Source organism: Streptomyces sp. NPDC001796, assembly GCF_042892355.1.
Classification (GTDB): domain Bacteria; phylum Actinomycetota; class Actinomycetes; order Streptomycetales; family Streptomycetaceae; genus Streptomyces.
The window spans coordinates 113,839-169,596 of the sequence record NZ_JBIAUC010000008.1; the positions used below are offsets into that span (position 1 = coordinate 113,839).

At 71.4% G+C, this 55,758-nt stretch carries 51 protein-coding genes and 2 pseudogenes (2 of these 53 cut by a window edge); 21 read left to right on the plus strand and 32 right to left on the minus strand.

From position 1 onward, the window contains the following. From ACFYZE_RS18510 to ACFYZE_RS18520, 3 genes are all read left to right on the plus strand, one after another. A protein-coding gene (locus tag ACFYZE_RS18510) for an ROK family protein (protein WP_388994691.1) crosses the window boundary here: on the plus strand, positions 1 to 550 show its end. 629 nt of this gene lie to the left of the window's left edge; the window shows 550 of its 1,179 coding nt (coding positions 630-1,179); the start codon falls outside the window, past its left edge; it ends in the stop codon at positions 548 to 550. A gap of 102 nt (positions 551 to 652) precedes the next feature. Then, positions 653 to 1,762, plus strand: coding sequence for a Gfo/Idh/MocA family protein (locus ACFYZE_RS18515; RefSeq protein ID WP_388994694.1), 1,110 nt, complete (start codon positions 653 to 655; stop codon positions 1,760 to 1,762). A 196-nt stretch (positions 1,763 to 1,958) separates the two neighbouring features. Beyond that, on the plus strand, positions 1,959 to 3,881 hold the full coding sequence (locus tag ACFYZE_RS18520) for a phosphatase PAP2 family protein (RefSeq protein WP_388994697.1): 1,923 nt from the start codon (positions 1,959 to 1,961) through the stop codon (positions 3,879 to 3,881). A gap of 145 nt (positions 3,882 to 4,026) precedes the next feature. Here the strand turns inward: ACFYZE_RS18520 and ACFYZE_RS18525 are convergent, their stop codons facing one another. Further along, positions 4,027 to 4,692: a peptidoglycan-binding protein gene (locus ACFYZE_RS18525; RefSeq protein WP_388994700.1), complete on the minus strand. Its 666-nt coding sequence runs from the start codon at positions 4,690 to 4,692 to the stop codon at positions 4,027 to 4,029. Between the two features lie 196 nt (positions 4,693 to 4,888). Here ACFYZE_RS18525 and ACFYZE_RS18530 point away from each other — a divergent pair, with 196 nt between their 5' ends. Both ACFYZE_RS18530 and ACFYZE_RS18535 read left to right on the plus strand, forming a co-directional pair. Next, a complete protein-coding gene (locus ACFYZE_RS18530; protein WP_388994702.1) occupies positions 4,889 to 6,067 on the plus strand; it encodes a permease in 1,179 nt (392 codons plus the stop codon). Positions 6,068 to 6,368: 301 nt separating this feature from the next. Beyond that, positions 6,369 to 6,516 (plus strand): annotated as a pseudogene (locus tag ACFYZE_RS18535) (AbfB domain-containing protein); the annotation flags it as partial. 9 nt (positions 6,517 to 6,525) lie between these two features. Here ACFYZE_RS18535 and ACFYZE_RS18540 read toward each other — a convergent pair. The 7 genes from ACFYZE_RS18540 to ACFYZE_RS18570 all read right to left on the minus strand — a co-directional run bounded on the left by ACFYZE_RS18540 (position 6,526) and on the right by ACFYZE_RS18570 (position 13,442). Then, positions 6,526 to 7,698: a GDSL-type esterase/lipase family protein gene (locus tag ACFYZE_RS18540; RefSeq protein ID WP_388994705.1), complete on the minus strand. Its 1,173-nt coding sequence runs from the start codon at positions 7,696 to 7,698 to the stop codon at positions 6,526 to 6,528. A 15-nt stretch (positions 7,699 to 7,713) separates the two neighbouring features. Beyond that, the gene (locus tag ACFYZE_RS18545) at positions 7,714 to 8,301 is read right to left on the minus strand and encodes a TetR/AcrR family transcriptional regulator (protein WP_388995282.1); all 588 of its coding nucleotides are present in this window, start codon (positions 8,299 to 8,301) and stop codon (positions 7,714 to 7,716) included. Positions 8,302 to 8,402: 101 nt separating this feature from the next. Beyond that, the gene (locus ACFYZE_RS18550) at positions 8,403 to 9,734 is read right to left on the minus strand and encodes an enolase C-terminal domain-like protein (RefSeq protein WP_388994708.1); all 1,332 of its coding nucleotides are present in this window, start codon (positions 9,732 to 9,734) and stop codon (positions 8,403 to 8,405) included. Between the two features lie 53 nt (positions 9,735 to 9,787). After that, positions 9,788 to 11,125 carry a gluconate:H+ symporter gene (locus tag ACFYZE_RS18555; protein WP_388994711.1) on the minus strand — a complete coding sequence of 446 codons (1,338 nt, stop codon included), beginning with the start codon at positions 11,123 to 11,125 and terminating at the stop codon, positions 9,788 to 9,790. A 154-nt stretch (positions 11,126 to 11,279) separates the two neighbouring features. Then, positions 11,280 to 12,050 (minus strand): sulfite exporter TauE/SafE family protein, encoded by a 771-nt coding sequence (locus tag ACFYZE_RS18560; protein WP_388994713.1) that lies wholly within the window; start codon positions 12,048 to 12,050, stop codon positions 11,280 to 11,282. Positions 12,051 to 12,339: 289 nt separating this feature from the next. Beyond that, a complete protein-coding gene (locus tag ACFYZE_RS18565) occupies positions 12,340 to 12,726 on the minus strand; it encodes a PPOX class F420-dependent oxidoreductase (RefSeq protein ID WP_388994716.1) in 387 nt (128 codons plus the stop codon). A gap of 74 nt (positions 12,727 to 12,800) precedes the next feature. Beyond that, positions 12,801 to 13,442: an HAD family acid phosphatase gene (locus ACFYZE_RS18570; RefSeq protein ID WP_388994719.1), complete on the minus strand. Its 642-nt coding sequence runs from the start codon at positions 13,440 to 13,442 to the stop codon at positions 12,801 to 12,803. A 238-nt stretch (positions 13,443 to 13,680) separates the two neighbouring features. Between ACFYZE_RS18570 and ACFYZE_RS18575 the strand changes: the two genes are divergently transcribed. Beyond that, complete coding sequence (locus ACFYZE_RS18575; RefSeq protein WP_388994722.1) at positions 13,681 to 14,748, plus strand: DUF3800 domain-containing protein; 1,068 nt, start codon at positions 13,681 to 13,683, stop codon at positions 14,746 to 14,748. Between the two features lie 65 nt (positions 14,749 to 14,813). Next, complete coding sequence (locus ACFYZE_RS18580) at positions 14,814 to 16,211, plus strand: S1 family peptidase (RefSeq protein ID WP_388994725.1); 1,398 nt, start codon at positions 14,814 to 14,816, stop codon at positions 16,209 to 16,211. A 104-nt stretch (positions 16,212 to 16,315) separates the two neighbouring features. On the opposite strand, the gene ACFYZE_RS18585 is transcribed toward ACFYZE_RS18580, so the two are convergent. Beyond that, on the minus strand, positions 16,316 to 16,504 hold the full coding sequence (locus tag ACFYZE_RS18585) for a hypothetical protein (RefSeq protein ID WP_200419677.1): 189 nt from the start codon (positions 16,502 to 16,504) through the stop codon (positions 16,316 to 16,318). 90 nt (positions 16,505 to 16,594) lie between these two features. After that, complete coding sequence (locus ACFYZE_RS18590) at positions 16,595 to 17,755, minus strand: ROK family protein (protein ID WP_388994728.1); 1,161 nt, start codon at positions 17,753 to 17,755, stop codon at positions 16,595 to 16,597. 165 nt (positions 17,756 to 17,920) lie between these two features. On the opposite strand from ACFYZE_RS18590, the gene ACFYZE_RS18595 reads away from it, so the two are divergent. Genes ACFYZE_RS18595 through ACFYZE_RS18610 form a run of 4 tightly spaced genes read left to right on the plus strand, consistent with a single transcriptional unit; the run spans position 17,921 to position 22,391 of the window. Next, complete coding sequence (locus ACFYZE_RS18595) at positions 17,921 to 18,886, plus strand: carbohydrate ABC transporter permease (protein ID WP_388994731.1); 966 nt, start codon at positions 17,921 to 17,923, stop codon at positions 18,884 to 18,886. A gap of 19 nt (positions 18,887 to 18,905) precedes the next feature. Beyond that, on the plus strand, positions 18,906 to 19,823 hold the full coding sequence (locus tag ACFYZE_RS18600) for a carbohydrate ABC transporter permease (RefSeq protein ID WP_388994734.1): 918 nt from the start codon (positions 18,906 to 18,908) through the stop codon (positions 19,821 to 19,823). A gap of 10 nt (positions 19,824 to 19,833) precedes the next feature. Further along, positions 19,834 to 21,174: an ABC transporter substrate-binding protein gene (locus ACFYZE_RS18605; protein ID WP_388994736.1), complete on the plus strand. Its 1,341-nt coding sequence runs from the start codon at positions 19,834 to 19,836 to the stop codon at positions 21,172 to 21,174. Positions 21,175 to 21,188: 14 nt separating this feature from the next. Further along, complete coding sequence (locus tag ACFYZE_RS18610; RefSeq protein WP_388995285.1) at positions 21,189 to 22,391, plus strand: Gfo/Idh/MocA family protein; 1,203 nt, start codon at positions 21,189 to 21,191, stop codon at positions 22,389 to 22,391. 31 nt (positions 22,392 to 22,422) lie between these two features. On the opposite strand, the gene ACFYZE_RS18615 is transcribed toward ACFYZE_RS18610, so the two are convergent. The 3 genes from ACFYZE_RS18615 to ACFYZE_RS18625 all read right to left on the minus strand — a co-directional run bounded on the left by ACFYZE_RS18615 (position 22,423) and on the right by ACFYZE_RS18625 (position 25,390). Further along, positions 22,423 to 23,118: a L,D-transpeptidase family protein gene (locus ACFYZE_RS18615; protein WP_388994739.1), complete on the minus strand. Its 696-nt coding sequence runs from the start codon at positions 23,116 to 23,118 to the stop codon at positions 22,423 to 22,425. A 224-nt stretch (positions 23,119 to 23,342) separates the two neighbouring features. Next, positions 23,343 to 24,710, minus strand: a complete 1,368-nt coding sequence (locus ACFYZE_RS18620) for an ATP-binding protein (protein ID WP_388994742.1) — start codon at positions 24,708 to 24,710, stop codon at positions 23,343 to 23,345. A 2-nt stretch (positions 24,711 to 24,712) separates the two neighbouring features. Then, positions 24,713 to 25,390, minus strand: a complete 678-nt coding sequence (locus ACFYZE_RS18625) for a response regulator transcription factor (RefSeq protein WP_388994745.1) — start codon at positions 25,388 to 25,390, stop codon at positions 24,713 to 24,715. A gap of 143 nt (positions 25,391 to 25,533) precedes the next feature. Here ACFYZE_RS18625 and ACFYZE_RS18630 point away from each other — a divergent pair, with 143 nt between their 5' ends. Next, the gene (locus tag ACFYZE_RS18630; RefSeq protein ID WP_388994748.1) at positions 25,534 to 25,881 is read left to right on the plus strand and encodes a hypothetical protein; all 348 of its coding nucleotides are present in this window, start codon (positions 25,534 to 25,536) and stop codon (positions 25,879 to 25,881) included. Between the two features lie 74 nt (positions 25,882 to 25,955). On the opposite strand, the gene ACFYZE_RS18635 is transcribed toward ACFYZE_RS18630, so the two are convergent. The 3 genes from ACFYZE_RS18635 to ACFYZE_RS18645 form a co-directional block, all read right to left on the minus strand. Then, positions 25,956 to 26,333 carry a hypothetical protein gene (locus ACFYZE_RS18635; RefSeq protein WP_388994751.1) on the minus strand — a complete coding sequence of 126 codons (378 nt, stop codon included), beginning with the start codon at positions 26,331 to 26,333 and terminating at the stop codon, positions 25,956 to 25,958. 49 nt (positions 26,334 to 26,382) lie between these two features. Continuing rightward, entirely contained in the window at positions 26,383 to 29,271 is a 2,889-nt protein-coding gene (locus ACFYZE_RS18640; protein WP_388994754.1) for a CDP-glycerol glycerophosphotransferase family protein, read from the minus strand. A gap of 223 nt (positions 29,272 to 29,494) precedes the next feature. Continuing rightward, the gene (locus ACFYZE_RS18645) at positions 29,495 to 31,162 is read right to left on the minus strand and encodes an NAD-dependent malic enzyme (protein ID WP_388995288.1); all 1,668 of its coding nucleotides are present in this window, start codon (positions 31,160 to 31,162) and stop codon (positions 29,495 to 29,497) included. A gap of 135 nt (positions 31,163 to 31,297) precedes the next feature. On the opposite strand from ACFYZE_RS18645, the gene ACFYZE_RS18650 reads away from it, so the two are divergent. Both ACFYZE_RS18650 and ACFYZE_RS18655 read left to right on the plus strand, forming a co-directional pair. Then, complete coding sequence (locus ACFYZE_RS18650; RefSeq protein WP_388994757.1) at positions 31,298 to 31,969, plus strand: 1,4-alpha-glucan branching protein; 672 nt, start codon at positions 31,298 to 31,300, stop codon at positions 31,967 to 31,969. A 430-nt stretch (positions 31,970 to 32,399) separates the two neighbouring features. Further along, positions 32,400 to 34,379, plus strand: coding sequence for a glycosyltransferase family 39 protein (locus tag ACFYZE_RS18655; protein WP_388994760.1), 1,980 nt, complete (start codon positions 32,400 to 32,402; stop codon positions 34,377 to 34,379). 7 nt (positions 34,380 to 34,386) lie between these two features. Here ACFYZE_RS18655 and ACFYZE_RS18660 read toward each other — a convergent pair whose 3' ends face one another. From ACFYZE_RS18660 to ACFYZE_RS18670, 3 genes are all read right to left on the minus strand, one after another. Continuing rightward, on the minus strand, positions 34,387 to 35,634 hold the full coding sequence (locus ACFYZE_RS18660; protein WP_388994763.1) for a hypothetical protein: 1,248 nt from the start codon (positions 35,632 to 35,634) through the stop codon (positions 34,387 to 34,389). A gap of 191 nt (positions 35,635 to 35,825) precedes the next feature. Next, positions 35,826 to 36,554, minus strand: coding sequence for a DUF4232 domain-containing protein (locus ACFYZE_RS18665; protein WP_388995291.1), 729 nt, complete (start codon positions 36,552 to 36,554; stop codon positions 35,826 to 35,828). Positions 36,555 to 36,800: 246 nt separating this feature from the next. Further along, positions 36,801 to 38,180: a serine/threonine-protein kinase gene (locus ACFYZE_RS18670; RefSeq protein ID WP_388994766.1), complete on the minus strand. Its 1,380-nt coding sequence runs from the start codon at positions 38,178 to 38,180 to the stop codon at positions 36,801 to 36,803. A 45-nt stretch (positions 38,181 to 38,225) separates the two neighbouring features. On the opposite strand from ACFYZE_RS18670, the gene ACFYZE_RS18675 reads away from it, so the two are divergent. After that, the gene (locus ACFYZE_RS18675) at positions 38,226 to 38,777 is read left to right on the plus strand and encodes an RNA polymerase sigma factor (protein WP_388994769.1); all 552 of its coding nucleotides are present in this window, start codon (positions 38,226 to 38,228) and stop codon (positions 38,775 to 38,777) included. A gap of 58 nt (positions 38,778 to 38,835) precedes the next feature. On the opposite strand, the gene ACFYZE_RS18680 is transcribed toward ACFYZE_RS18675, so the two are convergent. The 4 genes from ACFYZE_RS18680 to ACFYZE_RS18695 form a co-directional block, all read right to left on the minus strand. Continuing rightward, positions 38,836 to 39,804 carry an aldo/keto reductase gene (locus ACFYZE_RS18680; protein ID WP_388994771.1) on the minus strand — a complete coding sequence of 323 codons (969 nt, stop codon included), beginning with the start codon at positions 39,802 to 39,804 and terminating at the stop codon, positions 38,836 to 38,838. A gap of 154 nt (positions 39,805 to 39,958) precedes the next feature. Next, a complete protein-coding gene (locus tag ACFYZE_RS18685; RefSeq protein WP_388994774.1) occupies positions 39,959 to 40,873 on the minus strand; it encodes an SDR family oxidoreductase in 915 nt (304 codons plus the stop codon). A gap of 105 nt (positions 40,874 to 40,978) precedes the next feature. Further along, on the minus strand, positions 40,979 to 41,608 hold the full coding sequence (locus tag ACFYZE_RS18690) for an MBL fold metallo-hydrolase (protein WP_388994777.1): 630 nt from the start codon (positions 41,606 to 41,608) through the stop codon (positions 40,979 to 40,981). Beyond that, entirely contained in the window at positions 41,608 to 42,696 is a 1,089-nt protein-coding gene (locus ACFYZE_RS18695; protein ID WP_388994780.1) for an S-(hydroxymethyl)mycothiol dehydrogenase, read from the minus strand. Before ACFYZE_RS18695 ends, ACFYZE_RS18690 begins: the two co-directional genes overlap by 1 nt. 211 nt (positions 42,697 to 42,907) lie before the next feature. Here ACFYZE_RS18695 and ACFYZE_RS18700 point away from each other — a divergent pair, with 211 nt between their 5' ends. Together ACFYZE_RS18700 and ACFYZE_RS18705 are read left to right on the plus strand one after the other, a co-directional pair. Further along, on the plus strand, positions 42,908 to 43,246 hold the full coding sequence (locus ACFYZE_RS18700; RefSeq protein WP_388994783.1) for a hypothetical protein: 339 nt from the start codon (positions 42,908 to 42,910) through the stop codon (positions 43,244 to 43,246). After that, a pseudogene (locus ACFYZE_RS18705) lies at positions 43,144 to 43,641 on the plus strand (ATP-binding cassette domain-containing protein); the annotation flags it as partial. The gene ACFYZE_RS18700 and the pseudogene ACFYZE_RS18705, both read left to right, overlap by 103 nt. A 9-nt stretch (positions 43,642 to 43,650) precedes the next feature. Here the strand turns inward: ACFYZE_RS18705 and ACFYZE_RS18710 are convergent. From ACFYZE_RS18710 to ACFYZE_RS18720, 3 genes are all read right to left on the minus strand, one after another. Beyond that, positions 43,651 to 44,130, minus strand: a complete 480-nt coding sequence (locus tag ACFYZE_RS18710; protein WP_388994786.1) for a MarR family winged helix-turn-helix transcriptional regulator — start codon at positions 44,128 to 44,130, stop codon at positions 43,651 to 43,653. Between the two features lie 66 nt (positions 44,131 to 44,196). Then, positions 44,197 to 44,946, minus strand: coding sequence for a polysaccharide deacetylase family protein (locus ACFYZE_RS18715; protein WP_388994789.1), 750 nt, complete (start codon positions 44,944 to 44,946; stop codon positions 44,197 to 44,199). Continuing rightward, on the minus strand, positions 44,943 to 46,322 hold the full coding sequence (locus tag ACFYZE_RS18720) for a glycosyltransferase (RefSeq protein WP_388994792.1): 1,380 nt from the start codon (positions 46,320 to 46,322) through the stop codon (positions 44,943 to 44,945). The genes ACFYZE_RS18715 and ACFYZE_RS18720 overlap by 4 nt, the downstream gene beginning before the upstream one ends. Before the next feature lie 144 nt (positions 46,323 to 46,466). On the opposite strand from ACFYZE_RS18720, the gene ACFYZE_RS18725 reads away from it, so the two are divergent. Both ACFYZE_RS18725 and ACFYZE_RS18730 read left to right on the plus strand, forming a co-directional pair. Continuing rightward, positions 46,467 to 46,877, plus strand: coding sequence for a BlaI/MecI/CopY family transcriptional regulator (locus ACFYZE_RS18725; protein WP_388994795.1), 411 nt, complete (start codon positions 46,467 to 46,469; stop codon positions 46,875 to 46,877). 4 nt (positions 46,878 to 46,881) lie between these two features. Beyond that, positions 46,882 to 47,895 carry a M56 family metallopeptidase gene (locus ACFYZE_RS18730; protein WP_388994798.1) on the plus strand — a complete coding sequence of 338 codons (1,014 nt, stop codon included), beginning with the start codon at positions 46,882 to 46,884 and terminating at the stop codon, positions 47,893 to 47,895. Between the two features lie 125 nt (positions 47,896 to 48,020). Here the strand turns inward: ACFYZE_RS18730 and ACFYZE_RS18735 are convergent, their stop codons facing one another. The 4 genes from ACFYZE_RS18735 to ACFYZE_RS18750 all read right to left on the minus strand — a co-directional run bounded on the left by ACFYZE_RS18735 (position 48,021) and on the right by ACFYZE_RS18750 (position 51,945). Next, the gene (locus ACFYZE_RS18735; RefSeq protein WP_388994801.1) at positions 48,021 to 48,671 is read right to left on the minus strand and encodes a TetR family transcriptional regulator; all 651 of its coding nucleotides are present in this window, start codon (positions 48,669 to 48,671) and stop codon (positions 48,021 to 48,023) included. Between the two features lie 2 nt (positions 48,672 to 48,673). Continuing rightward, positions 48,674 to 49,888, minus strand: coding sequence for a cytochrome P450 (locus ACFYZE_RS18740; RefSeq protein ID WP_388994804.1), 1,215 nt, complete (start codon positions 49,886 to 49,888; stop codon positions 48,674 to 48,676). 183 nt (positions 49,889 to 50,071) lie between these two features. Continuing rightward, complete coding sequence (locus tag ACFYZE_RS18745; protein WP_388994807.1) at positions 50,072 to 51,529, minus strand: aldehyde dehydrogenase family protein; 1,458 nt, start codon at positions 51,527 to 51,529, stop codon at positions 50,072 to 50,074. 122 nt (positions 51,530 to 51,651) lie between these two features. Next, positions 51,652 to 51,945, minus strand: coding sequence for a hypothetical protein (locus ACFYZE_RS18750; protein WP_388994810.1), 294 nt, complete (start codon positions 51,943 to 51,945; stop codon positions 51,652 to 51,654). A gap of 183 nt (positions 51,946 to 52,128) precedes the next feature. Between ACFYZE_RS18750 and ACFYZE_RS18755 the strand changes: the two genes are divergently transcribed. Next, positions 52,129 to 52,494 carry a nuclear transport factor 2 family protein gene (locus ACFYZE_RS18755; protein WP_388994812.1) on the plus strand — a complete coding sequence of 122 codons (366 nt, stop codon included), beginning with the start codon at positions 52,129 to 52,131 and terminating at the stop codon, positions 52,492 to 52,494. Positions 52,495 to 52,542: 48 nt separating this feature from the next. Here ACFYZE_RS18755 and ACFYZE_RS18760 read toward each other — a convergent pair whose 3' ends face one another. Further along, complete coding sequence (locus ACFYZE_RS18760; RefSeq protein WP_388994815.1) at positions 52,543 to 53,202, minus strand: TetR/AcrR family transcriptional regulator; 660 nt, start codon at positions 53,200 to 53,202, stop codon at positions 52,543 to 52,545. 154 nt (positions 53,203 to 53,356) lie between these two features. Between ACFYZE_RS18760 and ACFYZE_RS18765 the strand changes: the two genes are divergently transcribed. Continuing rightward, on the plus strand, positions 53,357 to 54,610 hold the full coding sequence (locus ACFYZE_RS18765) for a YncE family protein (protein WP_388994818.1): 1,254 nt from the start codon (positions 53,357 to 53,359) through the stop codon (positions 54,608 to 54,610). Here ACFYZE_RS18765 and ACFYZE_RS18770 read toward each other — a convergent pair. Next, on the minus strand, positions 54,603 to 55,758 hold the 3' portion of the coding sequence (locus tag ACFYZE_RS18770; protein ID WP_388994821.1) for a cellulase family glycosylhydrolase. The gene runs 713 nt beyond the window's last position; only the last 1,156 of its 1,869 coding nucleotides appear in the window; its start codon lies beyond the right edge, outside the window; its stop codon occupies positions 54,603 to 54,605. The two genes, ACFYZE_RS18765 and ACFYZE_RS18770, sit on opposite strands and share 8 nt — an antisense overlap.

A 55,758-nucleotide genomic window follows, 5' to 3' on the forward strand; every position in this document is an offset into this window, starting at 1 on the left:
GGGCGCACACAGTGCCGTCGCCCTCGTGCTCGGCGCCAGACTCAGCGCGGGGATCATCAACGAGGGACATCTCTACCGGGGGCACCGGTCGGCCGCGGGGGAGATCGGCTTCCTGCTGAACTCCACCGCGTCGTTCGCCCGTTATTTCCCGGAACAGGGAGATGTCGAGTCGAGTCTGGCGGCACAGGTGCTTCCCTTCGCCGCGCGGGAGGGCCTGCACGGCAGGCGCATCGGTCCCGCGTTCCGCGCGATGATGGCCTGCTGCCGGGCGGGCGACAGCGAGGCCGCGCGGGCCCGCGACGAGTTCTTCGACTCGATCGCCCTCGCCCTCGTCGCTCTCTCGGTCGTGCTCTCGCCCCAGGTCATCGTTCTGGCCGGCGCGTTCGCACAGTACAGCGAGGAGTCCGCCGAGCAACTGACCAGGCGCCTCGTCGGCCGGATCCCCTGGGTACCGCGGATCGCGGTGAGCGAGCTCGGCTTCGACGCGGCGATCACAGGCGTGAGCGCACTGACGATCGAACACGCCCGTTCCGCGACCTACCTCGCATGATGCGCCGGCGTGAAGCGCCCGGACGCCACCGGGCAGGGGCGCCGCCGGCAGCGCGCCATGCCTGCCTTCCCCCACAAGCCGAACCAGGATGGAGCGTGAGCCATGGACGAAGTGATACGAATAGCGGTCGTCGGCACCGGTGACGTCGCCATGGACCACGCGGCCACGCTCACGGCCCCGAGCCCCGTCGCCGCGGAGATCGTTGCTGCGGCCGACACCGACCGGACACGGCTGGACGCCTTCCTGACCGAGCACCGGACATCGGCCGGCTACGACGACCTCGACGAGTTGCTGGTCCGGTCCCGGCCCGACCTGGTGTACCTGTGCACTCCACCCGGCCTCCACCGCGACCAGGCCCTGGCCTGCCTGCGTTCCGGGGCCAGCGTGCTGGTGGAGAAGCCACCCGCGCTGTCGTTGCGGGAGTTCGACGAGATCGCCACCGCCGTGAGCGGCCCGCCGTGGTTCGCGACGGTGTTCCAGCACCGGTTCGGTCAGGGCCAGGCGAACCTCAAGGCCCTGGCCGGCTCGGAACTGCTGGGCCGCCCGCTGCTGGCGGTCTGTCACACCACCTGGTTCCGCGACCAGGCGTACTTCGACGTGCCCTGGCGCGGTCGGTGGGAAACCGAGGGCGGCGGACCGACGATGGGGCTCGGCATCCACCAGATGGACATGATGCTGGATCTGCTCGGCGACTGGACGGAGGTGCGGGCCGTCACCAGGACGCAGGCGCGCCGTACGGAAACCGAGGACGTCTCGCTGGCACATGTGACGTTCGCCGGCGGCGCCGTGGCCTCCGTGGTGAACAGCGCCCTCTCCCCGCGGCAGGAGTCGTACCTGCGTTACGACTTCGAGTACGCCACCGTCGAGGTGTCGCACCTGTACGGATACCGGGACGAGGACTGGCGTGTGACACCGGTGCCCGGGCACGACGACGTACTCGCGGCATGGAAGGCCGGCATGACCGGCGCCGGGCAGGACCCGGCCGCGCAGAACTCCCGTAGCGGGCACTGGGCACAGTTCGCGCGGGTGCTGTCCAGCCTGCGCGACGGCGCTCCGCCGCCTGTGCCGCTCGCCGAGTCCCGGAGAACTCTCTCACTGGTGGCCGCCATCTACGCATCCGCCGCGACCGACCGCCCGGTGAGACCTTCGGACCTCTCTCCCGGTACGCCCTTCTACGACAGCATGGCCGGTCACCGTGGCCGCTCAGCCTGACCGACCGGCCCCCTTCAAGTACAGGACACGTCCCGGTCGCCGAACTCCCACCGACGGGACACCACCCGGCCGTAGATCTTCGCTCGTACGCATCAGCTGACCTGGATGCCTTCACGAGTCGTCCACGAGTCGCGGGCGACGCACGCCACCTCCCACCACGGCCGCACGGCCGGAGAACTGAAGAGAGGCTCAACGCATGCCGTCACTCCCCGGGCACCACAGCACCTCGTCCGTCAACCGCCGAGGCTTCCTCAAGACCTCGCTGGGTGCCTCGGCGGGGCTGCTGGCCGCGCCCACCTTCGCCACGTGGCTCGCCGCCGCGGACGCGAAGGCCGCGACCGGCCCCGTCGCGTTCGTCGACGACTACAGGACGAACGTCCTGACGAACCGCACCCCCGAGACCAACGCGGTCGTCCGGATCCTGAGCGGCATGGCCGAGACGTGGAAGACGGGCGGAGCCTGGAACACCGGCACGCCGCTGATGCCCGCGGTGCTGCGGGCCAACATGCGCTACTGCGCCCGGATCACCTCCACCCGCACCGACGCGCAGGCGAAGGAGGCGTTCCTCTACGACCGGCAGCACCAGAGCTACGCGATGATCGCCGGCCTGGGCCCGCTGGCCGACCTCTACAAGGCGGGCGCCAAGGCGGTCACGTCGATCACGAGCGCGCCGGACGGCACGCCGCCGGCCAAGATCGACGACGCTGTGCCCGCCGACGCCCCCGCGGGCTCGGCGCTCGGCGCCGGCTCCCACGACTCCGCGCTCGGCAAGGTGGCCCAACTGGTGGACACGCTGCGCGGCCCCTACGCGTCCGGCAACCCGGCCAAGTACGCCTACCAGTACCCGCGTCCGTGGCGCATGAACGAGGACAGCGAGGTCGTCGACACCGGCAGGACCGACGCGTTCGGCTACCCGGTCTACGAGTCCGACGTCGTCGTCGCCCCTCAGCTGCTGCGCCAGCGCAGCACCTCCCCCACCGACGACGGCGGGTTCCCCAGCGGCCACACCAACGCCTTCCACCTGGCGGGACTTGCCTACGCGTACGCGGTCCCGGAGCGCTTCCAGGAGCTGGTGACCCGGGCCCTGGAGCTGAGCCACACCCGGATCGTGGCCGGTATGCACTCCACCGTCGACGTGATCGGCGGGCGCATCATGGCCACCGCCCTGGCCGCCGCCACGCTCGCCGACCCCGCCAACGCCGGCCTCAAGGCGGCGGCACGCGCACAGGCTCTCGCCTACTTCCAGGAGAAGACCGGTGCGACGGCCGACACTCTCTACGCCTACGCGCACTCGGCGGGCACGGACACCGACCCGTACGCCGACCGGGACGCCAACTCCCGTACGGTCGGGCCCCGGTTGACCTATGTACTGACGCGCCACGGGCGCCACACCCACCTGACCGTGCCCAAGGGCGCCGAGGTGCTGCTGGAGACACGGCTGCCGTACCTGGACGCGGCACAGCGGCGCGAGGTGCTGCGCACGACCGCGCTGCCCTCAGGCTATGTGCTGCTGGACGGCTTCGAGCAGTGGGGGCGGCTCAACCTGTTCGCGGCGGCGGACGGTTACGGCTCCTTCGACACGGACGTGCGCGTGACGATGAACGCGGCCGACGGCGGGTTCGCCGCGCACGACAGCTGGCGCAACGACATCGACGGCTGCGGCGGCCTGACCAAGCGCGGCACCGGGACTCTGACCCTGGCCGGGAACAATCGGTACACGGGCGCGACGGTGGTCGAGGACGGCACCCTGGTCGCCGCCTCGCGGAGCGCGCTGGGTCACGGTGATGTGCGGGTGACGGGCGGAACGCTTGAGGTGGCCGGCGCCGTACGGGTGCGCGGCTCCTACACGCAGGCGGCCGGTGCGGCCCTGGACGTCACGCTCCGGGCGGGGCACAAGGCGGCGCTGACGGTCGAGCGGCGCGCGGTGCTCGACCGCGACAGCGTGCTGACGCTGCACCTGGACGAGGACCGGCCGCCGGCGGCGGGCACCGTCGTGCCGGTGCTCGAAACGGACGCGCTGCGCGGGCAGTTCGGGCGCGTCACCGTGGCGTCGGACGCCTACCGGGCGGTGCCGGTGTACACGGCGGACGGGTTGGCGGTACGGCTGCTGAAGCGGTAGCCGGTGGCCGGTGGCCGAACGGTGACGGGCGTGTCGCGCCAGGGGAATGCGTGACACGCCCGTACCGCCCGGGGCGGGCACGGGTGCGTACGGATCGAGGGTGAGCGGCCGCCGTACGCGGACCCGTGCCCGCTGCCGCACCTCGCTAGAGCGTGGTGCGGGACTCGAGGTCGCGGCGGGTGTCGTTGCCGTAGACGCCGGTCTCGTCGCCGCGGATGCCGTACCAGAGCTGGAAGCGGGCCACGGCGGCCGCGAGCGTGGCGTCGTAGCGGCCGTCGGTGGAGCCGTGGTCGTAGACGTCGGGGATGCGCAACAGACGTTCTTGCAGTTCGGTCACCTGCGGGCCGCTGTCGCCCTCGCGCAGGGTCCCGGGGCCGTCGGGATCGGTGTCCGTCCGCTGGGCGGGGGCGCTGGTGACGGGTGGCCGGTGCGGCGGGGGCGCGGCGTGCCGCTCGGTGCCGTCGCCCTGCGGGCCCGGCAGGAGGAGGGCGGCGCCGAAGCCGATGAGGGCGGCCGCGGTCACCCCGACCGTGATCGCCGCACGGCGCAGGGTGAGTCCGTCGTCGACGGGTCGCTCGCGCCGGCCCCGGGCGGACGGTACGGGAGGCAGTTCCTCCGTCGCGTCCTCGGCGGTCGCCGGCGCCACGTGGACGACGATCGGCTCGTAGCCGGGTCGGGGCGGGCGCCCCTCCCCTTCTTGCAGCTCTCTGACGAGTTCGGCCAGGGCCTCGGTGCGGCGGCGGCGCACGACGTAGGTGGGTTCCAGCACCCGGCGCCGCAGCGGCTGACCCTGCCCGGTCGGTGTCGACACACTGCTCTCCTTCCGTGCCCGCGGTCTCCCGCCGTCCCCGGGAAACATACGTGCGGGCATCCCGACCGGTTCACCGGAACCCAGGGTCACCGCGGCGACGGTGCGCCCGTCCGGCGCCCGGTGACGAGTACAGCTCTCGCCGCCATACCCCCAGGGGGTACAGTCCCTGTCGGACCATCAGGGAGGAGGGCACCTCATGTGGGACGCGATCGTCCACGCGCTGACCATCACCGGGTCGATGACCTGGGAGATCACCTGGGCGTTGATGCTCGGCTTCACCCTGTCCGCCGTGGTGCAGGCGGTGGTGCGCCGGTCGACCGTCGTGCGGCTGCTGGGTGACGACCGGCCGCGCACGCTGGCCCTGGCGGCCGGGCTCGGCGCGGCCTCCTCCTCGTGCTCGTACGCCGCCGTCGCGCTCGCCCGCTCGCTGTTCCGCAAGGGCGCGAACTTCACGGCGGCCATGGCGTTCGAGATCGCCTCGACCAACCTCGTCATCGAACTCGGTGTGATCCTGGCCCTGTTGATGGGATGGCAGTTCACCGTCGCGGAGTTCGTGGGCGGGCCGGTGATGATCGTGGTGCTCGCCGTGCTGTTCCGCGTCCTGCTGCGCGAGCGGCTGCTGCGCTCGGCCCGCGCACAGGCCGAGCGGGGACTGGCCGGGTCGATGGAGGGGCACGCGGCGATGGACATGTCGGTGGCCGGCCAGGGTGGCTTCCTGCGCCGGCTGCTGTCGCAGGCGGGTTTCACATCCGTGTCGCACATCTTCGTCATGGAGTGGGCGGCGATCCTGCGCGACCTGGTGGCCGGTCTGCTGATCGCGGGCGCGATCGCCGCATGGGTTCCGGAGGAGTTCTGGCGCACGTTCTTCCTGGCCGGCCATCCGGAGGCGGCCAAGGTGATCGGGCCGCTGGTCGGGCCACTGGTGGCCATCGCGACGTTCGTGTGCTCGATCGGGAACGTGCCGCTGGCGGTGGTGCTGTGGAAGGGCGGCATCAGCTTCGGCGGCGTGATCGCCTTCATTTACGCCGACCTGCTGATCCTGCCCATCCTGAACATCTACCGGAAGTACTACGGCGCACGCACCGCCGCGTTCCTGCTCGTCACCTTCTACGCGGCGATGGTGGTGGCCGGATACGTCGTCGAGTTCCTCTTCGGCGGCCTCGGCCTGGTCCCCGACCAGGCCCGCGCACGGATCCCCGGGGAGGCCATCAGCTGGAACTACACGACCTGGCTCAACATCGCCTTCCTGCTGCTGGCCGCGATCCTGCTCGTACGTTTCCTGCGCACCGGCGGCCCGGCCATGCTGCGGATGATGGGCGGGGCGCCCGGGCACGAGCAGCACGCCGCGACAGACGAGGGTCACCACTCCCACTGAGTGCCACAGTTCACCGAGTGGCCCCGTTCGGGCGTGAGGCCGCGGACGGCTGCCGGCCACGGCACGCGGGGACGCCGTCCTGAGGAGCCATTGCCCCACAGGAATCGGCAAGCATCGCCTCCACGATTGACGCTCGCTCAGCTCGCCTCTACCGTCTGACCGATCCACCGAACCGCGTTCGAAATCCCGGCCTTCGCACGCCCTTTGGAACCCATGAGCGTCCACCCCCGCCCCCGTTCACGGCCGTCACGCCGGTTCTTCCTCGGTATGGCCGCGTCGGTGCCGCCGGCCCTGTCCGACCACCGCGGGGCTCGCCGACTCCTCGTGGACGTCCTTCCGCTCGTACAACTACCCGACCCGATACGTCAGGCACTTCGACTACGTGCTGCGCATCGACCCGATCTCGACGGCCACCGACCGGGCCCGACGCCACGTTCCCCGTCGGCTACCAGGCCCGGCTACCAGGACCGGAAAGGGCCGTCGGCCGTGAAGGCCAGCTTGGCGAAGCGTTCGCCGATGCGGCGGTGCGTGGCGGCGTCCGGGTGGAGTTCGTCGGGCAGCGGCAGCTCGGCGGCGTCGGCCTCACCGTAGAGGTCGCGGCCGTCGAGATGGTGCAGGTTCGGGTCGTCGGCCGCCCGTTGCCGTACGGTCCGGGCCAGCTCGTCACGGATGACGGCGAGGGTCAGCTTGCCCTGCGCCACTTCCGCCGGATCCCCGGCAGCCCGGAAGCGGAGTCGCCCTGTGGCGAGGGCGGGGAAGTCCGGGGCGCTGGGCCCGGGGGTGTCCTCGTGGATGGGGCACAGCAGGGGCGAGACGACCAGCAGCGGTGCGGTGGGGTGGCCTTCGCGGATGGTGTCGAGGAAGCCGTGCACGGCGGGGGTGAAGGCGCGCAGACGCATCAGATCGGTGTTGACCAGATTGATGCCGATCTTGATGCTGATCAGGTCGGCGGGGGTGTCGCGCAGGGCGCGGGCGGTGAACGGGTCGAGCAGGGCGCTGCCGCCCAGACCCAGGTTGATCAGTTCGACGCCGGCGGAGGCGGCGGCGAGTGCGGGCCAGGTCGTGGTGGGACTCGCGGCGTCGGAACCGTGGCTGATCGAACTGCCGTGGTGCAGCCACACCCTGCGGCCCCGATCCGGTACGGGCTCCACGGGCGCGTCGGTGCGCAGGGCGACGAGTTCGGTCGTCTCGTTGTGCGGAAGCCAGATCTCCACGTCCTTGAGCCGCTCGGGCAGGTCGGTGAAGCGGAGGGTGCCGGCCTGTCCGGGCCGGTGTTCGGCAGCTCCGGTGGCCATGTCGATGGTGAGGGTATGACCGTCCGGCACACTGGCCCGGCCCGCCAGGTGACCGTCGACGAGCAGGTCGTAGACGCCGTCCGGGCGGGGTGGGGCGCCCACGTAGACCCGCTTGGTCGGCAGCGCGTCCAGTTCGACGGCGGTGGCCCGGGTGCGGAAGGCCAGCCGGACGCCGGAGGGCTGGGACTCGGCCAGGGCGAGTTGGGCGTCGGCGCACTGGGCGCGGGCCCGGGCGGGCAGCCGGTGCGGCAGGACGCCGTGCGCGGTGCACTCCAGGTCGAGGGCGCCGCGCAGGAGCTCCGCGGTGACGGGCGTGGTGATCCAGTGGGTGTTCATCGCTTCAACCCGTCATCAAGACGTCTGGGTGTCCGCGTTCGCGGGCCAGTTGCTCAGCAGGGCGTCGAGGCGATCCAGGATCCATGTCCAGGACTCCTGTGAGTCGGGAGCGCTGTGACTGAAGCCGCCGGCCGCCTCCAGGCTGACGTAGCCGTGGAAGACACTGCCCAGCAGCCGGACCGCGTGCGTCTGGTCCGGTTCCGTCAGGTCGTAGCCGCGCAGGATCGCGCGCGTCATCTGTGCGTGCCTGCCCCCGGCGCTGACGGCCGCCGTCTCCGGGTCGAGGCGGAACCGCGCCGCCGCGTAGCGGCCGGGGTGCTCGCGGGCGTAGTCGCGGTAGACGTTCGCGAAGGCCGTCAGGGCGTCCCTCCCGGCCCGTCCGGCCAGCGCCTCGGCGGCCCGGTCGGCGAGTTCCTCCAGGGCCAGCAGGGCGATCCGGGTCTTGAGGTCGTGGGAACTCTTCAGGTGCGAGTACAGGCTCGCGACCTTGACATCGAACCGCCTGGCGAGCGCGGAAACGGTGACCTGGTCGAAGCCGACCTCGTCGGCCAGTTCCGCCCCTGCCCGGACCAGGCGTTCGGTGGTCAGCCCTGCGCGCGCCATCGCCTGTCCCTTCATGAACCTCAACCTGAACCTGAAGGGATTATGCGCTTTCCTAAACTCATTAGGCAAATGCCATACGCGCGTCCGCGCCGCTCGGCGCGTCAGTCGCGCACGGTGCAGGGCCGCTTGGCGTCGAACGTCCAGTCCTCGATGAGGCAGCGCATGCCGGCGCTGTCGTCGCGGTCCGACAGGGCCTTGCTCAGGTACAGCTCGTGAGCGGCGAGGAGCCGGTCCGGGTCGAGCCGGACGCCGAGGCCGGGGGTGTCCGGTACGGCGATCTCCCCGCCGTTGATCCGCGGCGGTTCGGCGGTCAATCGCTCCAGTCCCTCCTGCCAGATCCAGTGGGTGTCGAGCGCGTTGTACTGGCCGGGAGCGGCGGCTCCGCAGTGGGCCATCATGGCCAGGGAGATGTCGAAGTGGTTGTTGGAGTGGCAGCCCCAGGTCAGCCCCATGGAGTGGCACAACTGGGCGACACGGACCGACCCCTGCATGGTCCAGAAGTGCGGGTCGGCGAGCGGGATGGAGACGGACTGCAGCGCCAGCGCATGGGTGAGCTGGCGCCAGTCGGTGGCGATCATGTTGGTGGCGGTGGGCAGCCCGGTGACCCGGCGGAACTCGGCGAGGATCTCCCGCCCGGAGTAGCCGCCCTCGGCTCCGCAAGGGTCCTCGGCGTAGGCGAGGATGCCGACGAGGGGCCGGCACAGGTCGACGGCTTCGCGCAGCGACCAGCAGCCGTTCGGGTCGAGCGTGATACGGGCGTCCGGGAAGCGCTCCTTCAGGGCGCGCACCGCCGCGACCTCCTGGGGGCCCGGCAGCACACCGCCCTTGAGCTTGAAGTCGCGGAAGCCGTAGAGCTCGTGCGTGGCCTCGGCCTGCCGGACGATCGCCTCGGGGGTGAGGGCCTCCTCGTGGCGGATGCAATACCAGTCGGACCTCGCGGCGGGTTCGCGGACGTAGTCCAGCTCCGTCCTGTCGGGGTCACCGACGTAGAAGAGGTAGCCGAGGAAGCGGACGGAGTCGCGCTGTTTGCCGTCGCCCAGCAGGGCGGCGACGGGCACGTCGAGATGCTGCCCGAGCAGGTCGAGCAGCGCGGATTCGACGGCGGTGACCGCGTGCACGGTGGTGCGCAGGTCGAAGGTCTGCTCGCCGCGTCCGCCCGCGTCCCGGTCCGCGAACCGGTCGCCCATGGCGCGCAGGACGTGCTTGTAGTCGCCGACGCGAGCGCCGACCACGAGCGGTTCGGCCTCGCGCAGCGTCCGTGTGATCCGCTCCCCGCCGGGCACCTCACCGAGCCCGGTGCGCCCCTCGGAGTCCTCGATGACGACCACGTTGCGGGTGAAGAAGGGGCCGTGTGCGCCGGAGAGGTTGAGCGCCATGGAGTCCCGGCCGGCGACCGGGTACACGGAATAGGAGGTGACGGTGGGCTGGCCCATGACAGGACTCCTCGGAGAGGTGCGAAGGTGGTGGGGTGGGAGGGGGACGCCGGTCACACGCCGATGGCGTCCAGGATCGACTCCATGGCCAGGACGCCGCCGAGGCCGAGGATCGCGAGGACGGTCGTGTAGGTGGTGCGCGCCTTGATCGCGTCGAGGACGGAGAGGTTGAAGTACTCCTTGAACATCCAGAAGCCCGGGTCGTTCACATGGGAGAACGCGATCGAACCGCAGGAGACGGCGAGGACCATGATCTCCGGGTGCACGCCGCTGCCCGCCAGCAGCGGGAGGGCCACGCCCGACGCGGTGACGACGGCGACGGTCGCCGAGCCGAGGGCCACGCGGAGGATGGCCGCGATGAGCCAGGCGAGGATGATCGGCGACAGGGACCAGCCCTCGGTGGCGTTCTTGATGTAGTCGGAGATCCCGCCGTCGACCAGGACCTGCTTGAACGCCCCGCCCGCGCCGATCACCAGCAGGATCATCGCCATCGCCTGGGCCGCCGACCGGCACGAGGCGCTGACCTCCTCCAGGCTGCGGCCGATCCGCGGACCGAACGCCCAGATCGCGACGCACAGGGTGAGCAGCAGGGCGATGGGCGCGGAGCCGATGAAGGCCACGAAGTGCAGGACGGGGCCGGAGGTGGAGGTGGCCAGGTCGGTCACCGCCGCGCCGGCGATCAGCACCACGGGCAGGACGGCGACCGACAGCGACCAGCCCATGCCGGGCATCTCCTCCTCGTTGAAGACACGGTCGCTGACCAGGCCGGTGGGTATCGACGGGTTCATCCTCCGGACGAACGGAAGGCGTGGCCACACCAGGGCGATCAGTGCACCGACGGGGACGGCGATGAACAGGCCGTAGAACAGGGTCAGTCCGACCGAGGCGTGGAAGGTCGCGGCGACGGCGGTGGGTCCGGGGTGTGGCGGCAGGAAGCTGTGCATGGTGGACAGGGCGATCGACATCGGCAGGCCGACCCACAGCAGGTTCGCCCTCGTGACCCGTACCAGCGTGAACGCGATGGGCACGATGATGACGAACGCGACCTCGTAGAACATGGTGACGCCGATCAGCATGGCGGTCAGCACCATGGCGACCTGGACCCAGCGCGGGCCGCAGACGTCGAGCAGCTTTCCGGCGATCCGCTGGGCGGCGCCGGAGTCCCCCATCACCCGGCCGACCATGGCACCGAGCCCGATGGTGAGCATGGTGTCGCCGATCTGCCCTCCGATGCCGTCCGAGAGGACGTCGGGGATCTTCTCCAGCGGTATGCCCCGGACGAGGGCGACGCCCACGGCCACCAGCAACAGGGCTGCGAAGCCATTGAGTCTGAGCTTCGTCATCAAGAAGAGCAGGATCAGCACGCTGATCGCTACGACAACAAGTGGCATGGGTCAGTTCCCCTTTGAACCGCGCGGTCGCCTACTTGAACGACGTCTGCATATAAAGACGTCGTCTACGCATGAGGATGGAGGCTAGGGTTGTGGACGCCGCAGGGTCAATGGGTGGGGAGAGATGCAATCTGATGAGGCGACGGAATCCGACTCACCGTCCGCTCGCCCGGCGCCAGAGGGAGAAGGCCAGGCCGAGGCCCGCCACGGCGATGGCGATCCGCAGCGGGGTCTCGGGCAGGCGCCGTACGATCACCGGGCCCATCCGGCTGCCGACGAGGCAGCCGAGGCCGAGCGCGGTCGCGGCCGTCCAGTCGACCGGGGCCAGGAAGGCGTAGGCGACGGCCGCGGTGACGTTGGCGGCGCCCGTGGCGATGTTCTTCACAGCATTGGTCACGGGCAGGGGCTCGCTCGCGGACAGCGACAGCACGGCCAGCATCAGCACACCCGCCGCGGCGCCGAAGTAGCCGCCATAGAGCCCCACCACCAGGACCGCGCAGGCCAGCGGCAGTCCGGTGCGGACGCCGTCGCCCTTCGACGGGTGTTTCGCCACCAGCCGGCGCAACGGCTCGCGGGCCAGGATGAGTACGGACCCCAGGGCGATCAGCCACGGCACGACACGCTCGAACGCCGAGGACGGGGTGCCCAGAAGCAGGGCCGCGCCGGCCGAGCCTCCCGCGGCCGCGAGCAGGGCGAGCCGCAGGAGTCGTCGGCGCTGGCCGCGCAGTTCCTCCCGGGAGCCGACGGCGGTGCCCACCGTGTTGGAGAACAGCGCCACGGTGTTGGTCACATTGGCGGCCACCGGCGGCAGTCCGGCGGCCAGCAGCGCGGGATAGCTGAACAGAGAGGCCAGTCCGGCGATCGAACCGGCGAGCCCGGAGGCGACACCGGCCCCCGCGAGCAGCACAACGGCGCCGACGTCCACACGGCCTCCCTCTTGAGATCGACGCGGCCCATACTCCCGTCACCGCGTCTCATATCCAAGATGGTGTCTACATAGGGAGACAGTGGGGTGTCGATGGCAGACCTTGACGCTCCTTTTGTGATGAATGAGCCGTCCGGCGTCCGCTACGAGGACCGGGCCGGCTGGATCCTCTCCCAGCTCCGCCCGTACTCCGACAGGGACACCGTCCGTCCTTCTTCGTGAACTTCCCGGCGGTCGGGGTGAACTGCCCGGACGGCATGACCCGACCTGGGAGCACGCCGGGGCCGTTCTACGCCTGAGCCGGAGTCACCCGGATGCCGACCGTGCCCTTCTCGCCGCGCCGCAGCCGGCTGCCGAGAAGGGTGAGGCGGCCGACGAGGCCGTACTTGCGCGCGATCAGCCGCCGGTAGCGGGCGGTGGTGGCCGCGTCGCGGATCTCGGCGGTGGCGCGGACCTGCTCGCCGGTCGGGTTGCCGCGCAGGTCGCAGGGGCCGACGAGGACTTCGGAGCGGGCCCGGATCCGCTTCACCTTCCAGGAGTCCGCGGCGGTCCACACACCGAGCGCGTCACCGTCCCGCACCACCCAGACCGGGGTGGCGACCGGGGTGCCGTTCCGGCGGTAGCTGGTGACCAACAGGTACTTGCCCGTTCCGAGCTGATCCAGGAGCGCGTGCATGAGCGCAGTGTAGGTGCCACGCACGAGAGGGTGCCGGTACGGCCCTGCCGGCACCCTCTCGCGTGAAAGGACCGTCAGGACAACGCGCCGTCGTAGTCGGGCAGCTTGAACGTGCGCTCGGCGTGGCCGCCGACCAGGTCGGAGGCGTTGTTGCCGACGTTGGCGATGATCGTGTAGCCCTGCGCCTCGATCTCCGCGCGCTTGCTCGTCTTGTACGCGCTCACCTCGTCGAACAGGTCCGGCAGATCCCGCACGAAGAGGCCGTCGACCGGGTAGCCCACCGTCTTGAGGTTCCACTTGGTCTCGGCCTCGATGATGCCGGGCCGCGCGGTGACGAAGAAGACGGAAACCCCCCGGGACTTGGCGTACTTCGCGAGCTCCAGGGACGACTGGACCGCCGGGGTGGGCAGTTGGTACCAGGGGTGGAAGTACGTCTCGAGCGTGGTGTTGTCGATGTCGAAGACGATCGCGAGCTTCTGCCCGGTCGCGGTCGCCGTGCGCTGCCGGACGTACGGCAGCGCCTGGTCGACGACCGCCTTCACATCCGCCTGCCAGGTGGCGTAGTCGACTCCGGCGGCCTGCGCCGCCGCCACGCTCACGGTGGTTGCCGCGGGAGCCGCGGAGGCGGTCCCCGCAGCGGTCACCGTGCCGCCGATGCCCAGCGCCACGACCGCCGACACCGCGCCGATGCGGCGCACCGCACCACGTCTTGTCATTCCCGTCCCTTCCCTCGCGTCCACATCACGTCCGTGCGGCTGCGGCGTCTCTGCCACAGCCGCGCCCGACATGTTCACGTCCAATGATGGACGCCAGACCACGCAGAAGTTACTGACGCGTAGACAGTTACTTGCCAGTAGCCAGGACTTGGCGGGAGTTCGCCGGCGACGTGGGGCGGTTCACCGTGTGCCGCGTGCGGGATGATCCTCATGCGGTACGAGGGCAGGGGGCGAGACGGTGAGCCGGCATCGTGAGAGTACAGTCCGCGCGCGGACCGCGGGACGACTGCTGGAGGTGGCGTGCGACGAGTCGGGATCGGACGGCGAGAACCTCACCGGCGGGAACACCGACGTGTTCGCGCACGCCAGTGTGCATCTGCCTCTGCCCTCGGCGGCCGCGCACGTCCAGGAGATCCGGGACCGCATCCGCTCACCCGCGGAGGAGTACAAGGCGACCCATCTGCTGCGGGAGAAGCACCGCGCGGTGCTGGAATGGTTTCTCGGCTCCTCGGGGCCGCTGCACGGGCACGCCCATGTGCTGCTCGTGGAGAAGTCGTTCTTCGTGGTCGACCGTGTGGTGGACCTGCTGCTCGGTGATCCGGCGCCCGCCCTCGCCCTCTTCCGCACCGGGCGTGAACGCTTCGGGGAGGAGCGGTGGCGGCGCTTCCTGGAGGCGTCCAACGATCTGGTGCGAGCCAGGAACAACGGGCACCCGGAGGCTCCCGTCGACTTCTTCTTCCGCGCCGTCGAGGACCTGCTCCGGGCCTGTCCACGGGGCGAGGCGGGCGAGACCCTCGCGCTGCTGGCCGGGGCGCGGGAGAGGGCGCGGGCGTACCGGGCGCGGATCGCCGGCGGCCCGGCGGTCGTTCCGGCGCTCAACCCCCTGCTGCCGGCCCTCGTGCGCACCGCGGCGTACTGGGGAGCGGGCGGGCACCGGGTCGCGCTCGTGCACGACGAGCAGAACGTGCTCACCGCGCAGCGCATCGCCTGGCTGAAGGAGACCACCGGGCTCTTCGGGTTCCGGCTCGTCGACTCCCGGCTCGATCCGCGGGTGCAACTCGCCGACTTCCTCGCCGGGATCGCCCGCAAGCTCGCCTCCGACGAGCTGAACAGGCGCGGCGACCCGGCGCTGACCGCGCTGCTGCGCCCGTACGTGGACGGGGACTCCCTGTGGGGGGACGAGCGCAGCGGCGTCTCGCTGCTGCGCTCCTGGGGCCTCTCGCGCCTGCCCGGCGACGCCCGGCCGGCGGCGCGACTTCCGCGGCGCGTCGGTGAACACCCGAGCACGTGCGCACGTATGGAGTGAGGGCGCGCGACGACCGGAGTGCCCCACGGTGGTGACGCCGTGCTGTTCGGGTTCGGGAGCCATGGATGAGGCATGCACGACGACGGATCATCCGGCGGGGGGCGCGCATCGCGGCCGTCGGCGGACTGCTCCTGGGTGGTCTGATGGTCACCCAGGCCCTTGCGAGCGAACCGTCCGGCGCGCAGACCCCCTTCAGCACGGGCACGTCCGCCATGACCGCCTCACAGACGGGCTCCCAACTGGTGTCCCGGCTCGGCACCTCGCGGACGGCGGGCAGCTGGGTCGCCTCCGACGGGAAGCCCGTGGTCGCCGTGACGGACAGGGCTGCGGCGGACGCGGTGACGGCTGCCGGGGCCGGGGCCAGGATGGTGCGGCACAGCATGGACGAGCTGAAGTCGGCCACGAAGACGCTGAGTTCCGCCCCCAGAGTGGCGGGCACCGCCTGGTCCGTGGACTACCGGACCAACCAGGTCGTGGTGCAGGCCGACCGTACGGTCTCCGCGTCCGACTGGTCCCGTATGACGAAACTGGCCCACGGCATCGGGGACTTCGTCCGGATGGAGCGCGCCCAGGGACGGTTCACGACCCGCGTGGCCGGTGCCCAGCCGATCTTCTCGACCAGCGGCCGCTGTTCCGCGGGTTTCAACGTGACCAACGGGCAGGGCGAGTTCATCCTCACCGCCGGGCACTGCGGCCCGGGCGGCACGCTCTGGTTCTCCGACAACACGGGCCGGACCCAACTGGGCCGGACCGTCACCTCGCAGTTCCCCGGGGACGGCGACTTCTCCCTCATCCGCTACGAGAACGGGCAGGCGACGCCCGGGGAGAACGTCGTCGCCATCGGGGGCGGGCGCGGGGTGCGCATCACGGCGGCCGGGGACCCGGTGGTGGGTGAGAAGGTGTTCCGCAGCGGCAGCACCAGCGGTCTGCACGACGGCGAGGTCACCGCGCTGAACGCGACGGTGAACTACCCGGAGGGCTCGGTCACCGGTCTCATCCAGACCACGGTGTGCGCCGAACCGGGCGACAGCGGCGGCCCGTTGTTCTCCGAGGGCATCGCGCTCGGGGTGACCTCGGGCGGCAGCGGGGACTGCCAGGCGGGCGGTACGACGTTCTTCCAGCCGGTGACGAGGGCGATGGCCGCGCTCGGGGTCCAGCTGACGGGGCAGGGGCAGGCGGCCGGCGGTGCGAGCGCCGGGGCCTCCGCCGCTCCCGCTCCGTCCGTCTCGGCGTCCCAGGGTGCGGCGATCGCGCCCGGGTCGGCGGCACCGGGCGCGGTCCAGGAGGTCGGTGCCACCGGGACGGCGGACGGATTCCTGTCGCGGCTCTCCGATCCGCGCAACGTCGGGCCCGGTCTGCTGGTGATCGCGGGCAGCCTGGTCGCGCTGGTGGCCACGCGCTACATCCGGTCGGAACAGGAACGGAACGCCTATCGCCGGGCGTACTCGGGGACCTGGGGCTGAGCGGCCGGGTCGCGCGGTCCCCTCAGGGGCGCCGCGGGTGCCGAGCCGGCCGCTGTCGGCGGTGATGGTGGTGGTCAGAACGCGGGAGGTGGCCGGGCGGGCGGTCAGGCCGCCTTCGTCGGGCGCGGCGAGGAGGCCGCCGCCCATTCCAGGACGAGCCGCTGGTACTCCCGCCGCTCCTCGAGGCTCAGGATCCCGCCGCTGCGGAACCACAGTGCCCGGATCTCCTCGTTGACCTCGTCGGCGGAACGCTCCGCTACGGGTTCAGGAGTGGTGGACATGCCGTGAAGCATACGGGCCCCGGCGTGAAGACGATGTGAGCAATCAGGCACCTCCCGGCATTCCGGACCGTGAAGCTGATCACGTCCGACCGGCCGGACGGGTCATCCGTCCACGACACCCAGCACGAGCACCTGGATCGCCAGCACCGCCGCTCCGCGCGCCCAGTCGTGGAAGTCGGAGACCTTGGTCTCCAGGCAGACCGGAGTGGCCAGCGGGTGACGCTGGGCGCGGATGGTCTCCTCCACCGTCTTCCCGGCCACGTCCACCAACCCCACCCCCTCCCCGGCCAGCAGGATCTTCTGCGGCATCGCGAAGTTGGAGATCTGGGCGACCAGCGTGCCGAGGGCCCGCGCGGCCTCGTCGACGACGCGGGAGCACATCGGTTCGCCGGCGGCGGCGAGCCCGAGGATCTCCTCGTACGTCTTGTCGCTGCCGGTGGCGGCCCTGATCTGGTAGCGGATGCTGGGGATGGTCAGCAGCGAGACCGCGCTGCCGCGCTCGCCGGACGGGGTGAGCGGCCCGTTGGGGTTGATGATCCAGTGCCGCCCGAAGCCGTGGTCCTCCTCGGCGTAGGGCACCCGCTTGCCGCCCAGGACGAGGCCGTAGCCGATGCCGGCGCCGATGGTGAGGACGACGAAGCGTTCCAGACCGCGGCCGGCCCCGAACCAGGTCTCGGCCTCGACCAGCGCGGCCACGTCGTTCTCGACGACCACCGGAAGCCCGGTGCGCTCCTCCACCAGCCGGGCCAGCGGCACCTCGCGCCAGTGCAGGAAGGCGGACTCGCCGACCACGGCGCGGTCCTGGACGAGTCCGCCGACGCCGATGCCGATGCCCGCCGCCGTCGGGAACTCGGCGGTGAGCGCGCCGGTCATCTCCGCCAGCAGCTCGGCCACATGGACGGGGTCGTGGCTGGTGAGCGGGCGGTCCAGGCGGGCGACGATGTCGCTCCTGAGCGTGGTGACCACGCCGTAGACCATCTCTTCGGTGATCTTGAATCCGAGGAAGGTCCGGGACTCGGCGACGACGTCGAGGGGCTGTGAGGGGCGCCCCTGGCGACCCTCGGCCGGACCGCCCCCGTCGGCGACCTCGATCAGCAGACCCGACTCGAGGAGCGGCTTGGTGAGCCGGGTGAGGCTGCCGGCCGAGAGGTCGAGCCGTCGCGCGAGGTCGGCGCGCGAGAGCGGCCCGTGGACGAGCACCTCGATCGCCACGGCACGCTCGCCGGGACTCAGCGGCAACCAGCTGGCAGCGCGTGCAGTCATGCGACCAGACTCCCACACGTTTTATTTTGCGATGGAACTAATCGAGGGCACTCTACGCCGATGAACGCCATTGCAAAAGAACTGTGCGCGACCCTTGACGCATGGATTCTTCCGCATCAAAAGTAAATGCCACCGAGGACGAGCCGCCGACGAGGAGGGTCACCGATGACCGTCGCCTCCAGCAGCCCTCCCTCGCGACTGCCGCTGCGCGGCGCCGCGGGGAAGGGGACCGCCACACGGGTGCGTACCGCCCGAGCACGCGAGGGCAGCGGTGACGGGCCGCTCGCCGCCCTCTTCCTGGCCCCGGCCATGCTGGGGTTCCTGGTTTTCCTGCTGTGGCCCACGCTGCGGGGCGTCTATCTCAGCTTCACCCGCTTCAACCTGCTCACCCCGGCCGAGTGGGTCGGCCTGGACAACTACGTCCGTATGGTGCACGACCCGATCTTCTGGGGCTCGCTGAAGGTCACCGTCGAGTACGTGGTGATCAACATCGGGGTGCAGACCGTCTCCGCGCTCGCCATCGCCGTGCTGCTGCAACGGCTGTCGCAGTCGGCGCTGCTGCGCGGCATCGTGCTGACGCCGTATCTGATGTCCAACGTCGTCGCGGGCGTCGTGTGGCTGTGGGTCCTCGACACCCAGCTCGGCATCGGCAACCAGGTCATCGGGGCGCTCGGCTTCGACCACATCCCGTTCCTCGCCGACAAGTCGTGGGCCATCCCGACGATCGCGTTGATCAACGTGTGGCGGCACGTCGGCTACACGGCGCTGCTGCTGTTCGCGGGGCTCCAGGCGATCCCGGGCGACATGTACGAGGCGGCCAGGGTGGACGGCGCCGGCGAGTGGCGGATGTTCTGGCGGATCACGCTGCCGCTGCTGCGACCGGTACTGGCGGTCGTCCTGATCATGACGGTGATCGGCTCGTTCCAGGTCTTCGACACGGTCGCCGTGACCACACAGGGCGGCCCGGCGAACGCCACCAACGTGCTCCAGTACTACATCTACGGCGCCGCCTTCGGCCGCTTCCAGTTCGGCTACGCGTCCGCGATGTCGGTGGCCCTGCTCGTCGTGCTGACCGCGATCACGTTCGTCCAGTACCGGCTCACCCGGGCCGGCCAGACCGACCTCGGCTGACTTACAGGGAGTGACCGACATGGCTGCCGTGGCCACCACGACGACCGCGATACCCGCGAAACGCCGGCTCTCCCTCGGCCGGATCGCCGCCTGGGCGGTCATGGGCGCGATCGTGCTCGTGACGCTGCTTCCGTTCTACTGGATCCTCAGGACGGCCCTGTCCACCAACACCGCACTCGCCGCGCACCCCGGCGACCCCCTGCCCACCGGCCTGACGACCGGCGGCTTCGAGCGGGCCCTGGGTCTGCAGTCGGCCAAGGAGGCCATCGCCCAGGGCGGCGCGGGCGGAGGGCTGAAGTTCTGGCGCTATCTGCTCAACTCGGTGATCCTCTCCACGCTGATCACCGTCTGTCAGGTGTTCTTCTCCGCCATGGCCGCCTACGCCTTCGCACGGCTGAGGTGGCGTGGCCGGGACAAGGTGTTCGGGCTGTTCCTCGCGGCGTTGATGGTGCCGGCCGTTTTCACGCTGCTGCCGAACTTCGTACTCATCAAGCAACTCCACCTGGTCGACACCCTGTTGGGCATCGCGTTGCCGACGATGTTCATGACGCCGTTCGCGGTGTTCTTCCTGCGGCAGTTCTTCATGAACGTCCCCCGCGAGGTGGAGGAGGCGGCCCTGCTGGACGGCGCGAGCAAGGTCAGGATCTTCTTCCGGGTGATGCTGCCGATGGCGGCCACCCCGATCCTCACCCTCGGCGTACTGACGTACATCACCTCGTGGAACGACTACTTCTGGCCGCTGATGGTGTCCTACAGCGACAGCTCCCGTGTGCTCACCGTGGCACTGGCGATCTTCCGGGCCCAGACCCCGCAGACGGGTTACGACTGGTCCGGGCTGATGGCCGCGACCCTCATCGCGGCGCTCCCGATGCTCGTGCTCTTCGGCTGCTTCGCACGCCGCATCGTCGGCTCCATCGGCTTCACCGGGATCAAGTGAGGGGTCCGATATGCGAATTCGTACGGTCGTGGCGTTGGCCGGTGCGCTGGTCCTGTCCCTGGTGAGCGGGTGTGCCAGGGGCGGCGTCGCCGGGTCGTCCGGGAACACGGTGACGTACTGGCTGTGGGACGCCAACCAGCTGCCCGCCTACCAGGCCTGCGCCAAGGACTTCGAGAAGGAGAACCCGGGCCTGAAGGTCAGCATCACGCAGATGGGCTGGGGCGACTACTGGACCAAGCTGACCGCGAGCTTCATCGCGGGCACCCAGCCGGACGTGTTCACCGACCACATCCAGAAGTTCGGCCAGTTCGCCGATCTGAAGGTGCTGGAACCGCTCGACGACCTCGGCATCAACCCCTCCGACTACCAGAAGGGGCTCGCCGACAACTGGATCGCCCAGGACGGCCACCGCTACGGCGCTCCGAAGGACTGGGACACCGTCGCCCTCTTCTACAACCGGAAGATGACCACGGCCGCCGGACTCACCCCCGAACAGATCAACAATCTGAACTGGAACCCGAAGGACGGCGGTACCTTCGAGAAGACCGTCGCCCACCTCACCATCGACCGGAACGGCAAGCGCGGCGACGAGCCCGGCTTCGACAAGCACGACGTCAAGGTGTACGGGCTCGCCAGTGGAGGCGCCGGCGACGGCGACGGGCAGACGACATGGAGCCCCTTCACCGGCTCGGCCGGCTGGCGCTACACCGACAAGGAGCGGTGGAGCACCAAGTACCAGTACGACAGCAAGACCTTCCAGTCGGTCGTCAAGTGGTACTTCGACCTGGCGAAGAAGGGCTACCTCGCGCCGCAGACGGACTACAGCGAGGGCGCCAACCCTGCCAACGCGCAACTGGCGTCCGGCAAGGCCGCCATGGCCTTCGACGGCGCGTGGATGATCTCGACGTACTACGGCTACGAGAACCTGAAGATCGGCACCGCCTTCACCCCCGTCGGCCCCACCGGCAGGCGGGCCACCATGATGAACGGCCTCGCCGACTCCGTCACCAAGAACGCCCACAACAAGCAGGGCGCCCTGAAGTGGGTGAAGTACCTGTCCTCCGACGCCTGCCAGAAGACGGTGGGCAGCTACGGCATCGTCTTCCCCGCCACACCCGACGGGACCCGGGCCGCCGTCGCGGCCTACAAGAAGAAGGGCATCGACGTCACGGCGTTCACCGAGCCGGTCGCCGACAAGCGGGACTTCACCACCTTCACCTACCCGATCACCAACTACGCGGCGGACGTGTACGCACTCATGCACCCCGCCATGCAGGACGTCTACAACGGCGCCGCGGTGAGCGGCCTCGACAAGACCAACAGCCAGATCAACCTGATTCTCTCCCAGTGAAGGGCACGCATTTCATGACGTTCTCGCTCGGCATCGTCGGCGCCGGCCAGTTCTCCGGCCAGTTCGCCACGCTGTTCCAGGCCCACCCCGGCGTCAGCGACGTCTACGTCACCGACCTGCTGCCCGAACGGGCCGAGCAGCTCGCCGCCGCCCAGGGCCTCGCCGGCACCTTCCCCTCGTACGAGGCCATGCTGGAGTCCAAGGAGGTCGACGCGGTCGCCATCTTCACCCAGCGGTGGACGCACGGCCCCCTGGTGGTCCAGGGGCTGAACGCCGGCAAGCACGTGTACTCCGCCGTCCCCATGGCGATCACCACGGAGGAGATCGCGGCGATCATCGACGCGGTCAAGGCGACCGGGCTGACCTACATGATGGGTGAGACCAGTCAGTACAACCCGGCGACCGTGCACGCCCGCAACCAGATCGCGGAGGGCGCCTTCGGGCGGCTGTTCTACGCCGAGGGCGACTACGTGCACGACATGGACCTCGGCTTCTACGAGGCCTACCAGTACAGCGGTGGCGAGCACTGGAAGGCGACCGCCAGCTATCCCCCGCTGCTCTACCCGACCCACTCGGTGGGCGGTGTGCTCGGCGCCTGGCAGACGCATGCGGTGAGCGTGTCCGCGATCGGGGTGCGCGACGAGCGTGGGGACGGGGTCTTCGACAAGGAGATCAGCCAGTTCGACAACGACTTCTCCAACGCCACCGCGCTGTTCGAGGTGGCGGGCGGCGGCTCGTTCCGTACGAACGAGTTCCGTCGGGTCGGCTACCCCTCGCACATCCGGGAGTCGCGTTTCAGGTTCTTCGGCACCGACGCGAGCATGGAGCAGCTCGCGACGGTGGCCCTGTGGCAGGACAAGAAGGGGGTCAAGGACATCACGGAGCTCCTCGAGCCCAAGCCGACCATGTCCCCCGACGACCCATCGCTCCAGCACATCGCGCCGGAGCTGCGGGCCGCCTTCACCTCCGGGTCGGCACCGGTGCACGACCGCTCGCGGCTGCCGCGGGAGTTCGACAACCTGCACAACGGCCACGAGGGCAGCCACCACTTCCTGGTGGACGACTTCGTGACGGCCGTCAACTCCCGCAGCCTGCCGTCCGTGAACGCCTGGGTCGCGGCCCGCTACACCCTGCCCGGGATCATCGCGCACCAGTCGGCGCTCAAGGGTGGTGTCCGCCTGGAGATCCCGGACTTCGGGGACGCGCCGGCGATGTGACGCTCCGCTGCGGCCGAGCCGGGTGCCTGTCTCAGGTGCCCGGCTTGCGGCCGTAGACGAACACGTCGTCGCCGACCTTCAGCAGCGACCAGTACTTCTTGGCGTCGGCCGTGGTCATGTTGACGCAGCCGTGGGAGCCCGGCGGGTTCCACATGCTCAGGCCGACCGAGTGGAAGGCCTGCCCGCCGTCGAAGAACTGGCTGTAGGGCATGGGGACGTTGTAGACGGTCGAGACGTGGTGCAGGTCGCGCCAGTAGATCTTCTTCAGGCCGGTGCGGGTCGCATACCCCTTGCGCCCCGTGCGCACCGGCACCGGTCCGTAGACGAGGCGGCTGCCGTCCTGGATCCAGCTGAGCTGGAGCGTCAGGTTGACGCAGGCGATGCGGCCCTTGTTGACCGGGCACTTGCCGTCCTTGTTGGGGTTCCTGCCGACGGCCTTCTGCTTGTTCATCAGGTCCATCACGCCCCAGGTGACGGGCCCGGCGTAGCCGATGGCGGGCGTGATGCCGTGCTTGTTCTGGAAGGCCTGGACGGCCTTGCAGTCGGCGGCCGACTGCCTGCCGTCGACCGGGCGGCCGAGGAACTTCTCCACCTGCTTCTGGTACGGGCCGGTCTGCGTGGTGCAGCTCGCCGCCTCGGCGGGCGCGCTGGTGAGCGCGAGCGTGAGCGGCGCCACCAACCCCGTGATTCCGAGCGCGACGGCCCCCCGCCTGCGTATGTCCCCCATGCCGGGCCTTCCCTTCCACGTTTCTGCGGTCTTTTGCACGCTAGACCGGCAGGGGGGCTGCTCGGTTGTGGCGATGCTCACCCTGTGACGAAACGGTGAAGTATCGGGTACAGGCAGCGATGGCATCACAGGACGTCCCTGACGCCGGGCAGGGGTGAAGGGGGCCAGGGTGTCGACGGTCTCGAAGGCACAGCGGGGGCCTGAGGCGAGGACCATCCGACCGGTCAGTGGTCGGCCGCCGGGATGCGGACCACGATGCGGGCTCCGGGGGTGTTGTCCACGATGCCGACGTGGCCGTGGTGGGCGACGACGAGGTCGCGGACGATCGCGAGGCCGAGACCGCTTCCTCCGGTGTCCCGGGCGCGAGCCCCGTCCAGGCGGGTGAAGCGGTCGAAGACACGGCGGCGGTCGGCCGCCGGGATGCCGGGGCCGTCGTCGGCCACCACCAGGTACGCGGTGCGGTCGCGGACGCCCAGGCCGACCTCGATCCGCCGGGCGGCGTACCGGATGGCGTTGTCGAGCAGGTTGCGGACGACCCGGGCGAGGGCGTCCGCGTCGCCGTACACCCGGGCCGCGCTGACGGCGTGCTGGTCGATGACGACAGAGGTGTGCCGGCGGGCGCGGCTGACCTCGTGGAAGACGATCTCGTCCAGGTCCACCGGGCGCATACGCAGCCGTGGCCGGGCGTCCAGGCGGGCCAGCCGTACCAGGTCGTCGACGAGCCGGGACAGCCGCTCGCTCTCCTCGAGGAGGGCGGGTCCGCGGGCGGCCCAGTCGGCCGAGCCGGGGTGCCGGACTGCCACCTCCAGCTGGGTGTGCAGACTGCTCAGCGGGGAGCGCAGCTCGTGCGCGGCGTCCGCGATGAACTGCCGCTGCCGCCGGGTGGCGACGTCCAGCCGGGCCAGCAGGTCGTTGAGGGTCCGCGCGAGCCGGCCCAGGGCGTCATCGGCCGGGGGCGGGTCGAGGCGGCGGCCCAGGTCGCAGGCGGTGATCTCGGCCGTCTGGGCGCGCAGGGCCTCCACGGGGCGCAGTGCCCGGCCGGTGAGCAGCCAGCAGAGACCGGTGAGCAGTGCGACGGCCGGCGGCACGGCGACGGCGAGGCCCACGGTGAGCTGGGCGAGGTTGTGGTCGACGGCCGTGGTGGGCACCGCGACGTACACGGTGAGCCGGTCGTCGCCCCCGGCCTGGAGGGCGACCGCGCGCCAGGTTCCGTCCCCGCTCAGGGGCAGCCCACGCACCGTGTGGGCCGTGCCGGAGGAGGACGGGCTGAAGGTGAACAGCGCAGGCCGGCCCTCCAGGTTGGCGGAGCTGGAGCGCACCACGCGCCGGGCGTCGACGACCTGGACGGCCGTGTCGCCGCTGCCGGAGGCCGGCAGCACACGGGCGAGGCCGCCGGTGTCGACGCTCGCGGCGATGACCTGGGCCCGCTGGAGCGCGGTCTGGTCGAGGCCGGTGATGAGGCTCATGCGCAGCCAGACGATGAGCAGACAGGCCGCGCCGACCAGGGCCGCCGAGATCATCAGGGCGGCCGCGGCGGTCAGCCTCAGGCGCAGGGAGCGCCGGGCCCACCACGCGGGGACGCGGAGGCGCACGGTCACCTCCCGGTGGCGTGCAGCCGGTAGCCGGCCCCTCGGACCGTCTCGATGGTCCGGCGGCCGAAGGGGGCGTCGATCTTGCGCCGCAGGTAGCCGATGTAGACCTCGACGATGTTGGTGTCGCCGTCGAAGTTCTCGTCCCAGACATGGTCGAGGATGTCCGTCTTGCTGATCACTTCGTCGGGGTGCCGGAGCAGGAACTCCAGCAGCGTGAACTCGCGTGCGGTCAGGGTGATCTCCCGGCCGGCGCGGCGGCAGTGGCGGCGTGCGGGGTCCAGGGCGAGGTCGCCGGCCGCGAGCACGGCGGGCCGTGCGGGCGCCCCGCGCCGCAGCAGGGCCCGCAGTCGGGCGACCAGCACGACGTACGAGAACGGTTTGCTCAGGTAGTCGTCGGCGCCCAGGTCGAGGGCGTCCGCCTCGTCGTACTCGCCGTCCTTGGCGCTCAGGACGAGGACGGGCGTCCACACACGGACGGCCCGAAGTCGCTTCAGCACCTCGTATCCGGAGATGCCCGGCAGCATCAGGTCGAGCAGGATCACGTCGTACGGCTCGTGGGCCGCCCGCCACAGGCCGTCGATGCCGTCGTGGACGACACGGGTGACGAAGCCCTCCTCGGCGAGCCCGTGAGCGATCGCCGCGGCGAGTCCCCGTTCGTCCTCGATCACCAGCACTCGCATGGCCGACCTCCCCTCCACCCTACGAAGGCGTGGCCGTGCCCGCCCGTCGAGCCGCTCTCAGCCTCTTCTCAGGAGGTCCGCCGCAGGCTGGAATAAAACAGGACAAAAGAGGGCCTCCGTGCCTGTGAGCAAGGAGAGACACGATGACGAACGTCCGACGCAGGGTCGCACTGGTCGCCGGCACGCTGATGCTGGCCGGCGCGGCTGGCAGCGGGGTCGCGATGGCGAGCACGCCGCCGGTGGTTCACCCCTCCGTCCAGACGCACTACTGCGACGACGATGACTGGGGCGACTGGGGCAACTGGGGCGACTGGGGCGACCATGGCGGATACGGCGGCTATGGTGCCCACGCCGTCTCCTTCGGCCACGGCAACGGTGGCGACGGCGACCACGGCGGATACGGCGACCACGGCGGATACGGCGGCGGCCGCGGTGACCACGTCGCTTACGTCGGCCACGGTGACGATGACGGGTGCTACGGAGGGTACTGACAGCACCTGATCCATCCGTCGTGTGCCGGTTCGCGCCCCTCGGCGCGGACCGGCACCGGCGTCCCGGGCCGGGCTCAGCGCTCCAGGAAGTCGAAGAGCTCCTCCCACCGGCGGGTGATCACATCCGGGGCGAAACGCCGGACGTTCTCCCGCGCCCGCGTCCCCAGCGTGTCGCGCAACTTCTCGTCGGACATCAACCGCACGAGGCGTCGGGCCAGTTCGGCGGTCGCTTGCTTGTCGGCCTCCTGCCCTCGGACCGCCGGGTCGAACGGGCCCAGCAGCGGGCGCGGCCTGTGACGGGTCGGGGGACGCCGCTCGTACAGGGTGCGTGTCTCGAAGGACGGGTTCTCGCCGAGGTTCATCGGCACCTCGGGCGGGGAGACACCGATGATCGTCACCCGGTGGCCGCGCTCCGCGAACAGCCGGGCCATCTGGGTCTGCCAGCGGCCCACGCCCCCAGTTCGTCGACCTCGTTGGCGACGAAGAAGATCTGACGGTCCGTCATCGGCTTTCTCCCCCCGGTGCGAAGAAGCGCTCCACGACGCGGGCCGCGGCGTCCCCGCGGTCGTACTCGCCGTACTTGTCCACGAACTCCTTCAGCCGTGCCTCGTACCGGGTGCTCAGGGCGCGCAGGTCCGACAGCGCCGAGAACAGCGCCTCCTCGGTACGCACGACCGGGCCCGGGGCCTGCTCGAACAGGTCGAAGTAGGTGCCGCGCACGTCCCGGGAGTACTCCTCCCAGTCGTGTGCGAGGAAGACGAGCGGCCGGTGGAGCAGCGCATAGTCGAACATCACCGAGGAGTAGTCGGTGATCAGGGCATCGGAAAGAAGCAGGATCGGAGTGATGTCCGGCTCGCGCGCCACGTCGATCACCCGGCCGGCCACCGACGGCGGCAGGGTGACCCGGTTCAGATAGTGAGGGCGCACCAGGAGCGTGTACCGGTCCCCGAAGCGGTCGGCGAAGCGTTCCACGTCGAAGGGCGGCCGGAAGTCGCGTACGCCTCCGTCGGGGCGGGTGCGGAACGTGGGCGCGTACAGCACCACGCGACTGTCCGGACGGATGCCGAGGCGTTCGCCGAGCCGGCGCACCGCCGGGTCGATCGCCTGCGGGTCCCTGGCTGCCCGGACGAGTGCGTCGTTGCGCGGGTAGCCGGTGCGCAGCAGCTTCCCTTCCGGGATGCGGTAGGCGCGGGCGAGGGTGCGCACGTCGTGCTCGCTGCGGACCAGGAAGTGGTCGAAGCGGTCCAGTGCCTGCTGGAAGGCGCGCTGTTCGTGCTCGGACATCACCCGGTAGGTGGGCTCGTCGAAGCCCATCCGCTTCAGGGCCGAGCCGTGCCAGGTCTGGATGTAGGTGGTCTCCGCGCGTTTGCGGAGCATGAGCGGGAAGCCCTGGTTGTCGATCCAGAACTCGGCCTGCGCGAGAGCCCTCAGGTAGCTCCAGGACCAGCGCCGGACGAGTTCGGCGTCCTCGGGGAAACCCTCGGGCCGCTCGCCCGAGTAGGACCAGATGGCGGTGACGGGCACCCGGCGGCGCCGCAGTTCCTCGTGGATGGCTCGCGGGCTGTCGCTGTACTGCCTGCCGAGGTGGCTCTCCAGGACGACGGTGCCCTTGCGGACCGGCAGGAGCCGGAGCATGTGGTGGTAGACCTGCGCCTTGCGCGAGTGGGAGGACAGGTCCCTGCGCATGGCCCGCAGGGCGCGGTAGGTGCTCTTCACCGTCCGGGCCGCGGGGCCATGCAGATTGCGGTCCACGAGCGCGCGGCCGCGACGGGCGGCCGGGCCGTGCTGGGTGAGCCGGAAGGCCAGATGGCCCTTGGCGGAGACCTGCGGTGCGAGCCGGTCGGCGACGAACCGGCCGAGCCGGGGGCGTACGGGCACGGACGCGCAGTTCTCCAGGTCGATGTCGCCGGCGGTGATCCGGGTCGTGGTGCGTCTGCCGTCCGCGGTCAGGTGCAGCCGGACGTCCCACACCTCGTCGACGACGCCGACCGGCCGGAAGCGGCCGGTCAGCGGTACGGCGGCGCGCCAGGTGAGGCTGTCGCCGGCGTGCCGCACCGTCGCCACCGGGAACCGGAAGGTCCGCAGACTGCGACGGCGGGCCCGGAACTCCAGCTCGGCGGTGAGGCGGGCGTCCGGGGAGACGGTGTGCAGCGGGTTGACCACGGCGCCCTCGAGCACCACCAGGTCACCGCGCACGGCGTACCCGGTGAGCACGTTGCGCAGGAACATCCCGTCCAGCTCCCTGCCGTGGTGGCCGAGGGCGGTGACGTCCATGACGTCGCGTGCCTCGGGGTCATCGAGGTACCGGTCGCACCAGTAGATGCGGCCGTCCCGCTCGACGAGCGGCGTGGAGATCTTCGAACGGTTGATCAGCGTGTCGACGGCCGGCATCAGGTTCCCCCAGTCCTCCCGCAACAGCAGGTAGGCGCAGATGGCGTGCACCCGGTCCAGCTCGGCGTACGCCGCCTCGGGGAAGTCCTGGATGTAACCGCGGGCCAGTCCGGCGAACCGGTGGCGGTAGCCGTCGTCGAGGAACGGCAGGTCACTGAGGTACAGGGCGAGGTCGTGCTTGAGGAACTTGGTGTCCTTGCGCAGCTTGAGCTCCTCCAGGCCGCGTCGCTCCAGCACCTCGTCGATGCGGCGGTGGATCTCCAACCGGTCGGCGAAGTTGTTGATCTCGTGGCGCCGGTTGCTGATCGACTTGGCCGTGGTCTTCTGGACGACGTGCCAGAAGTAGACGGTGTGCGGGATCAGGGTGATGCGTGCGGCGGCGAGATAGGCCTGGGCGGAGAAGAGCAGGTCCTCGTAGTGGATGCCGCGCGGGAAGGCGAGACCGTTCTCCAGCAGGAACGCGCGCCGGTAGCACTTGTTCGTCGACAGGGTGTCGAAGACGAAGAGGTCCGGCAGTTCGGCGATCGACTCGACGGTGCGCGTGGACCGGTACAGCCACGGGTACCAGGGGATGCGCTTGTCGTGTCTGCTGTCGGTGTACACCCGGACGCACCGTCCGGAGACCAGGTCGGCGCCGGTGCGGTCGGCCGCTTCCAGCAGGTTGCGGCATGCGTTGGCCTCAAGAGCGTCGTCGCTGTCCAGGAACATCACATAGCGGCCGCGGGCCACGGCCAGGCCCCGGTTGCGGGGCTCGCCGCAACCGCCGCTGTTCTGGGCCAGCCGGATCGCGCGCACACGGCCGGGGTGGGCGGCGGCGAGGGAGCACGCGACGTCGTACGACCCGTCGGTGGAACAGTCGTCCACGATGACGACTTCCACGTTGCGCAGCGTCTGGTCGAGCGCGGAACGTACGGCTGTCGTCAGGCGCGGGGCGTCGTTGTAGACGATGACGACGACGCTGATGTCCGGTTCCGCCCCGGGTGACCCAGGCGTATCCATCGGCACGGCACCTCTCGTCTCGGATCGACGACTCCCCGGACGGCGGCCCCGTCACCGCAGCGGTTCGGCGGTGTCCGCGAAGCGTCCCGAGGACGGGGGGCCCGGGGTGCCGCCCCGCCGCGGTAGCCCGAGCGCCTGCAGGGCCACTGCTGCCGAGGCGGCACCCTGCCGCTCTCCCCGCCACGGCGGGCCGGCAGGGCTCCGGTCCGTTGTCTGTCCCACATCAGGGGGCCGGATAGTCGGGTATCCACTGGGTCTTCTCGACCGCCTGGCGCACCTCCGCCTCGCTCGCCTCGGGGGCCACCCCGTCCTCGACGGCGGCGAGCGCGGCGGCCACCGCGATCTCCCGGGCGGCCTCCCGCATGCCGCCGAGCGGCGGCAGCAGCGGGGCGGGGCCGGGGACTCCGACGGCCGCATCGGCGGCCCGCCGGGCGACGGCGCGTGCGGCGGCGACCAGCATCCGGTCGGTGACCCGGGTGGCCCCGCCGGCCGCCACAGCGAGCCCCATCGCGGGGAAGATGTACACGTTGTTGGCCTGCGCCACCGGAATCCGGTGGCCCTCCACCTCCAGCGGCGGGAACGGCGAACCGGCGGCGATCAGCGCCCTGCCATCCGTCCACCGGGCGAGGTCGGCGGGATCGGCCTCGGCGTGCGAGGTCGGGTTGGACAGCGGGAAGATCACAGGCCGTTCGCAGGTGGACGCCATCTGCCGCACGATCCCCTCGGTGAACGCGCCGTGCGCCGTGGACAGCCCGATCAGCGCGGTCGGCTCGATCCGGCGCACCACCTCGGCGAGCCCGGTGTCACCCCAGCCGGCCACCTCCTCGTCAGCGCGCGCGTACACCCGCTGTTCGTCGGTCAGATCGCCGCGCGAGTCCACCAGCAGTCCGCCGACGTCGACGAACCAGAAGCGGCCCGCCGCGTCCTTCTCGGAGAGTCCCTCGTCCACGAGGGCGGCGCGGATCATGTCGGCGACGCCCACGGCGGCGGAGCCCGCTCCCAGCACGACCAGCCGCTGGCCGGTCAGCGGAGTGCCGGCCACCTGGCACGCCGTGGACAGGGCGCCGAGCACCACCGCCGCGGTGCCCTGGATGTCGTCGTTGAAGGTGAGCAGCCGGTCGCGGTAGCGGGTGAGGATCGGCCGGGCGTGGACGGTGGCGAAGTCCTCCCACTGCAGCAGCGTGCCCGGCAGCTCCGCCTCCACCGCCGAGACGAACGCCTCGATCATCTCGTCGTACTGCGCCCCGGTGAGCCGGTGCTCGCGCCGGCCCAGATAACGCGGATCGGACAGCAGCTGCTCGTTGTCGGTGCCGACGTCGAGCAGGATCGGGAGGGTGCGCGCCGGGTGGATGCCGCCGATGGCGGTGTAGAGGCTCAGCTTGCCGATCGGGATGCCCATGCCCCCGACGCCCTGGTCGCCGAGGCCGAGAATGCGCTGGCCGTCGGTGACGACGATGACGTCGACGGCGCCCTTGTGCGGTCGGTTGCGCAGGATCTCCCGGAACCGGTCGCGGTCCTCCCAGGACAGGAACAGGCCGCGGGGCCGCCGGTAGATCTCGCTGAAGCGGCGGCACGCCTCCCCGACGGTCGGGGTGTAGACGATCGGCAGCAGTTCCTTGAGGTGTTCGGTGATCAGGCGGTAGAACACCACCTCGTTGGTGTCCTGAAGCTGCCGCAGGTAGATGTGTCGGTTGAGTGGCTTGTCGTAGCCGAGGAACGCCTGGTGGGCGCGGGCGACCTGCTCGTCGAGGGTCTCCACGGCGGGCGGCAGCAGTCCGTCCAGGCCGAGTTCCGCGCGTTCCTCGCGGGTGAAGGCCGTGCCCTTGTTGAGCAACGGGTCGGCGAGCAGGGCGGTGCCGCGGGCGGTCGTCTGTCCGGTGAGGTGTGTCATCGTGCGGTCCAACCTGGAGGGATCGAGCACTCTCTTCCCCATGCCCCGCTCCCGTACCGTCCACCCGGCCGACAGGACGTATTCCTTCACTCCTTCACCGCTGCATCGGCGGGAGGGGTCGGATAGGTTCGCGGCATGGCGATCATCCACAACACCACGATGACCCCCACCAAGCTGGAACTCCTGACCGTCTGGCTCCCCACCCGGCCCTGGTACGTCGGCACGGGCCACGCGCCGGAGCTGTCCAGGACCGGCGGGTTCCGGCTGGACGACCCGGAGGGCGAAGTCGGGATCGAGTTCCTGGTGGCCACCGACGAATCCGGTCCGGCGCCGGTCTCGTACCACGTACCGCTGAGTTACCGCGGCGCGCCGCTCGAAGGAGCCGAACAGGCGCTCCTCGGCACCTCCGAGCACGGTGTGCTGGGACGGCGATGGATCTACGACGGTACGCACGACCCGGTGCTCGTCGCTCAGTTGCTGGCACTGCTCGGGGGGAGCGCCGAACCTCAGGCGCAGAGCCTGTCCGACACCCCCGACCCGTCCGTCACCGTCCGGTTCACGGGTACGCCGGTGGCGACCGGAGGCATCACCACGACCGTGACCGAGGGATCCCACGACACCCGGGTCACTGTGCAGGCGAACGGCTCCGCGTCCCCCTCGTCGCTGAACCTCCACGTGAGGCGCGTCCTGGAGCCCGGGGCAACGGCACCGGCCGACGCCACGGGCCATGTCACCGCGGGCTGGCGCTCGCCGGACGGCGGTGAGCACCGCGGGGTGTTCGCCGCCCTTCACCGCACCGGGTCCTGACCCGCTGCGCCGACCCGCTTTCCGCCCACGACACCCGGCCCGTCCGCATCCGTCGGACGGGCCGGGCGCCCGTCACCCTTTCCGCAATGCTCCGGTCACCCGCGCGCCACCTCCGCGCCGGGTGCCCGTCCTAAAGGAGCGGGCTCTTACCAACGTCCTGTGCGTCTCATGCAACACGGCCACGGAATGCCTACTTCTTCATAGTCGGATCATCTTGTCGCACGTGCCGCGCAACGGGCCGACGCGACGGTGAGAAGACAGCGGCAGTCCGGGAAGGCCACCTATGCTCAGCGCTCATTCGGAGCAGACCGCAGCGCACGAGGCGACGCCGACGAGGGGTACGGCGGCCGCGCCCACCGCGGGCGGCACGCACGGCGGAGGGCTGCCTCCCCGGAGCCCGCGGCCGCCACGGCCGCGCTACGAGCTCCCGGTGCTGGGGGCCATTGCGGCGCTCGCGGCGCTGCTCTGCACATGGGGCATCGACCACAGCGTCTACCACACGTTCTACGCCGCCGCCGTGCGCAGCATGACCGACAACCCGCTGGCGTTCTTCTTCGGTTCGTTCGACCCGGGCAACTCCATCACCCTCGACAAGGAGCCCGGCTTCCTGTGGCCACAGGCGCTGTCGGCCATGGTCTTCGGCTTCCACCCCTGGGCACTGGTGCTGCCACAGGCGATCGAGGGTGTGGCCTGCGTCCTCCTCCTGCACCTGCTGGTGCGCCGCTGGGCCGGGGTCCCGGCGGGGCTGCTGGCCGCGGCGTTCCTGACGCTCACCCCGGTGACCGTGGGTCTGGGCCGGTCGATCGTGGAGGACGCGCCGTTCGTCCTGCTGCTGCTCCTGGCCGCCGAGGCCACCTGGCGGGCCGTCGCGCGGGCCCGGCTGCGCACCCTGCTCGCGGCGGGCGTCTGGGTCGGGGTGGCGTTCCAGTGCAAGATGCTGGAGGCCTGGGCGGTGCTGCCGGCCCTGGCCGTCACCTATCTGGTGGCCGCCCCCACCACGCTGCGGCGCAGGATCGGCCATGTCGTGGTGACCGGTGCGGTCGCCGTGGCGGTGTCGGCCTCCTGGGTGGCCGTGGCGACCGCCGTCCCCGCTCAGTCGCGTCCCTACATAGACGGCACCACGAACAACTCGGCCGTGGGCATGGTCGTGGGCTACAACTTCCTGACCCGGTTCACCTCGCTGGGCGTGGACGCGGCCGACACGGGCAGCGTCGTCACCGGTGAGACGGGCCCCGGCCACGCGGTCACCGACAGCGGCCCGGGCGACGGCAGTTCGGCGAGGGAGGCCGGTGGCACCGGCCGCGCCACGGGGCGAGCCCACCACAGGGGCCCGGGCATGGGCAACGGCGTGCTGAAGATGTTCACCCCCGGCCTCGCCACCCAGACGGGCTGGCTGTACCCGCTGGCCGGGTGCGGCCTTGTGTGGGGTCTCGCCGCAGCGCGGCGCCGCCGTGTCCCCCGCACCGATCCGGCGCTCGCCGGGTACCTGCTGTGGGGGGTGTGGCTGGCCACCTTCTTCGCCGCCTTCAGCTTCGGCAGCGTCACCGGCCACACGTACTACATGGGCGTCGTCGCCGTGGCCCTCGCGGCACTGAGCGGTGCCGGGCTGGTGCGGGCCTGGGGGGCGTACCGGGCCGGCGGCCGCCATGCCCGGGTCCTTCCGGCGGTGACCGCCGCGAACGTCCTGTGGGCCGCGGCTCTGACGCTGTACTACCGCCACTTCTTGGGGTGGCTGGCTCCCGCCGCCGTCGGCCTGTGCATTCTGTCCCTGGTCCTCACCGGCGCAGGCCGCGCTCTGGTGGCCCGCCGGCCGCGAACAGCCGTGGCGGGCCTGGCGGCCGGCCTCGCCGCCGTGCTCCTGATACCCGCCGCGTGGTCGGCCTCGGCGCTGTCCCCGCGCTACAACCAGCCCGGCGGCATGGGCAGGGTCGGGCCCGCCAGCCGCCCGGGGAGCGGTGGACCCAACCGGCTCACGCCGCAGCGCGCACGGCTCCTGGCCTACCTGACGGCACACCGCGATGGGGCGAAGTACCTCGCGGCCATGCCGGACTGGGCGGATGCCGCGCCGTACATCATCGCAGCCAACGCGTCCGTGCTGCCCATGGGCGGCTTCACCGGACAGGTCCCCTACCCCTCCCCCGACGGACTCGGCCGGCTCGTCGACTCCGGCGAACTGCACTACGTGGCCCTCCGGGGCACAGGGGCGGCAGGGCGGCAGCGGAAGGCCGACGAGCACGGGGAAAGCGCCCTGCACGAAGCGACGGCCCAGTACACCGGCACCGCCGCGTCGCCCACCACGACCGCGATCACACGCTGGGTCACCACGCACTGCACGGCGGTGCCGCCGACGGCGTACGGCGGCACGGGCTCCGTCCAGCTACGGCTCTACCGGTGCGAACAAGGCCGATGAGGGCCGGTCAGTTCGCGGTCGCCGCGGCTGACGCGGGCGTGCCCAGGAACTCCGCCCAGCCGCCGAGCGGCGACTGTCCCGGGGCAAGGGTGCGCAGCTTCCTGAGAACGGCCGGGTCCTGGGCCTCCAGCCAGGCGACCAGCTGGCGGAAGGACACGAACCGCACGTCGTCGTACTGGGCCATTCGTCCGATGGCCTCCTCGACGGCGTCCATGTAGATGCCGCCGTTCCAGCGTTCGAAGTGGTTGCCGATGAAGAGGGGCGCCCGGTTGGTGTCATAGGCACGCCGGAAGCCCGCCAGGTAGGTGTCGCGGGCCTGGGCGCGCCAGGCGGCGTACCGGGAGCGATCGCCGAGGGGGTTTCCGCCGGACTGGTTGAACATCATGTTGTAGTCCATCGACAGGACCTGGAAGGAGTGGCCGGAGAACGGTATGGACTGCAGGGGGAAGTCCCAGATCCGGCCGTCCTGCACCTTTCCGGGCCAGATCTGCAGGCCCCCGGGCGAGCTGGCGTCGTACTTCCAGCCGAGCGCCGCCGCGGTGGGCAGCAGGCGTGCCTGTCCCTCCAGGCACGGCGTGCGACCGCCGATGAGTTCCTTGCGGTAGTCGAAGGGCAGCGGGTCCAGGTCGGTGAAGCCGGTGTTGGTCTTCCACTCGGTGACGAAGCGGACGGCCTGGTCGATCTCGCTCCGCCACTCGGCCGGCGACCAGTCGCGCACCCCGCCGGCGCCGCAGAAGTGGCCGTTGAAGTGGGTGCCGATCTCGTGGCCCTCCAGCCAGGCGGCACGCACCTGCTGGAGCGTGGCGTGGATGTGCCGGTCGGCGAGGTAGCCGATCGCGGAGGCGCCGACCGGGTGCTGCGGCGGACGGTAGAGGTGCTTCTTGGACTCCGGCAGGGTGTAGATGCCGCTGAGGAAGAAGGTCATCGACGCGCCGTGGTCGGCGGCGACCTTGCGGAAGCGGGAGAAGAGCCTGTTGCTCAGCTCTCCCGCGCCGTCCCAGGAGAAGACCACGAACTGCGGCGGCCGCTGACCGCGCCTCAGCGGCTCCACCTCGGGCTGCTTCGGCTGGGCTCCGGTGTCGGCGGTGGAGCCGTCGCCGATGAGCTTCGTGGGCCGGGCCTCAAGGGTTTCTTTGCCGTCCGAGGGGCCCGCGCCGGTCACGGACCAGCCGCCGGCCGAGCAGGCGGACAGTGCGCCCAACGCGCCCGCCGTCGCCCCCGCGGTCAGCAGACGCCTGCGTGAGATGCCGTTCATGTTCGTCCCCGTATCCTCGTCGTGCGGCTCCGGGCGGAGCCGTCGTTCCGTGTGGGTCGACGGGTTCGATGGGCCGGGGCGGCGGAAAAGATCGGGGCGCAGGGGAGGCGTTGCCGTCCTGTGACAACGGCAGCGGTTCCATGACGAACCCCGCTGCCCCGAAGCGGACAGCGGGGTCGGGGCAGGGCGGCTCAGGAACCCGTGCCGGGCTGGAAGGTCGTCAGGAAGGCCGAGGAGGAGTTGCCCGACACGGGCACCGCGCCTCCCGACCACGTCACCTTCAGGGACGCCTTCTCGTCGGGCGGGGTGATCAGGAGGGCCGCGGGTGTGGCCGTGCGGGCGCCGCTGACCTCCGGGTTGGAGAAGGTCAGTCCGGCCCAGGCGCTCCTGCCCGGCGCCAGCGTGACCTTCGTGGGGCTGCCCGAGCTGCGCTCGGGGTCCGGGCCCAGTTGCTTGCCGGAGGCGTCCACGAAGGCGGCGCCCGGGTAGCCGTCGATGGTGCAGGTGCGCCCTGAGCGGTTGGTCAGGACCAGGGGAAAGTTCTCCTGCCCGGCTCCCGGGTTGTTCGCCCCGACGGACGCGCGCAGTTCGGACGTGTGACAACGGGTGCCGCTCGTGGTACCGCCCCCGGTGGCCGCCGCGGAGGACGCGGTGCGGGTGCCGCCCGATGCGGCGGGGTCGGCGGAGGTGCCGCCCGCGCTCGCCGCGGTCCCCTGGCCGGTCGACCGGTCGCCGGAGGCGGGCTGGGCGGTGCCGGGCAGCTTCTGCGGAGCACCGGCGGTGCCGTGGCCGTTTCCGCAGGCGGTGAGCAGGGTCAGGGCGGCGATCGCGCCCAGCGCGGACACCACGCGTCGCGCCGTCGGGAAGGGGGCCGTGCCGCCGAGGCCGGGGCCCGCTGTGCCGCGCCGGAAGGTCACCATGTCCATTGCTCCTCGAAACTCGTGCCGCCCGCGCCGGGCGCTTGCGTTCTCGACGGTGCCGAGATGCTCCGTCCTTATGTCCGATGCCCGCGCGGGCGGAAAAGTTCGCGGCGTCCGGCTGTGGCGCGAGGCGTTCGGGGGGCGGGACGCCGCGTTCCTCACTGGGCCGGGTGGCGCGTGCCGCTGCGCGCGATGCGGCGCGTCCCGCGGTGGTCGGGGCGGCCGCCGGGCGTATCACGTCGGTGCTCAGCCCGTGACACGCACCGAGTCCAGGATCCGGTCGGTCCGGTCGCTGCCTCCGTCCTGGCGCAGCTGGACGTAGACCTGGGGTCCGTCGGCGCCGTCGGCCGGGGCGAGGGCGGCCTCCGTCAGGGAGCCCTTGCCGCCGTCGCAGTCGTTCCAGGTGCGTATGAGGCCCTGCCAGACCGTGCCGCGGTAGTCACGGCTGCCCTGGTAGCGACAGCCGGTGTGGTCGAGTGCGCGGACCTTGGCGGAGGGGTCCCCGTGCTCGCTCAGCCCGATGAACGCCCCGTTCACAGCGGTGCTCAGGTCCTGCCAGCGTGAGAGGTCGTCGGCGACGGCGAGGGCGGGCTCCCGCCCGGCCGGCAGGCCGAGCTCCTTGGGGTTCCAGCCGGCGTCGCGCAGCTGGCGGCCCCAGGCCGCGGGTACGGCGGCGTGCACGCGCCCGGTGGAGTCCTGCACGGTCAGGTTCGCCGCAGCGGGGTGCCGCAGCAGCAGGGTGGTGGCGGCTCCGGCCGCGCCCACGACGGCCACCGCGGCCAGGGCGAGGACCGCGCCGCCGCGACGGCGGCGGGGCCGTGGGGCCGGAGCTGACGACGCTCCGGCGAGCCGGTCGAGTTCGTCGGCGAAGGCCTCCGCGGTCGGCCAGCGCCGGTCACGCTCGGGCTCCATGGCCCGCATCAACGCCCGCTGGACCTCGGGCGGCAGGCCGGGACGGAGCCGGTCGGGGCGCAGGACCTTGCCGGGCGGGGCGGGGACCGTGCCGGTCAGCAGGTGATAGCCGAGGGCGCCGAGACTGTAGACGTCGGCGCGTGCGTCGATGCCGGAGCCGGGTTCGGTCTGTTCGGGTGGGGCGTATCCGGCGGAGCCCGTGGCCATGGTGAGACCGGACGCCTGTGCCAGGCTCTTGGCCAGGCCGAGGTCTGCGAGCAGCAGCCGGGTGGAGCCGTCGGGCCCGGTTCGCAGCAGCACGTTGGACGGTTTGATGTCCCGGTGCACGATGCCGGCGTCGTGCAGGGCGGCCGCGGCGCGGGCGGTGAGCGCGGTCAGGCGCAGGCCCTCGGCGACGGGGAGCGGACCGGTCGCGATCCGGTCGGCGAGGGTGCCCGAGTCGGCGTACTCCATCACGAAGTACGGCCTTCCGTCGGGTAGTTCGCCGATGTCGTAGACCTGGACGACCCGGCTGGAGCCGGCCCGGCGCAGCAGGCGGGCCTCGGACAGGAAGCGCTCCCGGATGTCCAGCCGGTCGGCCCAGTTCTCGCTGAGCACCTTGACCGCGACGGGTGCTTCGAGGACGTCGTCGTGGGCGAGCCAGACGACGCCGAAGGCGCCGCCGCCCAGGCGGCGTTCGAGGCGGTAGCGGTCGATCCGCTCCAGGGGCTGCATACGACTATCATGCCTGTTCGGAGATCGACTCGAGGGGAGCTCCCTGTGGGGGATGCCGCCGACACCGAGGAGCTCGCCCGGCGTGCGGCCGCGGGTGACGGGGCGGCTCTGGACGCGCTGCTCCAGCGGATCCGGCCGGAGGTGGTGCGGCGCTGCGGGCGGTTCCTGCCGTGCCGGGAGGACGCGGAGGAGGCGGCGCAGGACGTGCTGTTGCAGGTGGCCCGGCGGATCACCACGTTCGAGGGTCGCAGCCGCTTCAGCACCTGGCTGTACACGGTGGTCGCCAACTGTGCCCGGCAGAAGTACCGGGAGCTGAAGCGGCGGGCCGCCGAGCAGCCCGCGACCATCGACGCGGCACAGCACGTGGATCCGCGCACCACCAGTGTGATCGCCGGTTCCCGCGTGGACCTGCTGGAGGCTCTGGAGCGGCTGGAGCGCGAACACCCGCACCTGGTGGCACCGCTGGTGTACCGGGACATCTGCCAGCTGGAGTACGCGGAGGTCGCCGAACGCGTCGGTGTCCCGCTGGGCACGCTGAAGTCCCGTCTGCATGAGGCGCGCCGGCAGGTGAGGCCGTGGCTGGCCGCCTCCACCTGAAGCCCATCCAGAAGGGGCCGGTGCGCACCGCGCACCGGCCCCTTCTGGATGGAAGACGTCAGTGGCCGCTGATCGCGTGCGGCGTGTACGGCTCCTGGAGCGTCTGGATCTCCTTGTCGGTGAGCTCGACGTCGACCGCCGCGACGGCGTCGTCGATGTGCCGGGGCTTGGTGACGCCGACGATGGGTGCGGCGACGGTGTCCTGGTGCAGCAGCCAGGCGAGGGCGACCTGGGCGCGCGGGATGCCCCGTTCGGAGGCGACCGAGGCCACCGCCTCGACGATCTCCCGGTCGCCCTCCTGGTAGAGCTTCTTGCCGAACTCGTCGGTGCGGCTGCGCTCGCTGGTCTCGTCCCAGTCACGGGCGAGGCGTCCGCGGGCCAGCGGACTCCAGGGCAGGGTGCCGACCCCCTGGTCCGCGCACAGCGGCAGCATCTCGCGCTCCTCCTCGCGGTAGAGGAGGTTGTAGTGGTTCTGCATGGAGACGAAGCGTGTCCAGCCGTTCAGCCGGGCCGTGTACTGCGCCTTGGAGAACTGCCAGGCGTACATCGAACTGGCACCGATGTAGCGGGCCTTGCCCGCCTTCACCACGTCGTGCAGGGCCTCCATCGTCTCCTCGACGGGGGTCGTGGGGTCGAAGCGGTGGATCTGGTACAGGTCGACGTAGTCGGTGCCGAGGCGGCGCAGGCTGTGGTCGATCTCCGTCATGATCGCCTTGCGGGACAGGCCGCCACCGTTGGGTCCGGGCCGCATCCGGCCGTGCACCTTGGTCGCCAGGACGATCTCGTCACGCCGGGCGTACTCGGCGAGCGCCCGGCCGACGATCTCCTCGCTGGTGCCGTCCGAGTAGACGTTGGCGGTGTCGAAGAAGGTGATGCCGGCGTCCAGTGCCCGGCGGATCAACGGCCGGGAGGCCTCCTCGTCCAGGGTCCAGGTATGGGTGCCGCGGTCGGGCAGACCGAAGCTCATACAGCCCAGGCAGATCCGGGACACCTCAAGACCCGTCGAACCGAGCTTCACGTACTGCATGCGACTCCTGCTTTCGTCTTCAGCGGGGCGGGGCCGGGCGCCGTGGACCGGTGGAGCCGACCGTCGTCGCCTCCGGGTGGCGCCGTCGCCCAGGACGACGTGTTCCCTGCCCATCCTGGGCGCCGTTCAGCCCCGCCGCACGGCGGCCGCCGGGTCAGCGGTACCCCGTCGCGTCCGCCGGCCTGCCCGCGTCCTGCACCTCCACGAGGTAGCGCCAGGCGTCGGGGCGGCTGCCGTCCCGGTCGGTGAAGCCGTAGACCTGGGCGAGCCGCCCACTGGAGAGCGACGCGCCGTTCCAGCGGGAGACGTCCGGGTCGGCGGCCAGCGCGGCGACGGCGCGGCCGACGTAGTACGGGCTCTCGGAGATGCAGAAGTGGGGTTCGCGCGCGAGGGCGTCGCGCCAGTTGTCCTCGGTCACCCCGTACAGCTCGAGCATGAACTCCGAGCGCAGCCAGCCGGGGGTCAGGGCGACCGCGGTGGCGCCGCGTGGCCCGAGTTCGTGGCCGAGGGCGAACGCCATGCGCAGCACGGCCGCCTTCGCGATGTCGTAGAAGAAGGAGACCCGATAGGTGTCGCGGTTGTACTCGGCGGTTCCGTCGGTCATCTCCACGACCAGGCCGCCGGAGGTGCGCAGCAGCAGGGTCAGCGCATGGTGGCTGGTGATGGCATGGGTGTCGAGGGCGAGCCGCAGCAGGTGCAGTCCCTTGTCGAGGTCGTGTTCCCACACGGGGGTGTCCCACTCGAACAGCTTCTCGGCGCCCCAGATGTCGTTCACGAGGATGTCGAGGCGCCCGTGTTCGCGGTCGATGCGGTCCACCAGGGCGCGCACCTGGGCGGGGACGAGGTGGTCGGTGGGTACGGCGATGCCGTACCCGCCGGCCGCGGTCACCAGGTCGGCGGTGTCCTCGATGGTCTCGGGCCGGTCGTACTCGGAGCGCCGCAGGCGGGTGCTGCGCCCGGTGGCGTAGACCGTGGCCCCGGCCGCGCCGAGTTCCACGGCGATGCCCCGCCCCGCGCTCCGCGTCGCCCCGGCGACGAGTGCGACCTTGCCCTCCAGTGGTCCCGGCATGTCCGACCTCCGCGTTCGTTGGACCGTTGCGCGTCGACGGTCTCGCGGAAGCCGGACATCTCCTGTCGCCTTTTCGCGTGCGCTTCGTGCCGGGGTGTGGCCGGCTCAGTGGCCGCGGGCGATCCACTCCTCGAGGTGGGGCGCCTCGTCGCCGATGGTCGTCGTTTCGCCGTGTCCCGTGCGGACCACGGTGTCGGGCGGGAGCGTCAGCAGCCGGTCACGGATCGAGTCGATGATCGTCGGGAAGTGGGAGTAGGAGCGTCCGGTCGCCCCGGGGCCGCCCTGGAAGAGGGTGTCGCCGGTGAAGACGGTGCGGAGGCCCGCGTCGTAGAGGCAGACCGCGCCGGGTGCGTGGCCGGGGGTGTGCAGGACGGTGAGGTCGATGCCGGCCGTCTCGATGACCTGGCCGTCGGCCAGCCAGTGGTCGGGCAGGCGGTGGGGGTGGGTGAGCTTCCACAGCGGCAGGTCGTCGGGGTGGAGCCAGATCTGCGCGCCGGTCAGCTCGGCGAGGGCGGGGGCGGCGTCGATGTGGTCGTTGTGGGCGTGGGTGCACACGATGGCGGTGAGCCGCCGGTCGCCGACGGCCTCGGCGATCGCGTCGGCGTCGTGCGCGGCGTCGATGACGACCGCCTCGTGGTCGTCGCCCACGATCCACACGTTGTTGTCGACGTCCCAGGTGCCGCCGTCCAGGGAGAAGGTGCCGGAGGTGACGAGGCGGTCGATGCGGGCGGTCATCACAGCATCACCACCGAGCGCAGCACGTCGCCGTGGTGCATCCGCTCGAAGGCCTTCTCGATCTCGTCGAGGGCGATGGTCTCGGTCACGAACTTCTCCAGCGGCAGCCGTCCCTGCAGGTGCAGGTCGATCAGCATCGGGAAGTCACGGCTGGGCAGGCAGTCGCCGTACCAGGAGGACTTCAGGGCGCCGCCGCGCCCGAAGACGTCGAGCAGCGGCAGTTCGAGCTTCATCTCGGGGGTCGGGACGCCGACGAGGACGACCGTGCCGGCCAGGTCGCGGGCGTAGAAGGCCTGCTGGTACGTCTCCGGGCGGCCGACCGCCTCGATGACGACGTCGGCGCCGAAGCCGCCGGTGAGCTCGCGGATCGCCTCCACGGGGTCGTTCTCCCCGGAGTTGACGGTGTGGGTCGCCCCCAGTTCCCTGGCGGTGGTGAGCTTGCGGTCGTCGATGTCCACGGCGATGATCTTCGCGGCGCCCGCCAGGTACGATCCGGCGATCGCCGCGTCACCGACACCGCCGCAGCCGATGACCGCGACCGAGTCCCCCCGGCCGACTCCTCCGGTGTTGATGGCGGCCCCGATGCCGGCCATCACCCCGCAGCCGAGGAGGCCCGCCACGGCCGGGGAGACGGACGGGTCGACCTTGGTGCACTGTCCGGCCGCAACCAGCGTCTTCTCCGCGAAGGCGCCGATACCGAGGGCCGGGGAGAGCTCCTGCCCGGTGGAGGCGAGCGTCATCTTCTGCTCGGCGTTGTGGGTGTCGAAGCAGTACCAGGGGCGGCCGCGCAGACACGCGCGGCACTTCCCGCACACCGCCCGCCAGTTGAGGACGACGAAGTCGCCGGGGGCGACCTCGGTGACGCCGTCGCCGACCGACTCGACGATCCCGGCGGCCTCGTGGCCGAGCAGGAACGGGAAGTCGTCACTGATGCCGCCCTGCTTGTAGTGCAGGTCGGTGTGGCACACCCCGCACGCCTGGACCTTCACCACCGCCTCACCAGGACCCGGGTCCGGTACGACGATCGTCTCGACCCGCACCGGCTCGTCCTTGCCAGGGGCGATCACGCCGCGTACTTCCTGCGCCATGGTGCTGCTGCCTTCCGTCGGTGGTGCGGGCGTCGTGCGCGCCCGTTGCGGGCCGCTGCGGCCCACACACATGATCCTTGCGCGGAGAGCACGTCTTCCGCACGTGTTCCGCGCGGCGGAAGTCAGATCGACCGGGCGGCGGACCCGTGGAACGGCGCCCGCAGGTCACTGCCCCCCTAGGCTGAACGCCCCCACGCCACAAGGAAAAGCCGTGAGCATCGCTGAGACGGAAGTTCCTGCCGAGCCCGTGCCGCCCGCCTGGCGGCTGCTCCTCGGATACGTACGACCGCACCGGTGGGCGCTGCTCGCGGGCGCGCTCCTCGAGCTGGTCACCGAGGCCACCGGGCTGCTGCTGCCGCTGGTGGCCCGCGGGCTGATCGGCGGCCTGTCGCACGACCGGCCCATCACCAAGGCGCTGCTCGGCATGTGCGAGCTGCGGGCGGCGATGGCTATGTGGAGCAGGACGCGCCGGTGCTGCCCGGTTCGCTGCGCGACAACCTGCTGCTCGGCAACCCGGAGGCCGACGACGCCGACCTGGAGCGGGTGCTGAGGACGACACGGCTCGAGGCGCTGGTGGAGCGGCTTCCGCGTGGTCTGCAGACCCTGGTCGGGCACCGCGGGACCAAGCTGTCCGGCGGCGAACGCCAGCGGGTGGCGATCGCCCGGGCACTGCTGCGCCGTCCGCGGCTGCTGCTGCTCGACGAGGCGACGTCGCAGCTCGACGCGGTGAACGAGGCGGCGCTGCGGGACACGGTCGCGGACGTGGCGCGGACCACGACGGTGCTGGTGGTGGCGCACCGGTTGTCCACGGTGACGATGGCCGACCGGATCGTGGTCATGGACGCGGGCCGGGTCCGCGCGGTCGGCACCCATCGGGAACTGGTCGCTGCGGACCCGCTCTACGCCGAACTGGCGGCGACCCAGTTCCTCGCCACCGCCGGCTGACGCGCCGGGTCAGGGGGACGAGGGGCGCGCGGTCTCGACGATCTCCTGAAAGGACTCGTCAGCGGCGGCCAGGAAGTCGTCGACCATGCGGTGGAACAGCGTGGCCAGCTGCCTCAGCTCGTCGGGCGACCAGGCGGCGAGGGCCGCCTGCATGCCCCGGACGCCCGCGGCGCGGATACGGTCGATGGCCTCCTGGCCCTGGGACGTGAGCTCGATGCGCTGGGCGCGGCGGTCGTCGGGGTCGGGCACCCGCCTGACGTAGCCGGTCTTCTGCAGGTGCTGCACCTGCCGGGTCACGTGGGAGGCCTCGACTCCGAGCCGGTTGGCCAGCTCCCCCGGACGCAGTGGCTCGGAGTCGGCGATCTGCCGCAGCAGCGCGACCGCGGCGCGGTCGAGGGGCACACCGGCCAGGGCCATCAGACGGTCGTGCTGCCGGGCGCGCGTGCTCAGATAGGTGATGCGGTTGAGCGCGCGCTCGATCTCGATCACTTCCGGGGAGGCGGGGAGGGAGGGGGCTGTGAAGGGGGCATACCCCGGAGTTTAGCTTGTCGTTGCCTAACTCAAGTAACTTCCCGTCCCGTGCCGCCCGTGCTCCCGCAGGGGGCCGACGGCGAGCCCCCGCTGTTCGCAGGTGTCCAGGATGCGGGGCAGGGCGCCGAGCGCCGAGCGCCACGCTCCCGGCGCCGAGGTGCAGTCGGAGTCGTGGAGCAGGATCGTACCGCCGCCGTCCAGATCGGCCGTGACCGTCGCGTACACGGACTCGGGTGTGGCGCGCGCGGTCCAGTCCTCGCCCCAGCAGGTCCACAGCACCGGGGTCAGGCCGAGGCGGCGGGCGGCCAGATGGGCGGCGGCCGACATGACCCCGTACGGCGGCCGGAAGAGCCGGGGCCGGCGTCCGGTGAGGTCCGTGACGAGGTCGCGGGCGCGGGCGAGGTCGTCGTGGGTGGCGCGTGGACCACGCAGCAGCAGCGGCCGGTGCAGCCGGCCGTGGACGCCGATCTCATGGCCCGCCTCGGCGATCTCGCGCACCAGGCCGGGAGCGCGCTCCGCCTGGCTGCCGAGCAGGAAGAAGGTGGCGTGCAGCCCGCGGTCGGCCAGCAGCCGCAGGAAGAGCGGGGTGGAGACGGGGTCGGGTCCGTCGTCGAAGGTGAGGGCGACGTGGTCGGGGCGGCCCCGGCCCGCCAGACGGGGCATGACACGGTTGCGCAGCGGTCCGAACGTGGAGAGGACGGGCGCGGCGTGCACGGCGGCGAGGGCGGGCAGGGCGGCCAGAGCCGCGGTACGGATCGGGCGTGCGGGGATCACGAGTGGTGGCTTTCCGGTCGGGGGCCGTGGCCCGGGGCGAGGTCGTCGAGGTCCAGGCCATGGCTGATGGCGCGCATCAGCCGCGGGCCGTCGTACGTCGTCGCGATCCCGGTTCCGACGGCGCAGGCCCACACGGCGCACGCCACGGCGGCGGTCGTGGCGAGCCGGCGCCGCCGTCCGGCGACGGGGTGCGGGGCGCGGTGCCGCACTCCCAAGCGGTGGACGCGTGCTATCTCGGCCGCGGGGCCTGCGTCGGGGGCCGTGGCGAACAAGGCGAGGCCCGCCGCGCTCTGCCGCCGGCCCAGCGGGCCGTCGATCAGGTCGCACAGCACGGCCTTGAGGTCGGCCGGGTCGCGGATCCAGACGGCGACGCCGGCCTCGTCGAGGGCGGCGGCGTTGGCCGGCCCGTGGCCCGGTATGCAGCGGTAGCTGGCGACGGGCAGGCCCGCGGCGAACGCCTCCAGCGAGGTGAGACCGCCGGCGTTCTGCACCAGGACGTCGGCGGCGTGCATCAGACCGGGCATGTCGTCGACCCAGCCGTACGCGTGCTCGATACCGTCCGCGCGCAACTGCCGGGCCAGGGCCTCGTTGCGGCCGCAGACCACGACCGGGACAGCCGCGCCGCAGTCGCGCAGTTCCCGGGCCACCTGGCGGACCGGGCCGACGCCCCAGGACCCGGCGACGAGCAGGGCCAGCGGGGCGCGCTCCGGGAGCCCGAAGCGCGCCCGGGCCCGGCTCCGCTCCCCCGTGCCGCACATCCGGAACCGCGGGTCGACCACCGGTCCGCACACGCGGACGTCCCGGGCCCCGACGGTGCGCGCCTGGGCGGCGGGTACGGCGTGCGCGGCGAGGTGGATGTCGACGCCGTCCGCCACCCACAGCGGATGCACCGAGAAGTCGGTCAGATACGTCAGCACCGGGACGCTCAGCCGGCCGTCGAGGCGGAGGCCGCCCAGGACCCGGCTGGCCCCCGGGTAGGTGGAGACGACCGCTCCGGTGCCCGGCGGCAGGGCGCGCAGCACCCGGTCCTCGGCGGCACGCAGCAGCGCCCGGGCCGCGGGGCCGCCGCCTCCGGCGCGCTCGGTGCTGGAGTAGATCCGCTGATAGGCCCAGGGAGCCCGGACGAGCATCCGGTGGTAGCCCTCCTGCACGGCACGGCCGAGCCCCGCGGGCAGCAGGTCCAGCAGGTCGAACCGGTCGACCGGGATCCCGTGCGCCGTGAGGCGGTGGGCGAGTTCGGCGGCGGCACCGTCGTGACCGGCGCCGACGCTCGCGGAGACGATCGCGACCCGCCCCGCGGGCTCCGTCGCCGCTCTGGGGCGCGGAACGGCGCCCGCGAGCGCGGGCCAGGGGACCGTACGTCCGGGGTGGGGCATGGGCTTTCCTCCGCACATGAGGGGAGCGGCGGAACTCTACAACATGTAGTAGTTCACGTCTCGAAGCCCGGAGCATACTTCCTACAGATAGTAGGAGCTCGCCGGGTAGTCTGTGGGCCGAGCGGAAAGGGGAGGTGGACCACGGTGCACGACCGGAGGAACCGGGAGTCCGACGGGGCATCCGGCAGGCGGGCGCGCGGAGAGCTGGAGAGCGGTGTGCTCGCCGCGCTCTGGGCGGCCGACGGTCCGCTGACCGCACGTGAGGTCCGCGAGCGGCTGCCGGGCGACCTGGCGTACACGACCGTGCTGACGATCCTGTCCCGGCTGTACGACAAGGGCATGCTCGTGCGGCACCGCGAGGGCCGCGGCTATGCCTACGCACCGGCCCGGGACGAGGCGTCCCACACCGCCGAACGGATGCACACCCTGCTGGAGGGCGGCGCCGACCGCGAGGCGGTGCTGACCCGGTTCGTCTCCGAACTGTCCGGGGAGGACGAGCAGTTGCTGCAGCGGCTGCTCGCCGGACACGACGGACCCCATCCCGAGGGGCGCTGAGCCGGTGCTGATCAGTGTCTACGTACCGTTCCTGGTCACCGTCGCGCTCACGGTGCTCGCGCCGCGGCCGGCCCGCACCCTCGCGCCGCGCCCGGCCGCTTGGGCGCTGGCGTGCGCGGCGCTGGTGACGGCGGCGGGCTGGATGGGGTCGCTGGCCCTGCTGGCGTTCACCGGCCTCGCCCAGATCCCCGAGGTCGCCGAGGAGGGCCGCTGGTCGGTGTCCGCGCTGCGCGCCGAGGACCCGGTGTCGCTGGCCGTCGCGGCGGTCGGCGCGCTCGCCCTGGTCGCGGGTGTGGTGTCGCTGGCCGTCGCCGCCCTACGGCAGGCCCGCCACCTCGTATGGGCCCGGCGGGAGTGCGCGCGGCTGCCCGGCCACACGGAACTGGCCGTGCTCGACGACGACGTGCCGCAGGCCTTCGCGCTGCCGGGCACGCCGGGGCGGATCGTGGTGTCCCGGGGCATGCTCCGCTGCCTGGGCGACGGCGAACGGGAGGCCCTGCTGGCGCACGAGCGGGCCCATCTGCGCGGCAGGCACCATCTGTTCCAGACCGTGTGGCGGCTCGCCGCGGCCGTGAATCCGCTGCTGCGCCCACTGGCCGACGCGGGCGGCTTCGTGCTGGAGCGGTGGGCCGACGAGGAGGCCGCGGCTCGGATCGGCAGCCGTACGGTCGTCGCCCGCGCGGTGGGACGGGCGGCCCTGGCGTCCACCGGTGCCTCGCGCCCGGCGGTGCTCTCCGCGACCGGGGGCGCGGTACCCCAGCGCGTACGGGCGTTGCTGGCGCCGCCTCCCCCACGACGGACCCTGCCGTTCGTCGCGGGCGCCCTGCTGCTGACGGTGTGCTGCGCGAGCCTGGCCAACGCCGCGTCGGACAGCCACACGATGGTCGAGACGGCCCAGCGGGCGGAGTGCCTGGCCCGGGCCGGAGCGGCTGACGTCCCTCAGGACGACCGCCCGTCGCCCGGACCCGACATCTGCTGCGAGCACCACCACCACGGGGACTGCGAGGGGCACCGCTGACACACCGTGCGAAGCCGTCCTGGCCCGACGGCCGGGCTTGTGGTGAGCGCGGCCGTGTGCGCGTCGTGGTGCTCGGTGGGTGGTCGCCACCGCACCGGGCGTGCCGAGGGCGTGATCGGCCGTCGTCACCCGTCGCGGGTCACGGGTGCCAGCCACAGGCCGACGATCGCGTCGATCAGGCCGGTGGCGGCGTCGTGCCAGGTGGCCCGCGAGGTGGGCATGCCGTCGGCGAGGGCGCGCTCCCGTTCGGCGGGCATGTGCAGGATCAACTCGCGGGTCATGTCGCCACGTTCGGCACGGATCTCCGGAGGGAGGTGGGGAAGGCAGCGGTCCAGGCCGTCGAGCACCTCGCGCAGCGACGGAGACGTCAGGGACTCCTCGATCACGATGGCGCGCATGGCCGGGTCGGTCATCACCTGGGCGCAGAACCGCGCGAACCAGGTGGGACTGCCCAGCGCCGCCAGGTGCTCGGCCATGGGACGCACAAGGCAGGACACCCAGTCCCGTACGTCTGTGGAACCGCGCGTCCCGTGCAGCAGCCGCACGCGGATCTCCTCGATGCGGTCGGCGTGCCGCCGTACGATCGCGCGCACCAGGTCGGCCTTGGTGCCGAAGTGGTAGCCGACGGCGGTGTTGTTGCCCTGGCCGGCGGCCTCGCTGACCTGACGGTTGGACACGGCGTGGACCCCGCGTTCGGCGAACAGCCGCTCCGCCACGGTCAGGATCAGCGTCCGGGTGGCGCTCACCTGCTCTGCCCGTATCGCTCTGCCGGCCATGATCACCACCGTACCGGGACTTCGCTCAGCCCTCCGACGACCAGTCCCTCGAGCCGCCGCAGGTCCTCGGCCGGAACGGCGAGGTCCAGACTGGGAAGCCTACGCAGCAGCACGTCGAGGACGGTCTGCAGTTCGGTGCGGGCCAGGGCCTGACCCAGGCAGGAGTACGGGCCGACGCCGAAGGCCAGATGCGGATTGGGGCTGCGGTCGAGTGCCATGTCACCGGCGTCCTCGAAGGCGGTCTCGTCCCGGTTGGCGGCGGCCATGCTGCACATCACGGTCGTGCCACGCGGTAGGAGGGTGCCGCCGACCTCGACCTCCTCTCCGATGTAGCGCGGCATGCCGATCCCGGCGTTGGCGTCGAACCGCAGCGCCTCCTCCACCGCTGAGCGCACCAGCGAGCGGTCCGCCAGCAGCCGCTCCCAGCGGCTCCGGTCGGACAGCAGCATGGCCACCATCTTCCCGATCATGTTGGCGGTGGTCTCGTGCCCGGCGACCAGCAGGCCCCTGCCGGTGGCGACCAGTTCCCGGTCGGACATCCGGTAGCCGCCGGGTCCGGTGGCGACGATGAGTTCGCCGAGCGGGTCGCCCCCGGGCGCGGCCCGCTTGGCGGCGAGGTGCCCGGTCATGTAGGCGTTGAACTCGGCCTCCGCCTCGTCGACCTCCTCCTGGGTGTAGCGGGTGAGGTTGAGCAGGGCATCGGACCAGTACGAGAACCGGTCCCGGTCCGAGTCGGGGACGCCGAGCATGTCGCAGATCACCCACACCGGCAGCGGGAAGGCGAGGCTCGCCTTGAGGTCCGCGGGCTGCCCGCGCTCGACCATGGCGTCGACGAGCCGGTCGGCCATCGCCTCGATGCCCGGGCGCAGTGCGGCCATGCGCTTGGCGGTGAACCACTTGGTCACCATCCGGCGCCAGCGCCGGTGCGCCTCGCCGCGCTGCGGGATCGCCAGTGCCATCTCGTTGCTGAACACGCCGCCCGACTCGGTGGCCGTGATCCGGGCCGCGTCATCGGCGTCCAGCCGGCGGGTGAACCGCTCGTCGGACAGGACCTGTTTGACGTCCTCGTAGCGGGTGAGCAGCGATGCCTCGTCACCGCTGGGCAGCGTCACCCGGGCGACGGGGCACTCACGCCGCAGCGCGGCCCATTCGGCGGGCGGCTCCAGCGCGCTGTCGCTCGGCAGCGGATAGTTCAGCGGCTCCTGGGGAACGGTCACGGCTTCTCCTCCGATCCGGTGGCCCCCGCGTCGTCAGGCAATCCCGCCCCTGGAATCCAGTCAAGCGACTGCCTTAAAAGCCGCGGAGATCAAGGCCGGGATTCAGCCGTTCGCCCGAGGACATGGGCCTGCCCCCGGCGCGCTGCGCAGGCCGGGGGCAGGCACGGGCGACGGTGAGCGAGGTCAGAAGGGGTAGTGGGCGTGCTGGGTGGCGATGGTGACCCAGCGGGTGTTGGAGAACGCCTCGATGCCCCAGCGCCCGCCGAAGCGGCCGTAACCGGAGGCCTTCACTCCACCGAAGGGCGCGTGCGGTTCGTCGGCCACCGACTGGTCGTTGACGTGCACGATGCCGGTGCGCACCCGGCGCGCGACGGCAAGCCCGTGGGTGGCGTTCTCGGTGATGATGCCGCAGGTCAGCCCGTTCTCGGTGTCGTTGGCGAGGTCGGCGGCGGTGTCGTCGTCGGCGAATGTCTGCAGCACGCACACCGGGCCGAACGACTCGGCGTGGTACAGCTCCGCATCCTTCGTCACGCCGGTGAGGACGGTCGCCGGGTGCACCGCGCCCTCGGGCTGCCCTCCGACGAGGACCTCGGCCCCCTTGGCCACCGCGTCCCGCACCAGGCCGGCCACCCGCTGCGCGGCCGACGGACTGACCAGCGGCCCGACCACGGTGTGCGGATGTGCCGGATCACCCGCCCGCAACGAGGCCACCTTGGCCGTGAACTTCTCCGTGAACTCCTCGGCGAGGGACTCGTGGACGAGGACCCGGTCGCCGGACATGCAGATCTGCCCGGCGTTCATGAACACGCTGAAGGTGACCGCGTCGACGGCGTAGTCCACGTCGGCGTCGTCCAGCACGATGACCGCGTTCTTGCCGCCCAGCTCCAGCACGGCGGGCTTGAGGTGACGTGCGGCCAGTTCACCGATGATCCGGCCCACTCCCGTCGAGCCGGTGAAGTTGACGGCCCGCACCCGTTCGTCGCCGATCAGCGCCTCGGCGATCTCGGCCGCGTCCTCGCGGGCGTTGGTGACCACGTTCAGCACGCCGTCCGGCAGTCCGGCCTCGCGCAGCACGTCCGAGACCAGCAGCCCGCAGGCGATCGGCGCGTCCTCGCTGGGCTTGACGACCACCGTGTTGCCCGCGGCGAGCGGCGCCGCGACCGCCCGCACGCCGAGGATGACCGGCGCGTTCCACGGGGCGAACGCCGCCACCACGCCGAGCGGTTCGCGCACCGCGAGTCCGAGCGTGCCCGCCTCCTGGGCGCTGAGGACCTCACCGCGTGGGGCGGTGATCGCGGCCGCCGCCTCGCGCAGGATGTTCGCGGCGAGGGCCACGTTGAAGTAGGCCCAGGGCCGGGTGCCGCCCGCCTCGTGCGCCATGATCTCGGCCACCTGTTCGCCACGGGCGTCCAGCAGGTCGGCCGCCTTGAGGAAGATCGCGCGACGGACGAAGGGGGCCAGGGCCGCCCAGGCGGGGAAGGCCGCGTCCGCCGCGTCCACCGCGCGCCGGACGTCCTCCGGCCCGGCGGCCGCCACCGTGGCGTACACATCACCGGTGTAGGGGTTGACGTCGACCGTGGTGCGGCCGGACGCGGCGGGCACGTCCTTGCCGCCGATGAGCAGTTCGCGGGAGACGGGCACGACGACTTCCTTTGTTCGTCTAGTGAAATTGAATTCACTGAGCACCGCGATGCTCCGGCGGACCCCGGGGAATGTCAAGGCCCCCGGCCGTCGACGACCGGGGGCCCCTGCGCGTCGCCGCGCTACTGGACGGCCGGGAGCAGCCCCGCGGCGGGTGCGACCAGATCGGTGGCCTGGTGGAGCTGGTTGACGTCGTGCAGGTGGTTCAGGCCCGCCAGTTGGCCGGACAGCCGCGGGATCTCGTTCCGGTGCTCCGCGGGGACCCCGCTGCGGGCCAGTGAGTCGAGCACGGTGACCGGGTTGAGCCTGCCGGCGTCCGGGGTGCCTGCGGCCGCCGCGGTGGCCGGCGGCGTGCCGAGACCGGCTGCGCCCACGGCGAGACCGACCGCGGCGACGATGCGTCGTTTTGAGATCATGCCTTCAGCAACGGCACCCGGCGACGCCCGGTCACGGGCCCCAGGCGCCGCTCACCCGAGAGGCGCACCGGCCCCGGCGCGTTTGCCGGTGCCGCGCGCCGGGGGGAGGCTCGAAGCAGAGGCCCTCGAGCGGCCCGCCGTTCGCCGGGCCGCGGCCTTCCAAGGAGGTCGAAGGAGGTCACCATGGGCACCGCGACAGGCGCCGGCTTCGACACGGAGGCTCTGCGCCGGGGAATCGAAGGAGAAGACACGACAGCCCTGCTGTCGCTGTACGCGGACGACGCGGAGATACGCGTCGTCGACCGCAACACCCAGCCCAGCCACCCGAAGGTCCTGCACGGCCGGGACCAGATCAGCCAGATGCTCAGCGACGTCTACAGCCGTGACATGACGCATCATCTGGACCAGTGCGTCGTCCAGGGCGATCACGTCGCGTTCACGGAGTCCTGCGAGTACCCGGACGGCGTGCGGGTGCTGGCCAGCTCGATGGCCACGCTGCGCAACGGCAGGATCGCCGAGCAGGTTCTCCTCCAGGCCTGGGACGAGTAGGCGGATCACGGCCGCCTGCGGCTGCGGCGGAGCGCGACGAAGTCCGGCTCAGACGGCCGGCAGCCAGCCCGGCGGGCGCAGGATGGCCAGGAGCTGGCGGACCAGTTCGTCCACGATCTCGTCCAGGGTCGCGTCCACCCAGCCGGCCCGCCAGTCGTGCAGCAGGCCGTTGACGCTGCCGATGAACGCGGTGGCCGCGAGCCGGTAGTCGCGCGGTGCGGCCTCACCGCGCGCGGCTGCCCGGGCAGCCTCCACACAGATGAACTCCACCCAGCGGGAGCGGCGTTCGAGCCGCTGCTCCTCAAGACGGGGGCTGACGCCGATGATCTCGACGAAGGCGATACGGATCCGGCGCGGATCGGAGGTGACGTTCGCCGCGTACGCCCGGAACACCGCGGCGGCGCGCTCGGCGAGCGGCAGGTCGCCGGCCCCGGCGAGGGCGGCGGCCGCTGCTTGTTCCGCCCAGTCGTTGACCTGGAGGTGCAACGCGGCCAGCACGTCCTCGAGGGTGTGGAACTCCTCGTAGAACTGCCGTGTCGACAGCCCCGCCGCCTCGCTCAACGCGGCCACCGTGGTGGACCGGTAGCCGGGGCCGGCGCCGAACAGCTGGAGTCCGGCCTCCAGAAACCGCCGGCGTCGCTCGGCCTGCCGCTCCTCGGCCGTCCTGCCGCCGTACCGGCCCGTCGGCTGCTTGAGCCTGCCCGCCACCCGCGCCCCCTCGCCGTTCGATGATCCGTTCGCCTGTCGCTCAATTTTGTCGTGCGCGGAGTCTTGTGAAGAGGGTCGACCCTTCCTTACTTTCCAGTAAGTCACTTTGAACCCAAGCGTGTTCAGACTTCCACCCCAAGACAGGGACCCCACCATGCCTGTTCTCAGATCCCGGCACCTCTTCTCCCTCGCCGCCGCCCTCGCCCTGACCACGGGCGGCACCGCGACGGCCGCCGCCGCGCAGGACTCCTCCGCCGCCGCGCTGCGCGAGGTGATGTTCGTCGGCAACAACTGGGACGGCACCGCCGATGTCATCAGGTCCAGCGGCGACTTCGCGCGGATCGGCCGCGTCAACGTGATCCCCGACAAGGAGGCGCGGCTGAAGGAGATCAACGCCGATCCCATCAAGTGGATCTACTTCATGGCCATCCGCAACAGCGTCGGCGAGGGCCACGACCAGTTCGTGGACGACATGTACTCCACGCCCGACGGCAGGTCGATGGTCGTCTCCCGGCCGAGCTTCGCGGACGTCGTCTCCATCGATCTCGCCACCGGGAAGATCAACTGGCGTTTCCCCGTGGCGGGTTACCGAGCCGACCACATGGCGGTCTCCCCCGACGGCACACGGGTCGCCGTCTCCGCCTCCACCGCCGACAAGGTGCAGGTGCTGGACATCGACACCGGTAAGGAACTGGGCGAGTTCGCCACCGGTGACAAGCCGCACGAGAACATCTTCACCAAGGACGGCAAGTACATCTGGAACATGGCGATCGGTGACGTCAACACCTCGCTCGACGATCCGTCCCTGGACTGGACGAAGGGCGACCGCCACATCACGGTCGTGGACGCCACCACCTTCAAACAGGTGAAGATCATCGACATGCGCGACCGGCTGGACGCGATCGGGCTCAAGGACTTCTCCGACGCGGTCCGGCCCGCCGTCTTCACTCCCGACGAGTCCAAGCTCTACTTCCAGGTGTCCTTCTTCAACGGCTTCCTGGAGTACGACGTGGCCGCCGACAAGATCACCCGGGTGAAGACCCTGCCGAAGAACCCGGCGACCAGCGAGGACCGTACGACGTGGGTCAACGACTCACGCCACCACGGCATTTCGATGAACCCGGCGGGCACCAAGCTGTGCGTCGCGGGCACGATGGACGACTACGCGACCGTGGTGGACCGCGCCACCCTCCAGGAGGGCCCGCTGGTCACCGCCTCCAAGCCCTACTGGGCCACGGTGAGCGGTGACGGCAAGGACTGCATCATCTCGGAGAGCGGCGCCGACCAGGTCACCGCGATCGACTTCGCGACGGGCCAGAAGGTGGTCTCGGTCCCGGTCGGCGACCACCCGCAGCGGGTGCGCCTCGCGCACGTCCCCGTGGACTGGAGCGGCCCGTCCGCTAGCTGAACTCCTTCGCAGCCCACGCCGCGAGCTCCGTCCGCGCCGCGCTCAGCAGGGACGCGGACGGAGCCGTGGCCCCGTTCGTCACCAGCGCGTAGTGCACGGCGCCCGGATCGGAGGCGGTCAGCAGAAGCCGTTTGCTGCCCGTGCCGCCGACCTCGTTCGCCACGGCGACCGGAGTGGACCTGGTGTAGGCGGGCAGCCCGGCCGTGGTGCCGAGGTCGGACACCACGGTGGTGGACGCGGCCGGGAAGGAGGCCGGCAGGTGCAGTTCCGTGGGCGACGCCGATCCGTTCGCGCGCCATACCAGCAGGCCGTACTGACCCGAGCCCACCAGCCGCGCCACGTCGGGCAGCGAGCCCGGCACCGGGTTCCAGGTCAGCGTCCTCGAGCCGTCCCGGGAGCGGTCCTCGTAGGTGAAGGCCACCGTCGTACCGGCGGTCGCGCTCGGGTAGAGCCGGTCCAGCAGCCGGGCGTCCTGGCGCAGCACCGGGGTGCCCGAGCCGTCGAGTGCCACGGCGGAGAGGTCCTCGTCGTTCCAGGCGTCGCCGGAGGTGAGGACCTTGTCGGGGTTGCCGTTCATCAGCTCGTGGTGGCGGCCGTTGTACAGGTCCCACTGCCACTGCGTGCCGGAGAGCACCGGGCCGGAGTCCACCGGGTCCGACCACCAACTCGCGCCCTTCACACGGGAGTCGAGCGCCTGGTACATCGCCTTCAGCACGGTCGGCGCCTTGTCGGCGACGGAACCGGACAGCGGGTGGCCGAACTCGCTGACGACCGCGGCCGTGCCCAGGGCGCCGGCCCGATCGCGCACCGTGCCGAAGTCCGCCGCGTACTGCCCGTCGCCCGCCTTGCCCCACATGAGGATGCCGGAGATGGCCTTCTGGTCGTAGAAATGCGTGTTGAAGATGTACCGGGGGCCGATCGTGCCGGCGTCGAGGAGTCCGCCCTCCTGCTTCTGGGTGGAGATGTTGGCGTTCCAGAAGAGGTTGGGCTCCACGAAGGCGGGCTTGTCCTTCCAGCCTGCCGCGTCCATCCGCGCGCGGAACCTGGCGTAGAACGGCCAGAGCACGTCCCGTTCCCAGGTGCGGCTGCTCTGCCCGCCGTCGTAGGTGCCCGCATAGGGCTCGTTGAAGGGGTCGAACCCGACGACT

Excerpts from the sequence above, each read along its gene's own strand:
- ACFYZE_RS18650 (WP_388994757.1), top strand. The coding sequence starts at position 31,298 with ATGGCGATCATCCACAACACCACGATGACCCCCACCAAGCTGGAACTC.
- ACFYZE_RS18550 (WP_388994708.1), bottom strand. The coding sequence starts at position 9,734 with ATGGGCCAGCCCACCGTCACCTCCTATTCCGTGTACCCGGTCGCCGGC.
- ACFYZE_RS18750 (WP_388994810.1), bottom strand. The coding sequence starts at position 51,945 with ATGATCTCAAAACGACGCATCGTCGCCGCGGTCGGTCTCGCCGTGGGC.
- ACFYZE_RS18520 (WP_388994697.1), top strand. The coding sequence starts at position 1,959 with ATGCCGTCACTCCCCGGGCACCACAGCACCTCGTCCGTCAACCGCCGA.
- ACFYZE_RS18515 (WP_388994694.1), top strand. The coding sequence starts at position 653 with ATGGACGAAGTGATACGAATAGCGGTCGTCGGCACCGGTGACGTCGCC.
- ACFYZE_RS18610 (WP_388995285.1), top strand. The coding sequence starts at position 21,189 with ATGACGTTCTCGCTCGGCATCGTCGGCGCCGGCCAGTTCTCCGGCCAG.
- ACFYZE_RS18720 (WP_388994792.1), bottom strand. The coding sequence starts at position 46,322 with ATGCCCCACCCCGGACGTACGGTCCCCTGGCCCGCGCTCGCGGGCGCC.
- ACFYZE_RS18755 (WP_388994812.1), top strand. The coding sequence starts at position 52,129 with ATGGGCACCGCGACAGGCGCCGGCTTCGACACGGAGGCTCTGCGCCGG.
- ACFYZE_RS18545 (WP_388995282.1), bottom strand. The coding sequence starts at position 8,301 with ATGGCGCGCGCAGGGCTGACCACCGAACGCCTGGTCCGGGCAGGGGCG.
- ACFYZE_RS18585 (WP_200419677.1), bottom strand. The coding sequence starts at position 16,504 with ATGCTTCACGGCATGTCCACCACTCCTGAACCCGTAGCGGAGCGTTCC.
- ACFYZE_RS18565 (WP_388994716.1), bottom strand. The coding sequence starts at position 12,726 with ATGCACGCGCTCCTGGATCAGCTCGGAACGGGCAAGTACCTGTTGGTC.
- ACFYZE_RS18640 (WP_388994754.1), bottom strand. The coding sequence starts at position 29,271 with ATGGATACGCCTGGGTCACCCGGGGCGGAACCGGACATCAGCGTCGTC.
- ACFYZE_RS18670 (WP_388994766.1), bottom strand. The coding sequence starts at position 38,180 with ATGCAGCCCCTGGAGCGGATCGACCGCTACCGCCTCGAACGCCGCCTG.
- ACFYZE_RS18645 (WP_388995288.1), bottom strand. The coding sequence starts at position 31,162 with ATGACACACCTCACCGGACAGACGACCGCCCGCGGCACCGCCCTGCTC.
- ACFYZE_RS18605 (WP_388994736.1), top strand. The coding sequence starts at position 19,834 with ATGCGAATTCGTACGGTCGTGGCGTTGGCCGGTGCGCTGGTCCTGTCC.
- ACFYZE_RS18695 (WP_388994780.1), bottom strand. The coding sequence starts at position 42,696 with ATGGCGCAGGAAGTACGCGGCGTGATCGCCCCTGGCAAGGACGAGCCG.
- ACFYZE_RS18735 (WP_388994801.1), bottom strand. The coding sequence starts at position 48,671 with ATGGCCGGCAGAGCGATACGGGCAGAGCAGGTGAGCGCCACCCGGACG.
- ACFYZE_RS18660 (WP_388994763.1), bottom strand. The coding sequence starts at position 35,634 with ATGAACGGCATCTCACGCAGGCGTCTGCTGACCGCGGGGGCGACGGCG.
- ACFYZE_RS18570 (WP_388994719.1), bottom strand. The coding sequence starts at position 13,442 with ATGACAAGACGTGGTGCGGTGCGCCGCATCGGCGCGGTGTCGGCGGTC.
- ACFYZE_RS18625 (WP_388994745.1), bottom strand. The coding sequence starts at position 25,390 with ATGCGAGTGCTGGTGATCGAGGACGAACGGGGACTCGCCGCGGCGATC.
- ACFYZE_RS18580 (WP_388994725.1), top strand. The coding sequence starts at position 14,814 with ATGAGGCATGCACGACGACGGATCATCCGGCGGGGGGCGCGCATCGCG.
- ACFYZE_RS18685 (WP_388994774.1), bottom strand. The coding sequence starts at position 40,873 with ATGCCGGGACCACTGGAGGGCAAGGTCGCACTCGTCGCCGGGGCGACG.
- ACFYZE_RS18615 (WP_388994739.1), bottom strand. The coding sequence starts at position 23,118 with ATGGGGGACATACGCAGGCGGGGGGCCGTCGCGCTCGGAATCACGGGG.
- ACFYZE_RS18665 (WP_388995291.1), bottom strand. The coding sequence starts at position 36,554 with ATGGTGACCTTCCGGCGCGGCACAGCGGGCCCCGGCCTCGGCGGCACG.
- ACFYZE_RS18595 (WP_388994731.1), top strand. The coding sequence starts at position 17,921 with ATGACCGTCGCCTCCAGCAGCCCTCCCTCGCGACTGCCGCTGCGCGGC.
- ACFYZE_RS18690 (WP_388994777.1), bottom strand. The coding sequence starts at position 41,608 with ATGACCGCCCGCATCGACCGCCTCGTCACCTCCGGCACCTTCTCCCTG.
- ACFYZE_RS18555 (WP_388994711.1), bottom strand. The coding sequence starts at position 11,125 with ATGCCACTTGTTGTCGTAGCGATCAGCGTGCTGATCCTGCTCTTCTTG.
- ACFYZE_RS18530 (WP_388994702.1), top strand. The coding sequence starts at position 4,889 with ATGTGGGACGCGATCGTCCACGCGCTGACCATCACCGGGTCGATGACC.
- ACFYZE_RS18540 (WP_388994705.1), bottom strand. The coding sequence starts at position 7,698 with ATGAACACCCACTGGATCACCACGCCCGTCACCGCGGAGCTCCTGCGC.
- ACFYZE_RS18630 (WP_388994748.1), top strand. The coding sequence starts at position 25,534 with ATGACGAACGTCCGACGCAGGGTCGCACTGGTCGCCGGCACGCTGATG.
- ACFYZE_RS18680 (WP_388994771.1), bottom strand. The coding sequence starts at position 39,804 with ATGCAGTACGTGAAGCTCGGTTCGACGGGTCTTGAGGTGTCCCGGATC.
- ACFYZE_RS18590 (WP_388994728.1), bottom strand. The coding sequence starts at position 17,755 with ATGACTGCACGCGCTGCCAGCTGGTTGCCGCTGAGTCCCGGCGAGCGT.
- ACFYZE_RS18765 (WP_388994818.1), top strand. The coding sequence starts at position 53,357 with ATGCCTGTTCTCAGATCCCGGCACCTCTTCTCCCTCGCCGCCGCCCTC.
- ACFYZE_RS18600 (WP_388994734.1), top strand. The coding sequence starts at position 18,906 with ATGGCTGCCGTGGCCACCACGACGACCGCGATACCCGCGAAACGCCGG.